This window comes from Xanthomonas sp. LMC-A-07 (genome assembly GCF_030208825.1).
GTDB classification, from domain to species: Bacteria; Pseudomonadota; Gammaproteobacteria; order Xanthomonadales; family Xanthomonadaceae; genus Xanthomonas; species Xanthomonas campestris.
The window spans coordinates 460,016-517,686 of sequence record NZ_JARVTF010000008.1 but is presented as its reverse complement, the minus strand read 5'-3'; the positions used below and the strand labels follow the sequence as shown (position 1 = coordinate 517,686).

Genomic DNA, 57,671 nt, shown 5'->3' with positions numbered 1-57,671 from the left:
CATCTGCACCGTCAGTCCAAAGCGTTCGGAATCGGGAAAGTCGTGGCTCAGGCGGTAGATCGCTTCGACAAGCGACATCGCATCGCGCCATACCGTCAGGCGCTCGTGCGGCCGCTCTTGCGAATCCCGAATCACGACTCTCCAATCTCCGCTGCTCAGCCAATCACAAACAGCGGCTGATCGAACTCCACCGGCTGGCCGGTGTCGCTGAGGACGGCGACGATGGTGCCGGAGATGTCGGCTTCGATCGGGTTGAACATCTTCATCGCTTCGATGATCGCTAGCGTCTCGCCGGCCTTGACCTGCTGGCCCACGGTGACGAAGGCCGGCTTGTCGGGCGAGGGCGAGGTGTAGAACGTGCCGACCATCGGCGCGCGCAGCACGTGGCCTTCCGGCAAGGCGGCGCCCTGCTTGGCGCCACCGGTGGAGGCTTCAGTGGGCGACTGCATCGGCATGGTGGCCGCCGGTGCGGGCGCGGCGGGGGCCGGCGCGTACTGCTGCATCGGGGCGCTCATCACCTGGGTGCCCTTAGGCACGCGGGCCAGACGCACGCTTTCTTCGCCTTCCTTGATCTCGATTTCGGCGAGATTGGATTCTTCGAGCAGGTCGATCAGTTTCTTGATTTTGCGGAGATCCATAAGGGCCTCTTGAGGTGAATCGGTGGAGAGTGCCGGCGGGTGCCGGCGGAATGGGGTGGGGTGTGGCGCGAAGTGCGCGTCAGCTGTCGCGCTCCAGGCGCGCGATCACCGCTTCCAGCGCCAGCCGGTAGCTGTCGGCGCCGAAGCCGCAGATCACGCCGGCGGCCTTGTCGCTCAGATAGCTGTGGTGCCGGAACGGCTCACGGGTGTGCGGGTTGGACAGATGGATTTCCACGAACGGCAGGCCAACACCCAGCAGCGCATCGCGCAGCGACACCGAGGTGTGGGTGAAGGCGGCCGGGTTGATCAGGATGAAGGCGGTGCCGTCTTCGCGCGCGGCGTGGATGCGCTCCACCAGCACGTGCTCGGCATTGGACTGCAGGCAGTCCAGCGTGTGCCCGGCCGCCTGCGCACGGTCCACCAGCGCCGCATCGATCTGCGCCAGCGTGGTGCGCCCATAGACCTCCGGCTCGCGGGTGCCGAGCAGGTTGAGGTTGGGGCCGTGCAACAGCAGCAGGTGGGCCATGACATCCGGAAGAGCGGAAAGGCCGGAAGTCTGCGCGATGCAGGCGATGCTGTCCAGATGGGCGAAGTTATCGATGTTTTAAACAATCGTTTGATTCTTGCGCCGCCCCCGCGCCAAGCGTGGATTGGCGGGCTGTGCCGCGCATGAAGCGCTGGTGCATAGCGTGCTGGAGCGGGCGCGTTGCAGTTCGCTACGCGCATGTGGCCTCAGGCGCTGCACCGAGACCGCACCTGGAGTATCCAGTCTTCCGTGTCGGCGAACCGTGCGAATGCGCGCAGATTGCCACCGATGGCAGCAGCGCACGTGTGGGGTGCTCGGGTGCGTTGTCGACCGAATTGGCGCCACAGACCGCATTGGCAGCTCTTGGCAGCCCGGGCGCTGAAGCGATGACCTCCAAACACGCGCAGTGCGAGCGCGCTGGGGCAGCGTTTCGCGACCCGATGGCAGCACGCGTCAGGGCGGGAGAAGCAAACCCGTTGCGACCAGCGTGCGCCACAGAGTGCGGCTGCCACTTATGGATGGCCCAGGCGCACGAAGCGATGGCCCTCCAGGGTGCGCCCCGTGCGAGCGCGTTGGTTGCAGTGCGTTTGGCTTGAAGCCTGAGCGCGCTGCGCGCAGCAGCGCATTGCTCAGCGCGCAAATTACTGCGCAGTGGCAGCAATGCAGGTGCCGAGTTTTCAAGCGCGTGGCCGACCGCAGTGGCCTGGCAGACCGCGCCGTAATTTAGCGGCCGCCCACACGCAATGACGCGATGACACTCAGCCGGTCACCGGGAAACGTGCCACGCCGCGCGCCGCAGCAGTCAGGACTGCTTGGCCGAGGCCTCAGCGCGCTGCGCGCAGCAACGCGTCTTCGGTGATGGCTCCGGTGAGCACGGTGGGCAGCACCGCTGGCGGGGCGCCGGGGCCGTAGACCACGTACAGCGGCACGCCAACCGCCTGGTGCTGGTCGAGGAAGGCGCTGATCTTCGGGTCGACGTTGGTCCAGTCGCCCTTCATGTAGACCGCATCCACGCGGCGCAGCGCGTCGCGGAAGTCGGCACTGCTCAGCACGTTCTTTTCGTTGGCCTTGCAGGTCACGCACCAGTCGGCGGTCATGTTGACGAACACCACGCGGTTGTCCGCGCGCAGGCGGTCCAGCAACTCGGGGGTGTAGGTGACGCTGCCTTCGGCGGCGGTGGCGCGCGGCAGGCTGAGGCGGGTGACCGCCACCACCGGCACGATCGCCAGCACCAGCATCGCCGCGGCCAGGCCCATACCCAGGCGATGGCTGTTCCAGCGGCTGCGCTCGAACCACCACAGGCCCAGCGCCAACAAGGTGGCGCCGACAAGCATCAGCGCCAGCGCATCCACGCCACGCTGCTTGCCCAGCACCCACAGCAGCCAGATCGCGGTGAGGTACATCGGGAAGGCCAGCACCTGCTTGAGCGTCTCCATCCAGGCGCCGGGCGTGGGCAGCCGCCGCGCCAGCGAGGGGATGAAGCCGATCAGCAGGAACGGCAGCGCCAGGCCCAGGCCCAGGGTCAGGAACACCAGCATCGCCAGCGGGGCAGGCGCGGTGAACGCATACGCCAGCGCAGTGCCCATGAACGGTGCAATGCACGGGCTGGCGACCACGCAGGCCAGCACGCCGGTGAAGAAGTCGCCCAGCGGCCCGTTGCGCGCGGCCAGTGATTGGCCAATGCCGCCCAGGTTGCTGCCCAGCGTGAACACGCCCGACAGGCTCAGGCCCACCGCGAACATCAGGTAGGCCAGCGCGGCCACGAACCACGGCTGCTGCAGCTGGAAGCCCCAGCCGGCAGCCTGGCCGGCAGCGCGCAGGCCGATCACCAGCCCGCCGATCGCAGCGAAGGACACCAGCACGCCCAGCGAATACCAGATGGCGTGGCTGCGCGCGTGGTTGCGGCTCTCGCCGCTGTGGGCCAGGCCCAGGACCTTCAGCGACAGGATCGGCAGCACGCAGGGCATCAGGTTCAACACCAGCCCGCCGGCCAGCGCCAGCAGCAGGATGGCAAGCAGGTTGCGCTCCAGGTGCGGTGGGCGGCTGCGCTCCGGGTTGCCGGCCGTCGCATCGGGGCCAGGTGCGGCATCCGCAGGCGGCGCTGGCGCGGCGCGCTCGGCGGCCACTTCACCGGCCGACAGCGGCGAGATCAGCAGCGGGGTGGCAGTGGCCTGGTTGTGCGGCGACACCGTGCCGGCCGGCAGGTCCAGGCGCACGCGCCGGGTCATCGGCGGGTAGCAGATGCCATCGGACTGGCAGCCCTGGAAGGTGGCCACCAGCGTCACGCGGGCCGGATCGGGGCGGTCGCGCAGCAGCGGCAGGGTGACTTCGGCCTGGTCGAAATACACCACCACATCGCCGAAGTGCTCGTCGCGGTGGGTGCGGCCCTGCGGCCACCGCGGCAGGCCGGTGCGGATGTCGCTGGTGCCTTCCAGCGACAGCGAGGTGCGGTCGCGGTAGAGGTAGTAGCCGGGGGCCGGGGTGAAACGCAGCAGCAGGCTGTTGCCGTCGCCGACGATCGCCTCGAAGTTGAAGGCCTGGTCGGCCGGCAGCGGCAGGGCGTCCACGCCAGCGGTCTGGCCGGGCGCGCCGAACAACCGTGCACCACTGGGGCCGCGCGGCACCAGGGCGCCCAGGCTTTCGCGCGGCGGAGCGGCGGTTGGCGCGTCGGGCAGGTCCACGCGCAGTTCGCGGCGTTGCGGCGGGTAGCACACGCCGGCATCGGCGCAGCCCTGGTATTGCACCTGCAGGATCGCGCTGCGCTGACCGGGCGCGGCCTTGCCGGCCAGGCTGGCCTGCAGCGCAGTGCGGTAGGTCTGCACCTGGCCGAAGAATTCGTCGTGCTTGCTCTCGCCTTCAGGCAGATCCAGCGCGCCGGCAGTGAAGCCCTGGCCGGATTTGACGCTGATGCGATGCCGGTACAGGTAGTAACCCGGGGCGATCTTCCAGGTCAGCGCGATGCGGTCACGCCCGTCGGCCTTGGCGCTCAGTGCGAAGGCCTGGTCCACCGGCAGCAGGTCTGCCTCGGTAACCGCCTGCGCCGCTGGCGCGGTCAGCAGCAGCGGCAAGGCGACGAACAGGGGCGCGACCAGTACGGCGCAGCGGGCGATCCAGCGGGACAGGGACTTCATGAACGTCAGGATTCCTTGCGGGTTTCGGCACGCACCCAGTCCAGGTAGGCCGGCAGGCCGGCGCTGGCCTGCACGGCAATGGCTTCGGGCACGTCGTAGGGATGCAGCGCCTGCAGCCGCGCGATGGCGTCAGGCAGGCGGTCTTCCCAGGTCTTGATCAGCAACTGCACTTCGTGGGATTGCTCGATGGCCCCGTTCCAGTGGTACAGCGAACGTGCGCCGGGCAGTTGGGTGACGCAGGCGGCCAGCCGTTCCTCCAGCAGTGCCCGCGCGATGCGATCGGCGCTTTGGGCATCCGGGCAGGTGCTGAACAACAAATGGAGGGAGGAGGCGCTCATCAGACACGGCAGTGTAATCCCCCAATTGCGGGGGATCGACCGCGCCTTCCGGCACGGCGCCGCCGCTTCGTGCGCGATCGGGGGCTTGATTCAGCATGGGGACGCCCGGGCGTTGGCAGGTTGGTAGTGGAGCGGGGCGATGTGGGTCCGGGTGCACGCGACCTGGGTCCTGGCTGGGCAACCGGGGATCGATGCTTCATCGGACGCCAGGGCATTGTCGGCCCGACGGTCAGTGCGGCGATGCCGGCTAGGGGCGCAACTCAGGCGGCGCATACATTCGGTCATCTGCCGAAGCAGGGCGTTGCGCTGCTGGCGAGGCCTGCCTTCGTGGTCAGACCGTCGAGGGAGATTGCGTTTGGATGGGTGCGTGTTTTGGTGTGCCGAAGACCAGGCCGCCGCCGCTGTGCTCAACAAACGATGACAAGGCGGGCTGCGTCGCCCAGCAAAAACACCACTGCACTTCGAACCGGCGACGTAACCCAAACCGGCGCCACGCCAGGCACGCCGCCGCCGATGTTCCAGTGATGCGCGCCCGGCGGAACCCTGGCCGCCGGGCGCACATCGCACCGGCCCGACGCATCGTGCGCCGGGCCGGGGTGGATCAGTTGGCCAGCTGGCAGCTGGCCGGCTTGGCCGAGGAGAACAGGCTGGAGGTGGCCCATTCCGGGTGATCCACAAACGGGTTGCGGTTGCCCTGGAAGCTGAAAACCACCTGGTTGCGAGCGCGTTCGGCGTCGTCCGGCGGGTCGGCCTGGTGCCAGGCCAGCAGCGTGGACAGCAGGCCCATGTAGGCCGGCGAGGCCGAGGTCTGCACGATCCGGCTGCGATCGTCGGTGAGCTCCAGGTCCGGCTCGGACTGCCCGGTGGCCGCGTCAGTGCCGCCTTCATAGCGGATCGCCATGTACATCACCGCGCGCGCCATGTCGCCCTTGCGCCGGCCCCACACCTCGAAGGTGCCGCCGTTGCCGTCGGGGGTGCGCACCCAGTTGGAATTGCCCGGGTAACGCCCGCTGCCACCGCCGCTGCCGTCGTTGACCTCGGTCACCCGCTCGCCGCAGCTGCTGGTGCAGGCGGCATAGGGCTTGTTGCCGCGGTCGGCATTGAAGGTGGTGTCGGTCAGATACAGCATGTGGGTATCGGTGTAGGGCGCGTACGGCAGGCCGCGGTCGCCGGTGGCGCTGCCGAAGCCCAGCGAGTTGGGCCAGGTGTGCTCGCGGTTGTAGGTGAGCCCGCTGCCGGTGCCGGCCCGGTCACTGACCTTGGCGTAGCTGCGGTTGCGGTAAGCGTCCAGGATCCGCCCGCTGTTGTTGGGGTCCTCGTCGGCCATCTCCAGGATGGTCCAGGTGCTGGTGCCGGTGCCGCTGTACGGGTAGACCGTGTGGCCGCGGATGGTGGCGTTGAGCGAGCAGCGCAGCTGGCTGGGGCTGGTGGTGTTCACCCGCGAGTAGTAGCCGGTGCCGCCGCCGCTGGCCGTGGCCACGGTGAAGGCGATCGACTGATTGCCGGCCGGGCTCAGCCCGCTGGCGTCGCGGATGGCGCTGGCGGTGATGGCCAGGGTGCAGCGTTCGCCGCCGACCAGGGCGGTATTGGTGGACAGGGTGAAGCGGGTGCCAGTCGTCGGGTAGCTCAGCGCCACCGTGCCGGAGCTGGCGCAGCTCAGCGCGAACGCGCCGCTGCTCAACGTGACCGCCTCGCTGAAGCCCACGGTCAGGTCGCCCGCCGCCGGGAAACCGGTGGCGCCCTGGGTGGGCGTGGTGCTGGTGATGGTGGGTGCGCCGGTGGTGCCGCCACCGCCACTGCCGTTGAAGGTCTGGCCGCGGTTGCAGGCGCCGAAGGTCTGCGCCGACGAACCGGCCCAGCTGAAGTTGGCCGCGCTGCTGCCGGTGCCAGTCAATTGCAGCGAGCTGCCCACCGCGCTGCTGTTGCTCTCGCTCACCGGCAGGTTCTGGCTGGTGACGCCGGCGGCCGGGCCACCGCTGCCGGTGATGGCGCCTTCGTAGCTGAGGAACTGCACCAGTTGCCCGCTCGGGTCCACCAGTGCCACGCCGTCGTTGGGGCCGTTCTGCACGCCGTTGCTGGCGTAGCTGACCGTGGCGATGCGCACCTGGCTGCCGCAGCTGACCACGCTGCCGGCCGGTACCGCCGTGTTGGCGTAGCTCACCGCCGCGCTGGGCGCGCTGCCGTTGTAGAGATAGATGCGGTAGCCGCTCAGCGACTCGCCGGCGGTGGCCACCACTTCCACGCCTTCGCCGCTGTCGCCGGAGGCGCCCGCGTCGTCGTAGTGCAGTTCGTTGATGAACACCGCCGCGTGCGCGGAGGGAACGGCCAGCGCCACGGCGCAGGCCAGGGGGAGCGCGCAGCGCAGGGACACAACTCGGGACGGCAACCTCATCGACAGCTCCTTGTGATCGGGGAATGCGGTCCCGACTGTAGAACCAACGCATGACAATCGTTGGTACCTGGTTCCATTTCGTCACCGCGCATGGGTGCGCCAGCGAAAAAATTTTGCGCCTGGCCCTTGAAAGCCGCGCGCCCAGCACAATCTCTGGCCCGCACCCGCTTTGTCGGGTTTTTTCCGCGCGCTGTGCTGGCAGTCGTCACATACGAGTGCTAACATCGCCGATAATTTCCAGACCAATCAATCACTTAAGAGGGTCTTTCTCTATGAGCATCAAGCCGCTTCACGACCGCGTTGTAGTCAAGCCGATCGAAGCCGACGAAGTTTCCGCCGGCGGCATCGTGATCCCGGACTCCGCCAAGGAAAAGTCCACCAAGGGTGAAGTCGTCGCCATCGGCGCCGGCAAGCCCCTGGACAACGGCAGCCTGCGCGCGCCGGTGGTCAAGGTTGGCGACAAGGTCATCTACGGCCAGTACGCCGGCAGCAGCTACAAGTCCGAAGGCGTCGAGTACAAGGTGCTGCGCGAAGACGACATCCTGGCGGTCATCGGCTGATCAGGCGCTATGCGCCGGGAATCGGGAGTAGGGAATCGGGAATCGGTAGAGCAGCCAACGCCCTCGCCATCCCACCCAGCCCCGATATCCGCCTTTGATTGACCGATTCCCCATTCCCCATTCCCAATTTCCGGAGTTTCAACTAATGGCTGCTAAAGACATTCGTTTCGGTGAAGATGCGCGTACCCGTATGGTGCGTGGCGTCAACGTTCTCGCCAATGCCGTGAAGGCAACCCTGGGCCCGAAGGGCCGCAACGTCGTGCTCGAGAAGAGCTTCGGCGCGCCGACCATCACCAAGGACGGCGTCTCCGTCGCCAAGGAAATCGAACTGGCTGACAAGTTCGAGAACATGGGCGCGCAGATGGTCAAGGAAGTTGCTTCCAAGACCAACGACAACGCTGGCGACGGCACCACCACCGCCACCGTGCTGGCCCAGGCCCTGATCCGCGAAGGCGCCAAGGCTGTGGCCGCCGGCATGAACCCGATGGATCTGAAGCGCGGTATCGACCAGGCCGTCAAGGCCGCCGTCATCGAGCTGAAGAACATCTCCAAGCCCACCACCGACGACAAGGCGATTGCCCAGGTCGGCACCATCTCGGCCAACTCGGACGAGTCGATCGGCAACATCATTGCCGAAGCGATGCAGAAGGTCGGCAAGGAAGGCGTGATCACCGTTGAAGAAGGCTCGGGCCTGGAAAACGAGCTGGACGTGGTCGAGGGCATGCAGTTCGATCGTGGCTACCTCTCCCCGTACTTCATCAACAACCAGCAGAGCCAGTCGGCCGATCTGGACGACCCGTTCATCCTGCTGCACGACAAGAAGATCTCCAACGTGCGTGACCTGCTGCCCGTGCTGGAAGGCGTGGCCAAGGCCGGCAAGCCGTTGCTGATCGTCGCTGAAGAAGTCGAAGGCGAAGCCCTGGCGACGCTGGTGGTCAACACCATCCGCGGCATCGTCAAGGTCGTGGCCGTCAAGGCACCGGGCTTCGGCGACCGTCGCAAGGCGATGCTGGAAGACATGGCCGTGCTGACCGGCGGCACCGTGATCTCCGAGGAAGTGGGCCTGGCCCTGGAAAAGGCCACGATCAAGGATCTCGGCCGTGCGAAGAAGGTGCAGGTCTCCAAGGAGAACACCACCATCATCGACGGCGCCGGCGATTCGGCCACGATCGAAGCCCGCGTTGGCCAGATCAAGACCCAGATCGAAGACACCTCGTCCGATTACGACCGTGAGAAGCTGCAGGAACGCGTGGCCAAGCTGGCCGGCGGCGTTGCAGTGATCAAGGTCGGCGCGTCGACCGAAATCGAAATGAAGGAAAAGAAGGCACGCGTCGAAGACGCCCTGCACGCCACCCGTGCAGCCGTTGAAGAAGGCGTTGTCCCGGGCGGCGGTGTGGCCCTGGTGCGTGCGCTGGTGGCCGTCGGCAACCTGACCGGTGCCAACGAAGACCAGACCCACGGCATCCAGATCGCCCTGCGCGCCATGGAAGCCCCGCTGCGCGAAATCGTGGCCAACGCCGGCGAAGAGCCGTCCGTGATCTTGAACAAGGTCAAGGAAGGCACCGGCAACTACGGCTACAACGCAGCCAACGGCGAGTTCGGCGACATGGTCGAGTTCGGCATCCTGGACCCGACCAAGGTCACCCGTTCGGCGCTGCAGAACGCAGCCTCGATCGCCGGCCTGATGATCACCACCGAAGCCATGGTGGCCGATGCCCCGAAGAAGGACGAGCCGGCGATGCCGGCCGGCGGTGGCATGGGCGGCATGGGCGGCATGGATTTCTGATCCACGCCGGCGCAAGCCGACACGTACTACCGCAGTCAGAAGGAGCCCCGCAGCGATGCGGGGCTTTTTTTGCCTGCCGTCCCGCGCGCCGGTCATGCCGGTTGCATGACGATGCGCTATAAGCTGCGCACGCATCGTCGGGCGCGGGAGCCATGGCCAGCCGGGACTGTCACATTGATCAGCATCAGCTCGACCAGCACCGGCCGCTGTTGCATCGCTATCTGCTGCGACGGACCGGCGACTGGTCGTTGGCCGAGGACCTGGTGCAGGAGACCTTCCTGCGCCTGGTGGTCTACGCGCGCGATCACGTGGTCACCGACATGGCGTCGCTGGCGCGCTCCATCGCGCTCAACCTGTTGAACGATCATCTGCGGCGGCGTCAACGCCAGCGCACCGAGCCGATCAGCGATGAGGTTCCCAGCCCGGCCGTGGGCGTGGAGGAAGCCGCGATGCAGCGGCAGCGGGTGGAAGCGTTCGCGCGCGCGCTGCAGGGCATGCCGCCGCTGCGCCGCGAGGTGTTCGTGCGCAGCCGGTTGCGCGGCCAGAGCTATGCCGACATCGCCGCTGCGCTGGGAATGAGCGAAGGTGCGGTGGAAAAACACGTCAGTCGCGGGCTGCGCTGGCTGCAGGAGACGGTGGCGCGCAGCGATGCCGCACCACCGCCAGCCGGCGCGCGCTGTGCAGCGGTACGCGACCCGGACCAGCGCTCTGAGGACGACGGCGCATGAGCGGGGAGCCAACGTGTCTGCCGGACGATGCCGCCGGGTGGGTTGCGCGCAAGCTCGCAGGCGATGGCGCCGATCCGCCGGGGCTGCAGCGCTGGCTGGCGGCCGATGCGGCGCATCGTGCCGAATTCGACGCGCTGTGGGCGCTGGCCCACGACGCGGCGCTGCTGGAGGCATTGGCTGGCGTGGAGATGCAGACCGGCATGCCAGGCACGGTGCCGACAGCCGGTACGCCCATCGCGCTGGCCGCGCCGACTGCCGCGCACTCGCGACGGCATCGGCCGCGCTGGCGGGCCGTGGCGCTGGTCGCCAGCCTGGCGCTGCTGGTCGTGCTGGCATGGCCCTGGTTGCAGCCGGTCCCGGCGCCGCTGGTGGTGGCCACCGCCCCGGGACAGATCCGCGTGCTGACCCTGGACGACGGCAGCGTGCTGACCCTCAACGGCGCCAGCCGCGTGCGTGTGCAGTTACAGGCGCACCGGCGTGAGGTCGCGCTGGAGGCGGGCGAGGTGTTCTTCGACGTCGCCCACGACCCACGCCGCCCGTTCGAGATCAGCATGGGGCAGGCGCGGGTGAGGGTGCTGGGTACGGTGTTCAACCTGGCACGCGATGGCGCGCGCAGCGAGTTGTCGGTGTATTCGGGCCGGGTAGAAATCGCCAGCGATCGCGCACGCCAGGTGCTGGCGGCCGGCATGCGCACCGAGGCCGTCAACGGCGGTCTGGTCGCGCTGCAGCGCTTCGACCCGGCCTCCGGCGACTGGCGCAATGGCTGGCTGCAGACCTCCGGCATTGCGCTGGCGCAGCTGGTGGAACGGCTCAACCGGCGCTCGCTGCAGCCGATCGTGCTTGCCGATCCAGCGCTCGGCGCGCTGCAGGTTTCGGGTCGGTTTCGGCTGGACCAGCCGGAGCGCACCCTGGCGCATCTGGCGCAGGTGCATGCCTTGCAGATCCGTCACAGCGGCAATCGCATCACACTCAGCCGCAGCGGCGGCACGCGGGGCTAGGGCGGATTCCACGTTCAAGGACCCCCACGCGCCCGTTGCCGCGCATCGCGTGGCGTCGTGCTCCCGCAGCGGTACCGACGCAGGCGCGGCATCGGCCATAGGACGGTGGTGACCCTGACGGGCATGGCGCTGGCGCGTCTTCGCTGTCGAAGGGTGCCAACCACCTGAAGGCGCGCAACGCTCCTCTGCCCCGCGGAGGGGACGGGCGATGCGTCATCGCACCAACGCCACCCATGGCATCGCATTGCGCTCTGCACGCCTGCGCCGCGCGCCTCACCGGACCTGCATGCTGGTCAGCGCGGCATGCGTCACAAAAAATTCATGAAAACCGCTGTCGGAACCGTCGCCGTGCACCGTCTTTATGGGTGCCACGCCACGTTGGCAACCCGACAAACGCCGCCTTATGCCACCTCGAACCGTGTTCCCTTGCTCTTCGCGCCTGCCTCAGGCCAGCCTGCTGGCGATCGCGCTGGCCGCCGCCACCATGGCCGCGTCGCTCGCTGCGCAGCCTGCGTCGCCTGCGGCATCGTCTGCTGCACTGCCGCCCGGCGACCTGGCCCAGACCCTGGCTGCGTTCTCGCGCGCCACCGGCCTGCAGGTGATCGCCGACCCGGCCTTGCTGCGCGGCAAACGCAGTTTGGGCGGCAGTGTCGCCGGCGACGCACGTCAGGCGCTGACGCAGCTGTTGCGCGATACCGAGCTGTCCTTCCGCCTCGACGGCGACACGGTCATCGTGCAGGGTGCCGATACGCAAGCCGGCGCCACCGCGCCCTCGGCGCCTGCAACCGCCGGCGCAGCAGCGATCGATCTGGACCAGATCGTGGTCACCGGCACCGCCACCCAGCAGCCGAAATTTCTCGCGCCATATGCGATCTCCACCATCAGCGCCGAGGCGATCGCACGGCAGGCGCCGCGCAGCATGGTCGACATGCTGCGTTCGGTCCCCGGCGTCACCGTGGAAAACTCCGGTGGCGAGGCCGGTGGCGAGAACGTGGTGATCCGCGGCCTGCCCTGGTCGGGCTTTCGCCTGCTCGACGTGCTCGAAGACGGCCTGCCGCTGTTCGAATCCAACTACGAACGCCAGCTGCAGATCGACGAGGTGTATCGCCTGGATCTGGGCACCACCGGCGCGGAGATCGTGCGTGGCGGCACCGCGCCGATCTACAGCAACAACGCCTCCGGCGGCGTGCTCAATTTCATCACCAACCACGGCACCGACACCGCGCAGGGCGCGCTCAAGCTGACCGCCGGATCCAATGCGCTAGGTCGCATGGACGGCAGCGTGTCCGGGCCGGTCAAGGGCAACGAGGACCTGCTGTACGCGGTCAGCGGGTTCTACCGGCAAAGCGACGGATTGCGTGATCCGGGCTTCGGCAACGGCAACCAGGGCGGTCAGATCAAGCTCGGTGGCACCTATAAATTCGACTACGGCAAGCTGTTCGCGGATTTCAAATACCTCAACGACCGCGGCGTGTTCTACAGCGCCATCCCGCTGACCGACCCGCGCAACGGTGCGTCGCTCGGCGATCTGATCGATCCCGGCACCGGCACCCTCAATAGCGCCAGCTTCCGCAACGTGCGGATCCGCACTCTCGACGGCGATGGCGGCAGCCGCGTGGAAACGCGCGACCTGGCCGATGGCGTGCACCCGATCACGCGCACCCTCACCGTGGGCGGCGACACCGAATTCGCCAACGGCTGGCGGCTCAGCGACAAGGCGCGCTACGTCAGTGGCGATGTGCGATTCAATGCGCTGTTCAATGGTGCGCCCACCGATGCGGCAGGCCTTCTGAGCAGCCGCCTTGATGCCGCGCGCGCCGCGTTTGCGGGAACGACAGCGCTGCGCTACGCCCTGGCCGGCACCAACACCGCGTTCGATCCTGCCGCCACCGCAGGTCTTGCCATGATCAACACCTGGTCGAGCACACGCACGCAGTACCGCGACTTCTTCAACGACCTGCGCCTGGGGCGGCTGTTCGATACCGGCGACGGCGGCAGCCACGAGGTGTCGATGGGCGTGAGTGTCAGCAGTTTCGGCATGCGCCAGCAGCAGCTCGGCAATGCCCTGTTGACCAACGTCAAGGACAACCCCGATGCCCTGGACATCCAGGCGCTGGACGCGGCTGGCCAGGTGCTCGGCACGCTCACCGAAAACGGCTTTACCGCCTACGGCAGCGGCGATCTGATCGGCGATAGCCACGGCACTGCCACCGCGCTGTACGCAGCCGATACCTGGAAGCTCAACGAGGCCTGGCAGGTGGACGCCGGCCTGCGCCGGGTGTGGCGCCGCGAGCAAGGCAATCGCGGCGTGATCGGCACGCAGACCCTGGCCAGCAGCGGGCCGCTGGCCGCACGCAGCATCAGCGGCCTGGTCGGCAGCGTGCCGTATGCAAAAAACCAGGCCGGCACCTCCTGGACCGTGGGCAGCTCGTATGCGTTTTCCGAGCCGGTCAACGCCTTCGTGCGCTATACGGAAACCTTCAGTTTCCCGCGTCTGAGCGAGCAGTGGGGCAATGTGGTCGGCGGCGCGGGCGGGCGGCTGCCCGACGGACGTGCTACGCCGGTGACGCCGATCCGCCAGGCCGAGATCGGCATCAAGTACGCCTCGCGGCCGCTGGATCTGGTGTTGATCGGCTTCTACAGCGATTTCAAGGATCTCAATTCCAGCACCTTTGTCGCCGATGGCGCCGGCATCCTGCGCAACGTGCCGTTGCTGATCGATACGCGCACCAGGGGCCTGGAACTGGAAGGCACCTGGCGGCCGACCGCGTCGCTGCAGATCACCGGTTCGCTCACTGCGCAGGACCCGCGCATCAGCGGCGCCGACACCTTCACCGGCCTGTCCGGTAACAGCCTGGTCGACAACGAGATTCCGCGCGTGCCCAAGCTCACCTGGTCGCTGCAACCCAGCTATCGTTTCCAGCTGGGCCAGGTCGACACGCGCCTGTACGCGACGTGGTTCGGAATCGGCCGACGCTTTCAGGATTTCACCAATGCCAGCGTGCTGCCCAGCTATCGCACGCTCGATGTCGGCGTGCACATGCAACTGGATTCCAACGTCAGCCTGCAGGTGCTCGGCAGCAATCTGACCGATTCGCACGGTTTAACCGAAGGCAATGCGCGTGCGCCTGGCGTGTCCGGCGATCTGGTCCGTGCCGACGCCACGGTGGGGCGGCCGCTGTTCGGTCGCAATGTCGTGGCCTCGCTGCAGTGGGAGTGGTAACCGGCTGCGAGCGCATACGGGGGTACTGCCGACGCGGCGCACGGCCGTGCGTCGGTGTCGGTTCCTCGCCTTCCAAGGAAACACCGCAATGCATTCTCTGCACTTGAACCGCCGCCGATTTCTCGGCGGTGTTGGCGCGGCCCTGACGGTCTGTATGCTGCCGCAAGGCGGGCGCGCTCAGGACGGCGCTGCACAGTTGGACAGCGTGCGCGAGCCGCTGAGCGCCTGGCAACCGGGAATGCTGGATATCCACCATATCGGCACCGGGCGCGGTAATGCGACGTTGCTGGTGTGCCCGGACGGCACCTCGATGATGATCGATGCCGGCGCCATCGACGGGCTGGACAAATATCTGATCGACCCGCTCCCCAATGCGTCGCGGCGACCTGGCGAGTGGGTCGGGCGCTACGTCAGGCGGCATCTGGCGCAGGCCAACCGGCACGAGATTGACGACTTCGTGCTGACCCATTTCCATCGCGACCATATGGGCGAACGCCAGCCGGACACGCCAATGGCGAGCAACGGCAAGTACGCGATGACCGGCCTGATCGATGTGGCGCAGCTGGTACCGATTCGCCGGTATCTGGATCGCGGCTATCCCGATTACGATTTTCCCGCACCGTTGCACGACCCCAATCAACTGAATTACCGCGCCTTCATCCAGGCCGAACTGGCGCGTGGTGCGCGGGTGGAGCGTTTCCGTGCAGGCGTGGCCGACCAGCTGCGTCTGCGCCGCACACCGGCGGCGTATCCGCAATTTTCCGTGCGCAACCTGGTGGTCAATGGGGAGCTGTGGACCGGCCAGGGCGAGCAGACCCGCAGCGTGTTCCCACCCGGCGCGGTGCCGACCGAAAACGAGTGCTCGTTGGCGCTGCGCATGGACTATGGCGCGTTCAAGTACTACAGCGGCGGCGATCTTTCCAACAACACCAACTATGGCGACGATCCCTGGCGCGACGTGGAAACGCCGGTGGCGCAGATCGCCGGTCCGGTGGATGTGGCGGTGGTCAATCACCACGCGTATGCCGATGCCATGGGTCCGGCCTGCGTGCGTGCGCTGCGCCCGCGTGCCTTCGTGATCCTGACCAACGATTCGGCGCATCCCTCGGTCACGCCACTGGAAAACATGCTCAGCCAGCGGCTGTATCCCGGGCCGCGCGACATCTACGCCACCGCGATGAAGCCGGAGAACATCGTCGCCAACAAGCGCGTGCGCGAGATGACCAGCAGCAACGGACACGTCGTGGTGCGGGTGGCGCCGGGCGGCGCGGAGTACCGCATCGTGGTGCTGGACAACAGCGACGAATCAGACCGCGTGCTGGCTGTGCACGGCCCGTATCGCAGCGGTGCGCGCGGATCTGTCACGGAGGGCGCGCAGGCGGGATAGGCCCCTGGCAGCGCGGATCGTCCACTGCGGTTATCGTGCGGGTCGCCAGCCATCCCAGGAGCAAGCCCATGCGCCGTTTGACCGCTCAGGATTTCCACCCCGATCTGCTCGCGCTGTACGACGGCTATGTGCACGGCAAGCTCAGTCGGCGCGACTTTCTCGACCGCGCCGCTGCATTCGCGGTGGCCGGGTTGAGTGCGACCGCGATCTTGGAATCGCTAAGCCCCAACTACGCGCTGGCGACCCAGGTGGAATTCACCGACCCGGATATCGTGGCCGAGTACATCCGGTATCCCTCGCCCAATGGGCATGGCGAGGTACGCGGCTACCTGGTGCGCCCGGCCAAGGTGACCACACCGGTGCCGGGTGTGGTGGTGGCGCACGAGAACCGCGGCCTGAATCCCTATATCGAAGATGTGGCGCGGCGGGTGGCCAAGGCCGGCTTCATCGCATTGGCGCCCGATGGTTTGAGTTCGGTTGGCGGTTATCCCGGCAACGACGAAAAGGGCCGCGCGCTGCAGCAGCAGGTCGAGCCCACCAAGCTGATGAATGACTTCTTCGCTGCGGTGGAATTTCTGATGCGACCCGACAACAGCACCGGCAAGGTCGGCATCACCGGCTTCTGTTACGGCGGCGGCGTGGCCAATGCCGCCGCGGTGGCGTATCCCGAGCTTGCGGCCGCCGTGCCGTTCTACGGCCGCCAACCGGCCGCCGAGGAGGTCGCACGCATCCGTGCGCCCTTGCTGCTCCATTACGCGGCGCAGGACGAACGCGTCAACGCAGGCTGGCCAGCCTACGAGGCCGCGCTCAAGGCGCAGCAGAAGGTCTACGAGGCCCATGTCTACCCCAGCACCAATCACGGCTTCCACAACGATTCCACCCCGCGTTACGACAAGGCCGCCGCCACGCTGGCGTGGGACCGCACGATCGCGTGGTTCCGCAGGTATTTGGTTTAGGGAGCGAGCGGGGAGAGGCGTGCATGTCAGTCATGCCGTGCACGCGCCACGATCGTGGCGTCCGGTAATGCACCTTTCGCCGGTCGGCCGCACATAGCCCACGCAGAAGCCATGCCTCGGTAGGAGCGCGCTTGCGCGCGAAGAAGCGTTACCGGTAACACCCCATCGCGCCCAAGGGCGCTCCTACGAAGCGCGCGGCGTTGTAATTAGCCAATGACGTTCTGCCTGCATCGAGGGAAGGTGGCACGCCGCGCCGATGAGGTTGCGTGAGAAGCCACGCCTACTGCACATCGCTCAGCGCCCGCAGCAACAGCTACTTGATGGCAAAAACGCTCGCCCTATAAGCGCCCACGATCATCTCGTTGGGCAACGCCCTTTGCGTTCGTCCGCACATAGCCCACGCAGAAGCCATGAACTGGTAGGAGCGCGCTTGCGTGCGAGGAAGCTCTACCGGTAACACCCCATCGCGCCCAAGGGCGCTCCTACCCCGTGCGACGCTTTCAAGTGGGACGTGGATAGCGGGAGCCGCGCAATCCAATCGCGGCCCCAACCGTGTACAGCCGCCCGAAATACCGCAGAGCGCGAAGCCGATCACACTTGCATGACAGGGTGTTGACACCGATGTCATCGCCGCCCTAGCGTCGCTGGGCAGGCGCTTGCGCCGAGCGGTCGGGGGGCCATCGGACAGGGGGCGGCGATGCGGTGCATCGCTCGCAGGCGTCATTGCAGCAGCACGCCACGCCGGCCTTGTCCGGCTTTCTCCCGGGGATCTTATGAACTGCCGCAGTCATCGTCTTGCCTTGTCGATTTCCCTCTCGCTCGTGCTGGGCGCCGCCGTGCAACCGGCCAGCGCTCAGCAAACCGACGCGGACAGCCCGCGTGCCACCTCCACCCTGGACGCAGTCAGCGTCACCGGCTCGCGCATCAAGCGGGCCCAGGTGGAAGGTGCGCAGCCGGTGGTCACCATTTCTGCGCAACAGATCCAGCAGGAAGGCTTCGCCACCGTCTACGACGTGCTCAACAGCATGAACCAGCAAGGCTCGGTGGAAGCCGACACGCAGTGGGGCTCGCACACGCCCAATGCCTCGCCGATCAATCTGCGCGACCTCGGCCCGGGGCGCACGCTGCTGCTGGTCAACGGCCGCCGCGTGGCCGATTACCCGCTGCCCTACGGCGGCGAAAGCAACTTCTCCAACTACAGCAATATTCCCTCCGCCGCGGTGGAGCGCATCGAGATCCTCACCGGCGGCGCGTCGGCAATTTACGGCTCCGATGCCGTGGCCGGTGTGGTCAACGTGATCCTCAAGCGCGACTACCAGGGCGACCAGGTGCGCCTGCGCGGCGGCACCGCCACCGAGGGCGGTCGCGACAGTTTCGATGTGTCCTGGGCCGGTGGCCGCACCGGCGAGAACTGGAGCCTGACCTACGCGCTGCAGGCGACCCGGCGCGACCCACTGAGTGGGCGCGACCGCGCACAGATGGACGATTCGGACGACATGTCCTATTCCAACTGGACCGGGCAAAACCGCCTGTACGGGTTCAACCCGTTCACCGGCCTGAGCCTGGTCGATGCCAACACCAACGAACGTCTGGCGCCGCCAGCGGGCACCTGCGCGCGCTTCGGTGGCGAATTCGTCGATGCCTCGCGGCTGAGCTACAACCAGAACACCGGCGCGCTCACCAACGCCGGCGATTATTGCGGCATGGCGCGCGATTACGCGGACTGGGGCTTGGTCACCGGCAGCGAAGATTATTCGGCGTATCTCTACGGCACCTGGCGCTTCGGCGAGCACACAGAAGCCTGGGCCACGTTCTCGGCCAACCGCAGCATCGGCCGCTGGACCTACGACCCGCCGTACGCGTATCTGGGCCCGTTCCAGGATGCCGACACCGGCCGCTCGTTGTATGCGATCCGCCAGATGACGCGCCGCGAGGCCGGTGGCTGGGACCGCCTGGCCAACTACAACAAGGAACAATCCTGGGACCTCAGCGCTGGCCTGCGCGGCGTGTGGGCCGACCGTTTCGATTGGGAACTGAGCGTGGGCCGCTCGCGCTACACCGTGGACGAATACGTGCGCACCGTGGACACCGCGCGCGCTACCGACTATTTCCTCGGCAGCCCGTTGGGCACCGCCGCCGATGGCAGCTCCATCTATGCCGTCAACACCGCGCGCTGGTATGCGCCGCTGTCTTCGGAGCAATACGATTCATTGGTGGTGAAGTCGCACAACTCGGCCTATTCGTGGGTGAATCAGGCCGCTTTCAGTCTCAGCGGCGATCTGTTCCAGGGCTGGGCCGGGCCGATCCGCTTTGCCACCGTGGCCGAAGTGGCCAAGCAGGGCTACCAACTGTCGCCTGACCCGTGCGCCAACGCGTGTTACCCGGTGGACGTTGTCGACAGCGGCGGCGGCGAACGCCTGCGCAGTTCGGCCGGGCTGGAATTGCAGATCCCGCTGTTGTCCACGCTGAGCGCCAACATCGCCGGCCGATACGACCGCTACGGCAATTACCGCTCCTCGGCGGTGCAGACCGAAGTCGGCACGCAAAGCGACACCACCTGGAGCGCCGGCCTGGAGTGGCGGCCCATCGATAGCCTGCTGTTTCGCAGCACGCTGGCCACCAGCTTCCGCGCACCGGACATGCATTACGTGCTCGGCGAACCCAGCTCCACCAACCAGACGGTGATCGACCAATACCGCTGCATTTCCTCCGGCGCGTATCTCACCGGCAGCTGCAACGACGAGAACAGCAATATCTACTACACCGTGGATTTAAACCGCCGCGGCACGCCGGATCTACGCTCGGAAACCGGGCGCTCGTTCACCGGCGGCGTGGTGTGGGATATCGCGCAAGGCCTGTCGTTGAGCGTGGATTACTACCGCATCCAACTGGAGGAAATGATCAAGGATCTGGATCGCGACGAGATCCTGTCGGCTGAAGCCGGCTGCCGCACCGGCACCACCGTCAGCGGCGGCGCCTGGAACAATCCAGGCGGGGCAGGCTATTGCGACACCATCACCTCGCGCGTGCTGCGCAATGCCGACGGCACCATCGCCAGCATCGAGCGCGGCCCGATCAATCTGGCGCAGATGGAAACCTCCGGCATCGATGCGTCGTTGAAATATCGCCTGAGCACCGCCGGCTGGGGCAACTTCCAGTTGTCGCTGGACTACAACACCCTGATCGCCTACCGCGAGCAGATCTATCGCACCGACAGCGACGAAAACCGCCGCGACGAACGCGTGCGTAGCCGCGTGCGTGGCAGCGTGCATTGGGACAACGGCGGCGCCTGGGACTGGACGGTGTACTTCCGCCGGCTCGGTTCGATGCGTGCAGTCAACTGGGGCACCTGCGCACGCTTCGACGATGGCTACCAGCCCAGCGCCGCCGACGAATGCCTGGTAACCGATACCGCCAACGTGCATCTGGGTGAAACCAGCAAGCGCTACTTCGGCCGCGTGGGCCCGGCGATCTACTGGAACCTGAGCACCGGCTACAAGATCACCGACCACGCCAAGGTCAACTTCTATGTCAACAACGTGTTCAACGAAGTGGGGTACGAGAACAAGGAGCGCTTCTACGGCTACGGGTTCTACAACACCACGCTGTTCAACCCGATCGGCCGCGAAGTGGCGGCGGAGTATGTGTTTACGTTCTGAGTTGCGGTGAGCGCCTCCATGCCACGTCGCGATGGCGTGGCATGGAGGATGCCGAGTGCGGAGACGGATGCGGTTGCGGTGGGATTGGCGGCTTGAGTCTCGCGTTGGCGAGCGCCGCAACGGGATTCGTTATTAGGGGTTGGGGAGTTATTTGGAGCGGCGTCGCGCGACGTTGCGACTGCCGCAATCGCATGGCATCTACAGCTGTGCAGCTGAGTTAAGCGCGCGATGTTTGGCCGCGTGCTTTCATGCACGCGATGAAACTGAGTTGAGCAGCATTTTCAGGATGCATGCTTGCAGGAAAAGAGGGTAAGCAGCTACGCGCAGCCTCTGCATCAGCCGTGGGAGTTGCCGCACAGCAGTTGCCGTCTCAGGTATTGCCGTTGCCCAGGCACACTAGGCGCGCGCCAGCAGGGATCTGCACTGGCGTGTCGCGCAGCAGATCGATGCCCAGAATCACGGCCGGGCGCGTGTGCAGCTGCATGACCTTGAACACCGGCAGATCGCTGACGCGGACCTCGCCTGCACCATGCGACCACGTGCCAATGCGCAGCGACTGTAAGGTATACAGCCAGGTCGGCACGCTGGCCGCGCCCAGCCCGCGGGTGCCCGTGGCACGCTGGCGTAGCCGCGCATCGCCCTCGGCCAGACCCAGCGCACGGACTGCCGCAGTATTGAGCACGCTCTGCGCCGCGCCGGTATCGATGATGGCCAGCGCCTCCGCCAGCGCGCCGGTATCGCCCTGCAGCTGCGCCTGCACGATGCCGAAGCGCTGCAGCATCGCCGGGCGATCGGGCAGCGCATTGGCAATGCAGCCACGCGTGTCGAGCGTGCCGGGCGGCGACAACGTGAGCTGCCCGGCGGGCAGGTCGAAGCGGGTGTCGAAACGGCCCAGGATGTCGTTGCCCAGAATACCGTCGATGCCGGTGCCGGCCTTGCCGCCCAGTGCGGAGAGGTCGGTCACCATCAGGCTGGCTTTCAACGCCAGGCTGCCTGTCTGTAGATCGAGGCTACGCGTGCGTTGTGGCGCCGCGCTGCTGCCGCCGGCCCCGTGGATCACATTGTCGTGCTGCGCGCGGTCAATGACCTGCGCGGCCTCGGCCACGGACAGATCCAGCACGGTGGCACCGGCCGCGGTATCCACCACAAAGCTCAAGGGCCGCGCGATGCTGGCGATCTGTAGCTGCACACGCGGGTGCTTGCCCTGCAGGGTTAACGGGATCTGGTGTGCTTGCGTCTGCGTCGGAGCGGGCGCTGCGGCCAGCAGCCCGCTGGTCCCTGCGACGCAAAGGCCAATCAAAAGACTCCAGGAATGCATGCGAATGGCGGCACGTCCGTGTGGGTGACGCGCTGATCCTACCGCGCGCTCACCCGGCGGAGGCAAGCAGAAGCATTGCCACCACCAACGCCTGCGTTGGCCATTGTTTGTCTGCATCGCATCGATTGAGCCCTGCAATCAAGCACAGTGTTGCGGCGCCAGGCTGCACGTCGACAATCCCTTGCCGCGCAACGCCTGCGCCGACTTCCGTCTCACCAGTAGTCAGAAACCGCGCCGTTGCATGCATGCCGAACCGCCAGCGCACGCCCCGCGCGTCGGAGTTCCGTTGCCGATGAAACAGTGGCACTCCCGAAACGTGCGTGTTATCAATGCATCCCATGAACGCACCCCGCAGCCAATTTTATTTTTGGTACTACGGTTTTCCGATGCCGCTGGCGGAGGAAGGAGTGCGCTCACCCTGAAGGAAACTTCAGCAGCATTCCCGAAAAGCCGCCAGCGCACACTGGCGGCTTTTTTGTTGCCGCCTCGCCTGGCTTCCCTGATGCACCGCCGACCCGAGACAACGCTATGCCGCCGCTGACCGATGACCTGCGCATCCGCAAGATCGAACCGTTGACCCCGCCCTCGCAGCTGCTGTCGCTGCTGCCCTGCGATGAGCGCGCCTCCGAGACCGTCACCAACGCACGTGCCGCCTTGCACGAGATTCTGCACGGGCGCGACGACCGCCTGGCGGTGGTGATCGGTCCTTGCTCGATCCACGACCCCGTGGCCGCCATGGAGTACGCGCAGCGTCTGCGCCCCTTGCGTGAGCAGTTTGGCGATGCGCTGGAAATCGTGATGCGCGTGTACTTCGAAAAGCCGCGCACCACCATCGGCTGGAAGGGCCTGATCAACGACCCGGACCTGGATGGCAGTTTCCAGATCAACAAGGGCCTGCGGGTGGCGCGTGGCTTGCTGCGCGATATCAACAACCTCGGCCTGCCGGCTGGCGTTGAATTTCTCGACATCATCTCGCCGCAGTACATCGCTGACCTGGTGGCCTGGGGCGCGATCGGTGCGCGTACCACCGAAAGCCAGGTGCATCGCGAAATGGCCTCCGGCCTGTCGTGCCCGGTCGGTTTCAAAAACGGCACCGGTGGCGACGTCAAGATTGCCGTGGACGCGGTGGGTGCGGCCTCGCATCCGCACCATTTCCTGGCGGTGACCAAGGATGGCCACACCGCGGTGGCGGCCACCGCGGGCAATCCGGATTGCCATGTGATTTTGCGCGGCGGCAAGCAGCCCAACTTCGACGCCGCCAATGTGGAAGCATCCAGCCAGGTGCTCAACAAGGCAGGGTTGCCGGCGCGGCTGATGATCGACGCCAGCCACGCCAACAGCGGCAAGAACCCGGACAACCAGCCCAAGGTCATCGACGACATTGCAACGCAGCTGGAAGGCGGCGAGACGCGCATCGTTGGCGTGATGGTGGAAAGCCACCTGGTCGGCGGCCGGCAGGAACTGGTGCCGGGCGGCACGCTGACCTACGGCCAGAGCATCACCGACGGTTGCCTGGATTGGGACACCTCGCTGCAGGTGCTGGAGCGCCTGGCGAGTGCGGTGCGTGCACGTCGTGCGCGGCGGGTTGCCGAGGCGGCGTGATCGTTGAAGCAGCGGTGTGAGAATACGAGGCTTCGCCCGCACCCTCATCCGGCGCTCCGCGCCACCTTCTCCCGGTGGGAGAAGGGATAAAGTCCCTCTCCCGTCGGGAGAGGGGTTGGAGTGAGGGTACGGCGGAAGACAGCCATTCCAAGTCGTGTGCCTGCAACTGACCTGACGTCGCAACAAGTGCGCATGTGTAACAGAGTCAGAGCCCAGAACATTTGACTGCAGCACATCAAAAGCGCATCACATTCATGGTTCGGCATCGTCAAGCAGCACTGAAATATTCAAGGCGCAACACATAAAAACGCGGCACATCCAAACGCAGCACGTCCAAACAAGTGCTTGCACGCCGGCGGCGTTGACGTCGGTGGCGATAATCTCGTTGGCACGAGCGACCAACAAAACGCATCGAGTAGCCTGACGGTGAGCACACTAGTATTGGTCGATAGCGCTCTAAAACAAGAACGTCGGGCCGGCACAGGGAGCCGGCCCGACGGATTGGACACCACCCAGTGATGACCCGATGCCACCGGCGGCAGGAGGGGAGAGAGGGGCGTCCTGCCGCCGGTGACGGGCGGGCAGGAACGTTATCCGCGACGCACGTGCCAGCGCGATGTCGCAGCGTGGCAACGCCAGCAATGAAGTTCGGGAAGCGTTAATGCCAGGTATGGCAATCGCATGTTGAGCTCTGTGCTGTGCGTGCTCACCGACAAAAGCAGGGCTGCAGCGCAGCGTTCGCATGCTGCAAGAATCAGAAGGGTAGGAGCGTTGCCGTCGAACCATGGCGTCCCCGAAAGCACCGTGCTGCGCAGCTTCAGCGCAGCAGTAACAACAGCAACAGCAACAACAACAGCAGCAACAGCAACAGCAACAGCAACAGCAACAGCAAGGCAGTTCGCATTGCCACAGCATGATTTATGCGTGTTGCGAAAAGCGACGACACCCATGATGCGAGCCGCTAAGGCTGCGGCGCCGCCAAGCATCTACGGAAAAGCACCGGCCCAAGTTGAAGTTCGTGCAACACATTGATCGCGCCGCAAAGAGCGGCTGAAACTGACGAATCCCGAATCCCGAATCCCGAATCCCGAATCCCGAATCCCGAATCCCGAATCACCCCAACATATCTCCAGTCTCCAGCCACCGCTGGTGCCACGCCAATGCTTCGGTCAGCAGATGCGGCGTGTGCTTGCCATAGCTGTCGCGATTGGCACGTGTCACGTAGTCTTCCAGCGCGTCGCGGTAACGCGGGTGCACGCAGTGCTCCAGCAGCTGGCGTGCACGTTGCTTGGGCGTCAGGCCACGCAGGTCGGCCAGGCCTTGTTCGGTGACGATTACCGAGACGTCGTGTTCGGTGTGGTCGACATGGCTGACCATCGGCACGATCGAGGAAATGCTGCCGGCCTTGGCGATGCTGGGGCTGAGGAAGATCGACAGGAACCCATTGCGCGCGAAGTCGCCCGAGCCGCCGATGCCGTTCATGATGCGGCTGCCCATGACATGGGTGGAGTTGACGTTGCCGTACAGATCGGCCTCGATCATGCCGTTCATGCCGATGCAGCCCAGCCGCCGCACCAGCTCGGGATGGTTGGAGATTTCCTGCGTGCGCATCACGATGCGCTGCCGGTAGAAATCGATGTTGCGTTTGAACTCTTCGTTGCCTTCCGGGCTGAGCGCAAAACCGGTGCACGAGGCATAACGCAAGACGCCATCGCGCAGCAGCGCAAGCATGCCGTCCTGGATCACTTCGGTGAAGGCTTCCAGGTCGCGGAAACCGCTACGCGCCAGGCCGGCCAGCACCGCATTGGGAATATTGCCCACGCCCGATTGCAGCGGCAGCAGGTTCGGCGGCAGACGACCTTTGCGCACCTCGTGGCGCAGGAAGGCGATCAGGTGTTCGGCGATGCGCTCGCTGCTGTCATCGGCAGCGGCAAACGGGCTGTTGCGGTCCGGGCCATGCGTACGCACCACGGCCACGATCTTGTCCGGGTCGCAGCGCAGGCTTGGCTCGCCGATGCGGTCGTCGCCGTGCAGCAGCGGAATCGGTTTGCGGTGCGGTGGCAGCGCGGTGCCGTAATACACATCGTGCATGCCATCCAGGCCAGCCGGCTGCCAGTCGTTGACCTCGATGATCACTTTGCTGGCCAGGTCCAGCCAGGTCTTGTTGTTACCGATGGAGGTGGACGGCACCAGACTGCCATCGGCGCGGATCGCCGACACTTCCACCACCGCGGTGTCGATCTGCCCGTAGAAGCCGAACCACACGTGCTGGGCAACGTGGCTCAGATGGATATCGATGTAGTCCAGCGTGCCGGCATTGATGCGCTGGCGCGCATCCGGGTCGGACTGGAACGGCATGCGCATGGCGATGCCGTCGGCCTTGGCCAGCGCGCCATCGAGCTCTGGCGCGGTGGAGGCGCCGGTCATCAGCTTGATCTGGAACGCTTCGCCCTGCAGGTGCGCCGCTTCGATGCGCTGCGCCAGCGCCATCGGCACTGCCTTGGGATAACCCGACCCGGTGAAGCCGCTCATCGCCACGGTCTCGCCGGGCTGGATCAGCGCAGCGGCGGCCTCGGCAGAGACCAGGCGGTCGCGCAGCGGCGCGTTGAGGATGCGTTCGTCGGACATGGGCGGCATAGCGGGTGACCGGGGAAGCCGAATTATCGCCGCTGCACTGCCTGGGCGGGCTTCGACAATGATGCAATGGTGTGTTCGCGCAGGCGGCGGAGCAGGCATTCACGCGTCGCCGTCGGCCCAACCGGGATAGTGGCGGCGGACTCATCACACTGCGCACCCATGCCCTCTCTTCGCGATCGCTTCCAGCGCTGGCCCCGGCCATGGCGCATTGCAGTGGTCGTGTTGCTGGGGCTTTATGTGCTGTATCTGCTGGCAGGCAACATTTTTCTCAACACGCCGCTGTTCGATGCCACCACCAACCGGCAGCCGCACAAGTTCACCATGCAGACCGGCCCGGCAATCACGGTGTTTCCGGGGCAGGTGATGGCCTGGAACGTGCGCATGCGCGGGCAGGCCAACCGGACCGTGTACGTCTTCCATGCCGACCGCGCACATGCGCGCATCGCGCTGCTGCCGTTGTTCCGGCGCGAGGTGCGGCTGCCGTGGCTGCATGCGTCCGGCCTCAGTGCCGAGGTTGAAACCGCCGAAAAGGCCATCCCGCCGCCGCCGCGCGGCAACCGCGGCTGGACGCTGCGCTTCGATGCGATCAGCAGTACCAGTATCCGTAGTGCACGCCTGGGCAAGCTGCTCATCGCCGGGCACGGCCACGGCACGGTGGGTTTTCTCAAACAGCTCAAGGGCGGGCCGTCGGAGTTGTTCCCTTCCGAAGCGGGCTTTACCGATGCGGTGGTCAGCTACGACGGCGTGCAGGTGTTCAACGGCGCGCAACTGGACGCGCAGTTCCAGTTCCCCCGCCATTACCGCGACCAGGCGCCGGGGCTGCGCAAGCTCGGCATCACCCGTGCACGCCTGAAGCTCAACGCCAGCACGGTGGCGCTGAAGATCGACACCGGCGCGCCGCACGTGGACATCAGCAGCGGCCCCTCCGCCGCACGCGTGGAGGCCGATATCACGCTGGAAAACGGGGCCTTGAAGCCGGGTAGCCGCGCGGTGTGGCGGCTGCCGTTGCTGGCCGGTGTGGGTGCGACCGATCGCGGCATGCTCGCACTGCAGCTGGATGTAGCGCAGGACATCCGCGTGCAGGCACGGCTGCCGCGCGATGCCGACACAGGCAGCGAACTCGATGCCGATCTGCGCATCGCCGGCCGCAGCATTCCGTTCGCCGCACCGGCGCAACTGCTGCCGCGCCTGTCCGGGCAGATGCGCGGCCGCTGGAAGTTTGAGTCGCTGAACTGGATCGCCGAGTTGTTCGTGCGCAAGCCGTGGTTTCAGCTGGAAGGCGGTGGCCTGGTCGAGGCGGATCTGCGCCTGGCGCAGGGGCGGCTGGCCAGTGGCAGCACGCTGGATATCCCGCGGGTGGAAGCGGTGGCACAGGTGGCTGGCACCCGCCTGGCCGGTGTTGCCAAGGCACACGGGCACATCGACGATGCCGCCACGCCGCAGGCGCATCTGGATGTGGGCATCCCCACGTTCAGGGCTACGCCCAGCGATGCGCCACGGCAGGTATTGCTGGACGGCCGCGACCTGCAACTGGCCATGCAGGGCGATGCGGAGTTGGCGCGCCTGCGCGAAACAATGAAGGCGCAGCTGCGTTTCAGCGATGCGCGCGTGCCGGACCTCACTGTCTACAACCGCTATCTTTCCGGCAAGACCGTGCGCCTGTTGGGTGGCAGCGGCCGGCTGAGTGGCGATGTGGCGCTCAATGCGGCCGGTGACGTGGGCAACGGCCATGCGGACCTGCGCGGGCAGGGCGCGCACCTGTCCATCGCCGGCATCCAGATGCGCGGCGATGCGCAATTGCAGGCGACCCTGCGGCGTGCCGACTTCAAGGCCAAGTTCTTCGACCTGAGCGGCACGCACATTCGCTTGCGCAACATGCGCGTGGGCGATGCCGCCACCGACGCCGCCTGGTGGGGCGAGGTGAAGGTGCCGGCCGGCACGATTCAGGCCACCGCGCCCTTCCAGGTGGATGCCGATGCGGCCGTGCGCATGCGCGATGCCGCGCCGCTGCTGTCGGTGTTCGCACAACGCGCCGATTACCCGCGCTGGGTGCTGGGCCTGCTGGATGCCGACCAGCTCGACGCCACCGGCCGGCTGCGCTGGCGCAAGCAGCAGGTGGTGGTGGACGACCTGCACGCGGAGAACGCACGCCTGTCGCTACGCGCGCGCCTGGCAATTGACGATGAGCACAAGCGGGGCGACCTGTATCTGCGCTGGGGCGTGCTTGGTGCAGGCATCGAGCTCGATGGGCAACAGCGCCAATGGCATCTGGCCGGCGCACGCGAGTGGTACGAGGGGCGCCCGTCCTTGCTGCCGCCGATGGCGAACAAGAAGTGAGCGTGTGCGTAGGAGCGCACCTGGGCGCTAGGTGACCTACCGGTAACGCCACATCGCGCCCGGGGTGTGCTGCTATGGTCTGCTGCGACTGAGCCGATACGCAGGAGCAACTACCAATGCATCTAGTTCGTGGGAAACCACTTTTGTCTCGGTCTGTCGTCATCGGCATGCTTACACAGCGTTGGTGACGCGAATAGCCACGTAGGAGCACACCTGGGCGCAATGAGGATTTCGGTAACGCCCCGTCGCGCCCGGGTGCGCTTCTACGGGTTGCTGCGTCTGACGGAAATATGCAGGAGCAATCGCAAGCGCGTTTGCTCGCGGGTAACCGGACGTGTGGTGGTCTTTTGTCATCGGTGCGCGTACACCGCGTCTGGGTGAGGCGGATAGCCACGTAGGAGCGCGCCTGGGAGCGACAAGGATTTACTGGTAATGCCCGTTGCGCCCGGGTGCGCTCCTGCAAGATGCTGTGAGCGATGGGATCGCCGCAGATGCATGCAATGCCCCGATCACGCCCATCGCGATGCGCACCGCTGCGCGTGACAATCACGCCTGGCTTGGCACACTGCGCTGTGCCGCCTGCGCGGTCTTCAGGAGCTTGCCGTCATGACGATGCCTGTCCGCGCCCGTTGGCGTGCCGTGCCCCGCGCCGTGCGTTGGCCGGTGCTTGCGGTGGTGGCGCTGTACGCCGCGTACCTGCTTCTCGGCAATCTGTTCCTCAACACGCCGCTGGGCACTGCCGCACTCAATCGCACGCCGGACCGCTTCGCCATGCAGTGGCGCGCGGGGATGACCTGGTGGCCCGGCCGCCTGACCCTGTGGGACGTCAACTTGCACGGCCGCACGACGCGCAGCCGTTGGGAGGCGAGCGCGGACCGCCTGCATGGCCAGGTGCGCTTGCTGCCGCTGTTGCATCGCCAACTATTGGTGCCGGAGCTGCATGCACAGGGTGTGCGCGGCGGCTTGCATGCCTCCGACCTGCCTGGCGCTGCTGTGGCATCTCCCGCGCCTGCGTCGGCAACTGCAACTGCAACTGCATCTAGCGCCGCAGCTACAGCGGCAGCTACAAACGGCGCCTCTACGCCACGCACTTCGCCAGCCGATGGGATGCCAGCCAATCCTGCTGCAGCCAATGCAGCCAATGCAGCGAATGCATCCGCCATCTCAGCCGACCAGGCACCCACCGCAGCCACCGCACCCACTGCCGCAACCACCACGGCAACCACGCAGTCAGCAGCACGCTCCACCCGCAGTCAAACCCACTCCCCCGCGTGGACGTTGCAGTTCGATCGCATCGTCGCCGAGCAGGTGCAGGCGCTGACACTTCGCCAGCTGCAGATCGCCGGTGACGGGCAGCTGCAATTCGGTTTGTTCAAGCAATTGCGCGGCGGGCCGATCGAAGTGTTTCCATCGCGCGCGGTGTTCGAACACGCCACGCTGCATTGGGCCGGCACCGAACTGCTGCGCAATGGCCAGTTACGGGTGGAAGCCAGCATTGCCCGGTATACCGCGGCGCAGGCACGCGGCTTGGCAGTGTTGCAACTCACCGACGCGCTGATCGGTGTGCGTGGCAATACCGCCGCGCTGGAAGTGACACGCGATGCGCAAGGAAAAACCAGGCTCAAGACGCGGGCCGGGCAAGGCCGCGCCGATGGCGAGCTGCGCTGGGCGCGCGGTGAACTGCAGCCGGGGAGCCGCCTGCAATGGCGGACGCCGTTGCACGACGGCACTCGCACACCAAACGCATTGCTGGGCGAGCTGGCCGCGCAGTTGCAGGTGGATCAGGACATACGCCTGCGCGTCAGCATGCCCGAGCCGGCCGATGCCGGCCTGACGTTGGATGCGGACCTGCGCGTGCAGGGCCGGCGGTTGCCACTGCAGGCGCCGCGCAACCTGTTGCCGCGGACGTCCGGGCACGCGCGCATGCATTGGCAGCTCGCCTCGCTGAGCTGGATTCCGGCACTGTTTCCCGGCGTGGACTGGCTGACGCTGGAGGGCGACGGCCTGGTGGATGCAGACCTGCGCATCGTGCGCGGACAGCTGGCCGCTGGCAGCCGATTGCAGGTGCCGCGCGTCACCGCGCGCGTGGGCGTGATGGAACACGCCATCGAAGGCCAGGCCAGCGCCGACCTGCGCGTGGAGGCCGATGCCGCCGGCCATCTGCTGCCGTCGCTGGCACTGCGCATGCAGCAGTTCTCGATTGCCCACCGCACGGCACTAACGCGCCCGTTCGTTCAAGGGCGCGATCTGCGCCTGGACCTGCAGACCCGCGCCGACGCACGCACCCTGGCCAGCTTGCGCGACACCACCCGCGCGCATCTGGTGTTCACCAATGCGCGTGTGCCAGACCTGCGCGCCTATAACCGCTACCTGCCGCAACAGCAGCTGCGGTTCGATGGGGGCAGCGGTGCGCTCAGTGGCGATCTGCAGATCGAGCCGGGTGGACGTATCGGCAAGGGCGGTTTGCGCATCGCCGCGCGGGCGGCACGCCTGCAGTTTGCCGGGCTCGCGTTGCGCGGCGATGTGGATGCAAACCTGCGACTGCAACGCGGCGATCTGCGTGCAGAAAATTTCCGCCTTGATGCCAGCCAGATCAACCTGCGCAATGTCGGTTTCACCGGCCCCGATGGACAGCGACGCGATGGCTGGTGGGCGCGCATCGTGCTGGATGACACGCACATGCACTGGCATGCGCCAGTAGGCGTGGACGGACGCGTGCGCATCGACGTGCGTGACCTGGCGTTCTTGATGGCCATCTATGCACGTGATCGGTCGTTGCCCAACTGGATGGTGCGGCTGGTGGATGCCGGCCAGGCGCAGCTCACCGCGCGCGTGCATTGGCAAGGCGATGAGGTGATCGTGGATCGATTGCAGGCGCACAACGCGCGTTATCAGGTGGATGCACGTTTGCGTCTGCGTGGCACGCAGCGCAGCGGCAGCCTGTTGGCGCGCTGGGGTGTATTGAGTGCGGCGGTGGGCTTGCGCAACGACACGCCGGAATGGCATCTGCTACGCGCCGCCGAGTGGTATCGCGCGCAGCCGGATCTGTTGCGCTGAGGCCCGCGCGTGGCGGATCCGGTGTGAAGGAAACACTCTAGTTCTGTACTGCCGGGTATTGTTTTGCAGTGCAGCGTGCAAGTCGCCGAACAGGCGCGCACTATGATCCTGCATCCCGACGTGGGGGAGGGAGCAAAGCCCGCTGGCAGTTCGCTGCAAGCGGGCTTTTTTATTGCCTGAACAGTCTACGCCGTGAGTCTGCGCGCGTGCTCAGGGCAGCGGCAGCATCCACAGACACGGCCCGCCGGTGATGAACAGCCGCTGCTGTGCCTGGTCGAAGGTGCAGTTGGAGGCGGTGCCCGGGGTGGGGATGTGCCCGAGCAGCTGCCCGTCGCTGTCGAATACGCACACGCCGGTGCCGGAGCTGCTCCATAGCCAACCGCCGCGATCCACACAGAAGCCATCCGGCAGCCCGTCCGGGACGCTGGCGAAGTGGCGGCGGTCGTGCAGCGCGCCGTCGCGCCAGGCAAACGCGGTGATTTCCACGCTGCCGTGTCCCTGCTCCGGCGTCTGCGAGACGTACAAGGTCTGCTCGTCGGGCGAGAACGCCAGCCCGTTGGGGTGGTCCAGGTCGGCCATGCGCTGCAGCGGGCCGCCGTCCGGCGGCAGCCGGTACACGCTGTGGTGGGCGAGCTCCGGATCGGCCGGGCAGCCCTGGCTGGGTTTGCGCAAGCCGAACGGCGGGTCGGTGAACCAGATCGCGCCATCGCGCGCCACGATCAGGTCATTGGGCGAGTTGAGCCGCTTGCCGGCATAACGGCCCACCAGCAGGTGGGCCTGGCCATCGGCATCGCTGCGGGTGATGGCGCGCCGGCCGTGTTCGCAGTGCACCAGGCGCTGCTGCGCATCCACCGCGTTGCCATTGGTGAAGGCGGTGGCATCCAGCAGCACATCGACGGTGCCGTCTTCGCGCCACCCCAGCACGCGGCGGCCAACCAGGTCGCTCCACACCAGCGTGCGCTGGGCCTCCCACCAAGCCGGGCCTTCGCTCCAGGTGGCTTGGTCATAGAGGGTGAGCAGGCGCGCATCGCCCAACCGTGCGGCCAGCGCGGCATGCGTGGTGCGGGGCGGGTCGCAGTCGGCGGGAACGGCCGGGCAGGCCGGGCGGACGCGGCAATGGCTGTCCATCATGGCGCCGCTGTTTCATCGAACGGATGCGCTGCCGCCACACCGGGGGAGTGCGCAAACTGCACCATCATCTGCAGGCAGGGCGTGTCGCCCAGTTGGCCGGAGCGGTGGCCGCGTGCGTCGGTGGTGCCCTGGTCCTGGCCGAAATGGATATCGCCAGGGCCCATTTCCACGCGCGTGCCGTCGCCGGTTTCGATAAACCAGCGCCCGCGCAGCGGGATCACCCACTGCGGGTGCGGGCTTTCGTGCCAGTCGCCGACCCAGCCCACCGGCAGCACCGCAAACTGCACGCCCACCACCTCGCCGGGAAACGGCCGCAGCCACTGCGGCGCGGCGCCACCGCCTACGCTCTTGCTCTGGAAGCCGGCCAACTGCGAGGTGTTGAGCCGGCTCAGTCCGTCCGGCCCGGTCCACAGATGCAGGAACGGCAGGCTGGGCGGCAGGGACTGATCGGTACCGTCGTTATGCAGCGCGACCTGCGAGGGCAGGGCCGCGGTGGGTAACAGGGTGGGCGACATACGGTGACCTCGTGCGAAAACCGCAGTGCAGCATGGCGTTTGTCAGGGCGTTGTCTGCGAGGCGTAAAAGGTCGAACCGGTGCACAGGGCGACTGTGGACGTTGCATGCGACCTTGCTGGCAGGTGGGCGGGGTCTTGCTGACGATGGCGATGACATCAGCACGGCATGCCTTGGCGCGCAGTTCGGGCAGGCGCGTCGGTCGCCGGCGCGTGGTCGGCGCGTAGCTTCAGCTGCACTGCCTGACGCCTGAGCGCGATACGCACGTCCTGAGATTGCAGCCGTGTATCGCGGCCTACCTGCCCACGGCTGGGATTGCGGGAATTCCCACCAGCGGCAACTGACCTCCGCTTCAGCCAAAAGCGCTGCCCCTGCCGGAACCACTCAGACCCGGTCGCGTCTGCAACACGGCGCCGCATCCGTTAGAATGAGATCAATTCTCATTTAATCCCGGGTGCACCTTGCCCGGGTCCGGCGTCCAGGAGGTCATCGTGTCGGCCACGCAAGTCGCGCTTCAGCAGCAGGTGGAGCGCCTGTACACCGACCACCACGGCTGGCTGCAGGGCTGGTTGCGGCGCAAGCTGGGCGACGGGTGCGTGGCGGCCGACCTGGCCCAGGACACCTTCATCAGCGTGATCGATGCCGGCGCGGCCGACCAGATCCGCGAGCCGCGGCCGTTCCTGGCCACCATCGCGCGGCGGCTGATGGCGCACCGCCAGCGGCGCAAGCTGCTGGAGGCCAGCTACCTGGAGATGCTGGCCACGTTGCCGGAAGAACTGGCGCCTTCGCCGGAGCTGCACCTGCTGGCGCTGGAGGCGGTGCAGCAGCTGGACCAGGCGCTGGACGGCCTGCCGCCGAAAGTGAAGGAGGCCTTCCTGCTGGCGCACCTGCACGAGCTTAGCTACGCGCAGATCGCGCAGCGCCTGGGGGTGTCCAGCAGCTCGGTCAAGCAGTACCTCACGCGCGCCAACCGGCAGTGCCTGTTCGCGGTGTCGGCCTGAGTGGTGGCACCGATGTCTGCGAGCAACGCCAGCACGCCGCGCACGCCCCTGGCCGGCGGGCAGCCGATCAGCGCTGAGGTGGCCGACCAGGCCGCCGAGTGGCTGACGGTGCTGATGTCCGGCACCGCCAGCGCGGAGCAAGTGCGTGACTGGGAACACTGGCGCGCCGCGCATCCGGACCACGCGCGGGCCTGGGCGCATCTGGAGGCGGTGACCGGGCGACTGAAGACGTTGGCACCGCAGGCGGCCTACCGCAGCCTGTCGCCGTATGCCGATGGCAAGCGCCCCGCCTCGCCGGGCCGACGCAAGGCGCTCAACCTGGTGCTGTGGGGCGGGGTGGCCGGCGCCACCGGGCTGCTGGCCACCCGTACCCAGCGCTGGCAGCAGGCAACGGCCGACTACGCCACCGCCACCGGGCAGCGCCGGGTGCTGCAACTGGGCGACGGCACCCGCCTGACCCTCAACACGCGCAGCGCGGTGGATGTGCGCTTCGATACGCACCAGCGCCTGCTGGATCTGGTGGCCGGCGAGATCATGGTGGTGACCGCGCACGCGCTGGGCGCCGCGCAGGACCCGCGCCCACTGCTGGTGCGCACCGTGCACGGCGATGTCCGCGCGCTGGGCACGCGCTTTTGCGTACGCCAGGACCAGGCGCAGAGCCGGGTCACGGTGCTGGAGAGCGCGGTGGAGATCCGCCCGCGTGATGCCACTCACGCCGCGCGCCGCGTGCAGGCCGGCCAGCAATGCGTGTTCAATGCCGCGTTCCTGCAGGCGCCCGGGCCGGCCGATGCGCAGGCCACCGCCTGGGAGCGTGGCCAGTTGATTGCCGAAGAGTTGCGGCTGGATGCGTTCGTGGCCGAGCTGGAGCGCTATCGCCCCGGGCTGCTGCGCTGCGACCCGGCGGTGGCCGGCTTGCGCGTCTCCGGGGTGTTTCCGCTGGACGATACCGACCGCATCCTGGCCATGCTGCCCAGCGTGCTGCCGGTGCGGGTGCGCCAGCGCAGCCGCTACTGGGTGAGCATCCAGGCGGCCGGTTAGGCGCAGCGATCAAACGACTGCGTAGCTGCGAGACGGGTGCGGCCGTTGCTCGAAACCCTGATGGTCCTACGGACACTCCAGTTCCTCTGCGCCGTCCGCATCTGCTGACGATTGCTCGCTACGTTTTTTTCGCGGATCCAAGCACGGCGATCGCGCTGCGGCGCCCCGCAGATCGCGCAGCATGTGGCGCAGCGCCGTGTTGAACTGGGCGGGCACTCTGATGGGCGAGGCGCGTATCGCCGGGCTGGTCGGGGTTCTGGAACGGCTGCCAGGCACGCAATGCCGTGGTGTCGGCGAGTCGGTATGCGTCCGAAGTTCCCAACGCGCCATCTGCGGGTGCTCGCGCAAGACACATCCGTCCCGCGACTGCGCGCTGGTCATCAGTCAGTTCGGCGCGGGTCTGCATACGCCCGGCAGACACCGCCGCCGCGAGACCTGAAAAAAATTGCGAGATGGTCTGCCCGATCGGCGCGCTCGTGGCACCTCCTTGATGACGGTGTCAGTGCGACGCCACCTTAGATTGCGGGAACCCCATGTCCATCTCCGACCGCCGCCGCGGCCACCACGCTGTTTCGCTGCCCTTCTCACTGCCGCGCGCTGCACTGCCCAGGCCCATCGCCACTGCGATTGCGCTGGCCCTGTGCGGCCTGACGGTGCTCGCCGCCAGTCCCGCTGCCGCCGCGCAGGATGCCCAAACCGCGTCCGCGGCCCGGCAGCGCTACAGCATCCCGGCCGGGCCGCTGGCACCGGCCCTGCGCAGCCTGGCCGGCTCGGCCAACCTGTTGCTGAGCTTCACCGCTGCGCAGACCGATGGACGCACCACCGCCGGGCTGGACGGCGACTACACCGCGGCCGGCGCGCTGACTGCGGTGCTGGCCGGCAGTGGGTTGCAGGCCGTGCCATTGCAGACCGGCGGCTACGTGTTGCGCCCGGCGCCCGCGGCGGTGACCAGCCAGGGCGAAGTGGAGGCCTGGCTGCTGCCGACGGTCAAAGTCACCGCGCAGGCCGAACGCCGCGCCGCCACCAGCGGCACCGGCAGCTATACCGCGCGCGCGGTCAGCATCGGCCGTGGCGAGCAGCGCCTGAAGGACATCCCGCAGTCGATCAGCGTGGTCACCCGCCAACTGATGGACGAGCAGAACATCACCTCGGTCTACGACGCGCTGGCCAGCACCACCGGCATCACCATCGTGCAGAGCCCGCAGGGCGGCAAATACATCTATGCGCGCGGTTTCGACATCACCACCGTGCAGTACGACGGCGTGCCGCTCAATCGCGGCATGTATGGCCGCGCCAGCAACTACAGCGCCAACATGGGCATCTACGACCGTGCCGAAGTGCTGCGCGGCGCCGCCGGCCTGCTGCAGGGCGCCGGCAACCCCAGCGGTGCGGTGAACCTGGTGCGCAAGCGCCCGCTGGATGTGCCCGGCGTGAGCGTGATGCTGCAGGCCGGCTCCTGGGACCGCTATGGCGCCTTGCTGGATGCCAGCGCCAACCTCACCGACGATGGCGCCTTGCGCGCGCGCGGCGTGATCGACTACCAAGATCAGCGCTCGTTCGTCGATGGTGTGGAGCGGCGCACCCCCACCTATTACGGCACGCTGGATTACAGCGTCTCGCCGCAGACGCAGGTCAGCCTGGCGGCTAGCTACGAAGAAGTCGAAGGCCGACCATTTTTTGGCGGCCTGCCGAGTTACACCGACGGCCGCGATATCGGCCTGCCGCGCAGCACCAACCTGGGCGCGCAGTGGAACCGGCAATCCTCGTCCAATCGCGGCCTGTACCTGGACCTGGACCATCGCTTCAACGCCGATTGGGTGTTCAAGCTCAGCGCGGTGCAGGTGCATGAGCGGCACAACCTCAAGTACGCCAGCTCCAGCCGCGCGATCAATCCGGACAACGGCATCGGCGCGCTGCTGGCGGCGCGCACCATTTCCGAAGCGGACGTGGCCGGCGTCGATGCCAATGTGATTGGTCATTTCAACGCGCTCGGGCGGCGCCACGAGTTGGTGTTAGGTAGCAACTACGCCGAAACCACAGTGGATACGGTCTACGGCAACAAGAACAACTTTCAGACCTTCAACGTGTTCTCGCTGCAACGCAACGTGCGTGCAATCAGCGATGAAGAAATCTTTGCCAGTGCGCGCGAGGCGCGTCACGGCACCTCGCGCGAGCTGGGTCTGTACAGCGCGTTGCGCTGGCAACTGACCGACCCGCTGAAGGCGATCGTGGGTGCACGCGTGAGCTGGCACGACACCAAATGGAACACCACCACCACCGGGCTGTCGCCCTCGCAGTCGATCGAACACACCCGCGAAACCGGGCAGGTCACCCCGTATGCCGGCCTGCTGTACGCACTCACGCCCACCTGGTCGGCGTATGCCAGCTATGCGGATATTTTCCAGCCGCAGAATGCGCAGAACGAAGCCGGTGAAATGCTCAAGCCCATGACCGGCGCCAACTACGAGTTGGGGCTCAAGGGCGAGTGGCTGGACGGACGCATCAATACCGCCTTTGCGCTGTTCCAGGTGGAGCAGAAGAACCGCGCGCAGGCCGACCTGAGCACCAGCCCCACCTGCCGCAACAACGATTTCTGCTACATCGACAGCGGCAAGGTGCGCAGCCGCGGCTTCGATGCCGAGGTCAGTGGCGAAGTGCTGCGCGACTGGAACCTGTTCGCCGGCTACACCTTCAACCGCACCACCTATCTGCAGGATGTCAGCAGCCAGGGCCAGACCTTCAACAGCTACACGCCCAAGCACCTGCTGCGGGTGTGGACCACCTACCGGCTGCCGGGCGTGTTGCAGGACGTCACCGTGGGGGGCGGCGTGAGCGCGCAGAGTGCGGCGTATCGGCAGATCGGCGCGGCCACTGCTGATATTCCCGGGCGCGCGGTGTGGAATGCGCTGGCGCGTTACCAGGTGAACCGGCAGTGGTCGCTGGCGGTGAACTTCAACAACGTGTTCGACAAGCGCTACTACAGCACCTTGTCGAGCTTCGTCAATGGCCGCTATTACGGCGAGCCGCGCAACGTGATGGTGACCCTGCGCGGCGCGCTGTAATGCGCCGCTACATGCACGCGGCGATGGCCGCATGAGGGAGGGGTTTCGGCAAAGCATGGCGTGGCTGCATACCTGGTGCGGCCTCACCTGCGGCTGGCTGCTGTGCGCGATCTTTCTCACCGGCACGATCAGCGTGTTCCGCGACCCGATCACCAGCTGGATGCAGGCCAGGCCGGCACTGCCTGGCGCCGCGACGCATGCGCCGCTGCCCCAGGCACAGCTGGTGCCACGCGCGCTGGCACACCTGCGCCAACAAGCGGCGCAGGCCACGCTGTGGCGCATCAGTTTGCCGGTGCACCCGGGCGACACCCTGGATGTGGTCTGGCGTGGCCCCGCTGGCGCCGGCCAGGCCACGCTGAGCCCCATCACCGGCGAAGTCCTGCCCACGCCGTGGGGCCGCCAGACCGAGGGCGGGCGGCATTTCATGAGCTTTCACTACACCTTGCAGGGTGGCATTCCCGGCTACTGGCTGGTGGGCTGGGTATCGATGTGCGGGCTGATTGCGTTGGTGTCCGGCGTGGTGGTGCACAAGCGCATCTTCTTGGACTTTTTCACCTTCCGCCCGGGCAAGGGGCAGCGCTCGTGGCTGGATGCGCACAACGCCACCGCCGTGCTCACGCTGCCGTTCCTGTTGATGATCGTCTACACCGGGCTGGCGTATTTCTCCACCAGCTATCTCTCCGCTCCGCTGCATGCGCTGTATGGCCAGGACGAAGACGCCTACGCCCGGTACGAGGCGGCGTTGTCGCCTGCCGCCGCGGCACCAGCGGCGCAGCCAACCCAGCACGAGCGGATGCACACCTATCTGCCCGATCTTGTGCAGCGCGCCGCAGCGCTCAATGGTCAGCCTGCGCAAACACTGGTCATTCAACGCCCGGACCAGCCTGGTGGCACGCTGCGTGTAATTGCGCGTGTTGCAGACACCGCGCACTCGCGGCAGTTGCTCAATCCACCGGCCAGCGTGGTGTTCGATCCCGGCAGTGGCGCGCTACTGGAGCGGCATGCCGTTGCGGCGCACACACCGCTGCAAGCCGCCGATGTGGATGCGACGATCAAGACCTTGCATGTGGCCGGGTTTGGCGGCTGGACCGCCAAGTGGCTGTACTTCGTCTGTGGCCTGGCCGGTACCGCGATGATCGCCACCGGCACGGTGTTGTTCACCGTCAAGCGCCGGCGCCGCAGCGAGCAGGAATTCGGCGCTGCCACGGCAGGCATCTATCGGGTGGTGGAAGCGTGCAACGTAGCCGCACTGGCCGGCACCGCGCTGGCCTGCATTGCGTACTTCTACGCAAATCGCTTGCTGCCGGTAGAGCTGGAGGCGCGGGCGCAGACGGAAATCCGGGTGTTTCTGTGGGTGTGGGCCGGCACGTTGCTGCATGGCCTGCTGCGCCCACCGCTGCGTGCCTGGGTGGAGCAATTGGGTATCACCGCCGCGTTGTGCATTGGTCTGCCGCTGCTCAACGCGGCCAGCACCGGTCAGCATGTGGGCCGCTATCTGCTCGATGGCGATCTGCAGCGCGCCGCGGTGGAACTCACCGCCGTGGGCTTCGGTGTGAGCGTTGCCTACGCCGCGTATCGCGTGCAGCAGCGCATCAGTGCGCCGCCACCCATGCGTGCGGCGCGGCGCACGCCGACAGCGGAGCCCGGTGCATGAGTAAACCGCCACAGGCATCGCCATGGCGTTACCGCGGCGCTGTCGCCGGGCGCGTGCTGGCGGCCAGCGTAGGTGGTTATGCGCTCACCGCCAGTGGCAGCGGCGTGGCCGCGCAGCTGCTGGCCCGCGTGGCAGGCGTGGCGCCGGCCGTTGCGGTGCTGGTGACCACGCTGCTGAGTTTCGTGGTCTACACGCTGCTTGCGATGTGGATGTTCCGTGCGCGCAGTGCGTGGCGGATGTGGCGGTGGATGCTCATCGCGCTGGCGGTGCTGGCAGGCATCGACTGGGTGTTGCGGGGCAGTGCATGGCCGGCATGATCGCTTCGCTCACCGCGTTGGCGCTGTGCCACGCCGGCATGATGGCGATTTGCGTGGCGATGCATCGCCATTACGAACAACTCACCGGCCAGCGCACTGCACCGCGTGCGCAGCGCTGGCAGTTGCGCGTGCTCGGTGCGTGCCTGCTGCTGAGCGCACTGGGCGTGTGCGTGCGCGCCTGGGGCGGCAGTGCGGGCGCGGTGCTATGGCTGGGCATGGCGAGCGCCGGGGCCTTGTGGGTGGTGCTGGGGCTGGCATATGCGCCGCGCCGCAGTGTCTGGGTGGCGGTAACGGTGGGATGCCTGGGCGGCGTGGCTGCGGCCGGCGCAGTGCTGGGGCTCGGCTAGTACAAGCGCAGCGTGCAGATGCGTACGCGGGTGCGTCATTGCCTGGGTAGGAGCGTGCTCGCGCGCGCGCTTGGCAGTGCCGGTAACGCGTTCGCGCACGAGTGCGCTCCTACAGGACACGGCGGTGGCGGCGCACGCGCGGCAGCGCGCCTGCACATGGTGCTACCCGGCAGGGATGCCAGAATCGGGCCATGTCACAGCCCATTCCGTCTGCCTCTCCTGCGCTGGCCGCTCTGATCGAGCGGGCCGTGGCGCGCGTCCGCCACGCCCTGCCTGCCGATGCGCCGTGGCCCGAAGGTGTTGAGCACCCGCTGGCACGCGTAGCGCTGGCCAGCGACTTCGTGGTCGACACGCTCGCCCGCCAACCTGCACTGCTCGCCCACTTGGCACAGCCAGACCCGCCGCCGCTGCCGGTGCCACGCCTGGACCCGGCGCAGCCGCAGGAGTGGGCCGCACAACTGCGCCGTTACCGCGCAGCCGCCTCCGCGCGCCTGGTCTGGCGCGACGTGCTCGGCCTGGACGAGGTGGACGCCACCCTGGCCGGTGCTACCACGTTGGCGGAAACCTGCCTGCAATGCGCGCTGCAGGCACTCGAACAGCAATTCGCCACCCGCCATGGGCAGGTGATTGCCGAAGACGGCAGCGTGCAGCGGCTGGTGGTGTTCGGGCTGGGCAAGCTCGGCGGTGGCGAACTGAATTTTTCCTCCGACGTGGATCTGGTCTATGCGTATCCGCAGGCCGGGCAGTCCGATGGCGCGCGCCCGCTGGCGGCCGAAGAATATTTCGCGCGGCTGGGCCAACAGCTGGCCAAGCTGCTCGACGAAACCACCGCCGATGGTTTCAGCCATCGCGTGGATCTGCGCCTGCGCCCGTTCGGCAGCGCCGGGCGGGTGGCGTTGTCGTTCAACGGCATGGACCAGTATTTCCAGCGCGAAGGCCGCGACTGGGAGCGCTATGCGTGGTTGAAGGCACGCGCGGTGGCCGGTGACATCGCTGCCGGCGAAGCCTGGTTGGAGACGCTGCGCCCGTTCGTGTATCGCCGCTACCTGGATTTCACCGCGCTCGACGGGCTGCGCGACATGAAGGCCGCGATCACCGCTGAAGTGGCGCGCCATGCACGCCTGGACGACATCAAGCGCGGGCCGGGCGGCATCCGCGAGATCGAGTTCCTGGCGCAATCGCTGCAGCTTATTCGCGGTGGGCGCGAAGCCAGCTTGCGCGAGCGGCGTTTGTTGCCAGCCTTGCGGGCGCTGGTGGACCTCGGGCAGATCGATCCACCCACCGGTGAGGCACTGGCCGAGGCCTATCGATTCCTGCGCCGGGTGGAGAACCGCCTGCAGATGCTGCGCGATGCACAGACGCATGCCTTGCCGCAGGGCGAGCCGGAGCGCGAACGCATCGCGCTCGGTCTGGGCTATGCGCACTGGCAGGCGTTGCTGGAGGCGTTGGCACCGCACCGCACGCGGGTGGCGGCGGAATTTGCCGAGTTGCTGGCACCGCGCGTGCACGCCACCGCGCCCGATACGCTGGCCGATTACTGGCGCGCGCTGCCCGAGGGCGATGCGGCGCCGTTGCTGGGCATCGGCCTGCACGATCCCGGCAACGCACATCACATGCTGGCCGATTTTGCACAGTCCTCCGGCGTGCGCGCGCTCTCCGATAGTGCACGCACGCGGCTGGACCGGGTGATGCCGGCGCTGCTGCATGCGGCGATCCGCGCGACCCAGCCAGACGCCGCGTTGCGGCGCGTGCTCGGCTTGCTACAAGCCACGCTGCGCCGCACCAGCTACCTGGCGCTGCTCGACGAGCAGCCCAGCGCGCTGGCTCGCCTGGTCGATGTGCTCTCGCGCAGTGCCTTGCTGGCCGAGCGCCTGGCCGCGTATCCGCTGTTGCTGGACGAACTGCTCGACACCCGCATTGCAGGGCCATTGCCGGACCGCGCGGCACTGCATGCCGCGTGCGTGGACACGCTGCAGATCGACGACCCGGAAGCGGCGCTGCGCGAACTCAACGAGCGCCGGCTTGCGCTGAGTTTCCGCATCGCGCTGGCCACGCTGGATGGGCGCCAGCAGGCGGTAGAAAGCACGCGCCAACTCGCCTGGTTGGCCGAAGCGGTGGTGCAGACGGTGCTGCAGCTGGCGCAGACGCAATTGCAGGCCGCGCATGGGCAGGTGCCGGGTGGTGCGTTCGCCATCATCGGGTACGGCAGCCTGGGCGGGATGGAACTGGGCTTCGGCTCGGACCTGGATCTGGTGTTTCTCTACGATCACCCGCGCGCGGTGGAAGCCTCCGATGGCGCGCGCCCGCTGGAATCCGGGCGCTGGTTTGCGCGCCTTGCGCAAAAGGTGATGGCGTTGCTGGGTGCCGAAACCGGCGCCGGCCGGCTCTACGACATCGACGTGCGCTTGCGCCCGGATGGTGGCAAGGGCGCGTTGGTGTCGTCGTTGGCCAGCTACCGCGAGTACCAGCGCGAGCGTGCCTGGACCTGGGAACACCAGGCGCTGGTGCGCGCACGCGCGGTGGCCGGTGATCAGGCGCTGTGCGCCGCATTTGCGCAGGTGCGGCAGGACACCTTGGCGCGTGTGCGCGACACCGCGTTGCTACTGGCCGATGTGTGCAAGATGCGCGCGCGCATGCGTGCGGAGCTGGACCGCAGCGATGCCGGGCGGCTGGATCTCAAGCAGGGGGCCGGCGGTCTGGTCGACCTGGAATTCCTGCTGCAGGCCGGCGTGCTCGGCCAGGCCGCGCAGCACCCGGCGTTGCTGCAGGCCTGCGACACGCCGGCCTTGATCGATGCCCTGGTGCAGGCACAGTGGCTGGCCGCCGATGCCGCGCCGCGATTGCACGGCGCGCATGCCACGCTAGTGGACGCTGGCCTGGCCTGCACGCTGGACCGGCGGCCGCGCCTGATCACGCCAACCGCGGCTATCCAGGACGCCACGCGCACCATCTTCGATTGTGCGCAGGCGCAAGGCCTGGCATTTCCACGCGGGCGCGACGCACCGCGGGACTAAGAGCGGCTAACAAAACGTAGCGAGCAGTTGTCAGGTGGGTGCGGACGGCGCGGAGGAACCGGAATGTACGGGGGTATATGCCGATTCCGAGCACCGGCCGCGCCCGCCCGGCGGCTGCGCAGTCGTTTTGATAGCTGCTCTAACGGTGTGCCAGGGGCATGGGGTTAGAGACCGTCGTGCAGACGCGTTGTCGCTGATGCAATGCACGCAGCCCGCGTGCCTCGCACTTCCGTGCGATTTACGTGTCAGGTCGCGGTGCGGGTGCCGCAAGTGCGGCACGCTCGACGGTGGCGGTGAAGCTGGCCGAGCGTGTCAGGGCCTGCGGATTGGCGACGATGCGCCCCAGCCGGACCAGATCACGCGACGGCGTATAGCCGCGGTAGAACACCGCCAGATTGCCCCACGGCACGTAATACATCAGGTCGCCCGCCTGCGCCTTGCCAGCCGGGCCCACCTCGGACAGGTCGAGTTTCTTCGGCAGGTAACTGATCTTCTCGGTGGCATGGAAGTCTTCGAAGTCGAGCTTCATCGGCAGCTGTGCCAACAGGTCGCGGGTGGCCGAGTTGTCGACCAACTCCGCCGCCACGACATCGCTGCCAATAGTGAGGGTGATGCGCATGGTGCGCTCCGGTGTCTGTGGGTGGGTCGCTGCCGGTGGCGTGGCCGCCGAACACGCGGTGACCAGAAAGGCGCACCCCAGCAGCAGGGTGCGCAGGCACGTGTGTGTGCGAAGCGTTGGCATTGGTGTTGCCCTCGAACGTTTAGGTAATTCACACACCACATGTGCTGCTGTCACGTAGGCGCGGCCTGGACTTGTTACGCCATGAACCTGCGTCTCCGCCCGCGCTGTGCGTGCCAACGCATCGCCATGCACCGCCATGCACCGCGCCATGGCGTGGCGCTTACTGCAGATTCTTGCGGAAGAATGCAGTCAGCGTGTCGAACGGAATCAGCGCGACGCGGTCATACAGGTCCACGTGGCCGGCGTTGGGCACGATCACCAGTTGCTTGGGTTCGCCGGCCAGACGGTACGCTTCTTCGCTGAACTCGATTGAATGCGCGTGTTCGCCGGCAATGAACAGCATCGGCCGTGGCGAGATGGTGGCGATATCGTTGAACGGGTAGAAGTTCATGAACTTGACGTTGCTGGTCAGCGTCGGGCGCGTGGTGTGATCGGGCGATTGGCCTTGTGGGGTGTACTGGCCACGTGGCGTCCGGTAGAAATCATAGAACTCGCGTTCGATCGGATTGGAGTCCTTCGCCAGCGCCAGCACCGTGCCGCCGGTGTACTCCACCGGCCCGCCGCTGAATTCGGCCGCGCGCTGCGTGGCAGCTGCGGCAATGATCTGCTTGCGTTGTTCCAGGCTGAGCCCATGGCGCAGCCCGTTGCGGTTGGCCGCGCCCATGTCGTACATGCTCACCGTGGCAATGGCGCGCATGCGTGGGTCGATCTTGGCCGCGCTGATCACGAAGCTGCCACTGCCGCAGATGCCCAGCGCGCCGATCTGCGTGCTGTCCACAAATGCCCGCGTGCCCAGGAAGTCCACCGCTGCGCTGAAGTCTTCCGCATAAATATCCGGCGACACCGCATTGCGTGGCTGGCCCTCGCTTGCGCCCCAGAATGACAGGTCCAGCGACAAGGTCACAAAGCCCTGCTCGGCAAGTTTGGTGGCATAGAGGTTGGCGCTCTGCTCCTTGGTCGCACCCATCGGGTGCCCGACCACAATGGCCGGATGGCGCTTGCCGGTGTCCAGGCCTTTGGGCACGAACAGCGTGCCGGCCACGGTCATCTGGTACTGGTTCTTGAAGGTGACCTGCTGCAGGGTCACCTTGTCGCTGGTGTAGAAATTATTCGCGTCGTGGGACATATCTGCTCCGAAGACAGTGGGTGAGATCAGCAAGAGCAGCAGAACAAGAAGGCGCAGTTGCATGGTGGGTTCTCATGGAGGGCGCGCGCCACAGCACACCGGCTCGGTGGTTGCACTGCGCTTGCTGGTGGATGGATTGGGTGCCGCGGCAGTGCGGTCGCGAGAGACGCTGTTATTGCTTTGCATCGCTTCGCACTTGCGCAGTGCCGTCTTGCCAATGACCGCGCTGCACTGACGGCGGAGATTCCGCGATTGACTGCGCAAAGCGACACGTGACCGCATGGCAGCATTTGCATGTTCGCTAACTGCGACAAATTGGCCGTGGCTAATGTGATTGCTGCCGCTGCACTGCTGCATCTCGCGGTGGCCTACTGTAGGTCAGCCGTTGCGCCGGAGCATTACCGCTCCGTGCATGCCTTCATGTGGCCGTTTCATGAGTGGTGTGCATGGCGACGAGCGGCGAGTGATCGCAACCCCACCTGTGCTGTCGAGTGGCGTCGCAATGCCAGCGACGCTCACAAGCTGACATGGAGCGCGCGTGGCAAGGCAGTGCCCGGCTCGAGCAGCGCGACATCGTCAGCCTGCTTTGCTTGATGGGCAGCATCGAAACGCAATGGTAGACATGAGAGCTGCGGTGGCAGCAGTGCGTCTACACGCCACCCAACTGGCCGTTGCCACGTGTCGCTATGACAATGGACTTGAATGTGCCCGCCTCGGTGCGGGTATGACGGACGCATGCGACAAGCCGACAGCACGCCATCAAAAAACTTACCGGGCTGCCCGCGTTTGGACGCTCAGCGATCAGCCTTATTGCATGCAGTGCACAGGCGCGCGGCTGCGCTCGTACAAGCAGCCTGCTCGCGCGCACTCATGGATTGGCGTGCGGAACACCACGCCAGAGCAAGGCGCGGAACGGGCCGAGCAGAAACACGCCCATGCCCAGTTTTACGGCCAGGTCGCCTGCCGCCCAACTCAGCCAGGGCAGCGCGGCGCCGGCAAAGGCGATGCTCCAGAAGATGGCGGTATCCAGGGTGGCACTGCAGGTGGTCGCTACGATCGGCGCGCGCCACCAGCGGCCGTGACGCAGCCGGTCGAATACGGTGATGTCCAGCAATTGCGCAGCGATGAAGGCCGTGCACGATGCAGCGGCAATGCGCGGTGTGGCCAGCCAGATCGATAACAGCACCGCCAGCGCAAACCCGCACCAGGCCACCGTGCGCGCCGCGCGCGGGCCGAAGCGCCGATTGATCAGGTTGCTCACCAGAAACGCCAACGGATACGAAAACGCGCCCCACGTCAGCCAGTCGTTGATCGGGTACTGCACCAGGATGTTGGACAGCAGTACCACCGCGCCCATGGCCGAGACCGCCCACAACAGGGCGCGAACGGTGAGCGGTGCGAAGGTGGGAGCAGGCGCGGCAGGCATGGCGGGACAACAGCAGTCATGGGGCGGCGCTAATTATCCGTGCGTCGCCGCGTATGGGCTACTGCGGCTTCTGCTCCGACTTCACTGTGCTGACAGCGGCCATCACGGACTGAGGCACGCTCGCGCGAAAGAAGGGCGCGAAACAGCCAACACAAAGCGATCAGCTGCAGCAGGCGATGCGTGCGATGTGCTGTTGCAGGCTCACAGCGCGCTATTCGCCAGGGCCGTGTTACCAGGCCTGGCTGCTGTTCTGTGCAGCCGATTCCGCAGTCGGCACGAATGCCAGCGCCTCGCCCTGCGCCGATTGCACGGTCCAGCCCGCACCGGCGGGGCTTGGCTGGAAGGTCACCGTCTCGCCAACGCGGAACCCTGCAGCCGGTGCGTCATTGCGGACAGGCCAACGTAGCAATGCGGTGTTGGCAGCTTGCGCAGGATCCTGGAGTTGGACCTCGCTGCCGCCGTCGGGCGTGGGGCCTACCGATGTCACGCGCATTGGCGGCAACGGCCCGGCGGATGCTTTGTTCGACGCGTGGGTGAGCGCCTCCGAGCCCGCTACTGCGCTGTGCGTCAACGCCAACGACACGAAGTACGGCGCGGAGATCACCAGAATGGCCGACATCGCAGACGCGTCGCCACGGGTGATGGTGGTCAGGCCGGCCTGCGCCTGCATCGGCTGGCCGGCGCTGAGCGCCAGCAACGCCACGAAGCTGACGGATCGGAAGGATGAGGTCATGGAGATGCTCCGTGCGCGGCAGCGCTGCGTGGAATGGAGAACTCCTGCAGCAGCGCCTTGCGCTGTTGCAGGAAGTCGAACACCGACTCGACCGTGATCACCGAGTAATTGCCGGAGATGCGTTCGCTGGCCGGATGGTCGCTCACTGCCGCATTGGCCACAAAGAAACGGGCCCCAATGCGTTTACTCAAATCGAGATGCAGGCGGGTGGGTTGGTAATCGGCATGCTTGAGCCAGGCCTGCGCGCTACGGCGATCTACAACTGGCGCCGCCACCGCTGTGGCCTGTGCGTCGGATTGCGCAAGCGCGGCGGCCAGTATCTCCAGCACCCACTGATTGGAGTTCTGGTAATCGGTAGAAAACGGGTAGGCGATCATGCTGTAGCGCGGCGTGTGCAGGGCGTGCGCCAGGGTACCGGGATCCTGCAACAAGCGCTGCAGCGTTTGTTGCACCTCAGGCGACGGCACGCCGACGCGCAGATCCGCATGCAGCGCGCTTTCGCCGATGAAATTGCTCAGCCCTTCGCGATAGAGCTCGGAGGTGTCGGATTTGCAGTGATTGAGCAGGTGCGTGACGCGCCAGTTGCCATCGTCTTCGCGCAGTGCGAAGGCGAGATGACTATGTTTCAGCCCATACCGGCTCAGGTCCTGGCCACCGCGTGCCAACAGGACGACGCGTGCACCGTCCAGCGTGTCCAGCGCCTGCTGCGTGGACCGGGCCAGGTCGAACATGGCCGCCAGCGTGGCCGGTGTCGGGTAGTGCGGGATGCAGGTCGGCGCACCGATCGCAGGTAGGGTGGCAAGGAACAGCATGATCGCCATTGCGTAGCGCATGCGGTGTCCGTGAGAGCGCTGCATCTGGGGGCGTCTTCCTTGTGCGGTCATGGCGTTGCTGTCGGCCCTGTCATAAGCCCAGGCGCATACGCACCTGCGCCGCAATCCGTTCGGTTTCGCGTACCGGTGTCATAGCGGCCGTGGCAGCCAGAACTTCATCGGCCGCGCACAGGCGCTGGCGCTGCTGCAGTGCCTGCACATAGGCGCCGACACGGCCGCGCGCGAATTCCGCACAGGCCGCCACCACCGGCACGGGTGTGGCGCAGGCTTCGGAGAGCAGGTTGACCGAATCAGCGCTGGCCATGATCGCGTCCGCCCAGCCCAGCAGGCCGGCATACGGGTTGGCGCCATCGCGCGCGTCGCACCACAGCAGGCCGGGGTTGCCCTGCTGCAGGGTGCGCAACAGCGCAACCACCTCCGGCGGCGTGCGGCGCGAGGCGGTGATCAGCAGGCTGCCGCCTGCGGTGCGCACCTGCGCCTGCACGGCATTGCACTGCGCTGCCAGCGCCTGCGGTGTCCACGGCACCTGCGTGGTGGGCCCGCCGATCAACAGCGCCACACGTGGGCCCGGCAGTGCGCCTACACTAGGGAATGCCGCGCGCCCGGCGGCCAGCCAGGCGTCGTCCACCGGATGCAGGCTGCCAAGCAGGGTGAGCACGTTCTCGCCGCGCAGTGCATCGTGCTCGGGCACCACCACCAAGTCCCACTGGCGCCGGTCGAGCCGCGGGTCCAGGATCTGCACCGCCACGCTGCCGCGGGCGCGCAGCAGACGCGTGGCCAACGCCGCCTGGCGTCCGCAGCCAATCACCAGGCCGGGCGGCTGTTGCAGTTGCGCGGCAAATGCCGGCCCGAAGGCCGCGCTGGCGCCGGGCAGGTGTCGCGGCGCGGCCCAGCGCCAGGGCGCTCTGGCCTGCAGATGCAGTGCATGCATGGTGTCGGGGTGCAGGGCGCGGGCCAGCGCTTCGGCCTGGCGGGCATTGCCGGCGCGCCCGTCGCTCACCGCCCAGGTCACTGCCATCGTTTCAGATCCGACATAGATTTGTTTCAGATTGAGCGTGTGTTCCAGCAATCGCACCACTCTACACTGCGGGTCTTCACACTGGCGCCGTTGCTGCACCCTACTGTCGCCATCCCACTGTCTCCCGGAGTCTCCATGTCCGACCTGCTCAACGCTGCCGCGCTGGATCAGCTGTTTCGCACCGCTCGCACGCAAAACGCCTTCCTCGATACGCCGGTCAGCGAAGACCTGTTGCGCGAGCTCTATGACCTGGTCAAGTGGGGCCCCACCGCGGCCAATGGCTCGCCGGCGCGGTTCGTGTTCGTGACCACCGCCGAGGGCAAGGAAAAGCTCAAGCCGGCATTGTCCGAAGGCAACGCCGCCAAGACCCTGGCCGCACCGGTGACGGCGATCATTGGGTTTGACGAAGACTTCCACGAGAAGCTGCCGTACCTGTTCCCGCATGCCGATGCCAAGAGCTGGTTCGACGGCCCGCGTACGGCGCGCACCGAGTCCGCATTCCGCAACAGCTCGCTGCAGGGCGCGTACCTGATCCTGGCCGCGCGTGCGCTGGGCCTGGATGCCGGCCCGATGTCCGGCTTCGACAATGCCAAGGTGGACGCCGCGTTCTTTGCCGGCACGCCGATTAAATCCAACTTTCTGGTCAATCTCGGGTACGGTGACCCGGCCGGGCTGTTCCCGCGCCTGCCGCGCCTGAGTTTCGACGAAGCCGCTCGCATCGCTTAAGCGCGCGGTCGCTGTTTCCCGCAGTCCTCGTCCGTCTGCCCCTGTCCCATCGCGTCGCCTCGGCGCGCTCACCCATCTCAAGGAGTTTCAATGAAGACCACCCATAAGCTGTTGCTGCCGCTCGCCCTGACCCTGGCCATCGCTGCCTGCTCGAAGCCGGCCGACAACGCTGCCGCGCCGGCTGCCGAAACCCCGGCCGCCACCGCCCCGGCCGACGCCGCTGCTGCGCCCGCACCGGCTGCCGATGCGTCGACCGCGCCGGCCGTGCAGGTGGCCTCCGGCACCTACACGCTGGACCCGACCCATACCGACGTGCTGGCGCAGTGGAGCCACTTCGGCTTCTCCAACCCCACCGCGCACTTCGGCAATGTCGACGGCACCCTGGTGTACGACGCGGCCGACGTGACCAAGTCGACCGTGCAGGTGACCCTGCCGCTGTCCGGCTTGAACAGCTTCACCGCCAAGTTCGACGAACACCTGAAGAGCGGTGATTTCTTCGACGCGGCCAAGTTCCCGAGCGCCACCTTCAAGAGCACCAAGGTCGAGTCGGCCGGCACCAACAAGCTGACCGTCACCGGCGATCTGACCATCAAGGACCAGACCAAGCCGGTCGTGCTGGACGTCACCCTCAACGGTGCCGGCGAGCACCCGATGAAGAAGGTGCCGGCCGCTGGTTTCGACGCCACCACCACGATCAAGCGCAGCGATTTCGGCGTTGGCCAGTACGCGCCCAACGTCAGCGACGAGGTCAAGATCCGCATCACCACCGAGGCCCTGCAGGCCAAGGCCGGCGACGCTGCCGCGAAGTAATTCGTCGCGCTGCCGACGCACCGGTGCGCGCAGTCGCACCGATGTGTGGAATACAAAAAGCCCGCCAATTGGCGGGCTTTTTGTTTGTGCGCGTGACCGGCGCCATGCAGTGATGCGGTGAACCACAACCGCTCAGCTCGTGTAGGAGCGGCCTTGGCCGCGAGGGCTTCACCGTCAGCCTAAAACTACGCACGACCAATCAGCTCTTGTAGGAGCGGCCCAGGCCGCGAGGGCTCCACCCTCAGCCCCAGCACCACGCACGACCAATCAGCTCTTGTAGGAGCGGCCCAGGCCGCGAGGGCTTCACCATCAGCCCAAACACCACGCACGACCAATCAGCTTTTGTAGGAGCGGCCTAGGCCGCGAGGGCTCCACCCTCAGCCCAACACCACACACCACGCACGCCGTAAACCACGCACCAACGCCTCACTCCCCAGCCGGATTCGCCTTCCAATAGCCCTTCGCACGCACCGACTCCTTGTCCACCTGCAGGTGCTCTTCCAGGAACTTGCGCATTGCCCGCGCGCGCATCGATTCGGCGCCGATCCAGTAGAACGTGTCGCCGTCGTGCGGTTCGTAGTCGCGCAGGCTGTCTTCCAGCAGCGTGCTCGTCGCAGCGTCGAAGCCGTTGCGCTCCAGCCAGTAGATGTCCACGTCGGCAGCGCTGAGCAGCTCCTGGCGCTCGGCCGCGTCGGCAATTTCGATGTAGACCTCCGCGTGCATGTCGGCCGGCATGGCTTCCAGCCAGCGGCCGATTGCGGGCAACGCGGTTTCGTCGCCGAGCAGCACGTAGTGGTCGTAGTCGTCGGCCACCAGGAACGAGCCGCGTGGGCCGCCGATTTTCAAGTCATCGCCGGGCTGCGCCTGTGCCGCCCAGCTGGAGGCCACGCCATCGCCATGCAGCACGAAATCGATGCTCAATTCGCTACTCTGCGGGTCGAAATAGCGCGGCGTGTAGTCGCGGCCGGGCGAGGGCACGGCGCCCGCGTCGTAGCGCGGGCCTTCGGCCGTCATTGTCGGCAGCACGAAGGCGCCGTCGGCATTGGGAAAGAACAGTTTGACGTGGTTGTCCGGGGCATCGCTCTGGAAGCCGGCCAACTCGCTGCCGCCAAACACGATGCGGCGCATCTGCGGGGTGATCGTTTCGCAGCGCAGTACCTGTACGGAGCGCAGGCGGGGGTCGCGGCGAACTTGGGTATTGGTGTGGACAGCCATGGAGTGCAATTCCTGGGGAAGGCCACGCAGCACGTGGCGGGGGAGGGGCGCATCGGCGCGGTCAGGCTGGCGGCGGCGGGCCAATGTCACGGTACAAGCGCGGTGCGCAGGCTCAGGTGTCGCCTGGCTCCATGCCGTCGGCGGCGGCGTTGAGCAGCGCGGCAATGCGCGCGGTTTCGGCCTCGGTCCATTGCCCATGCCGGGCGAACAGGCCGTGTTTGATGCGGTGGATGGCGTCGCGGATCGGCGCCGGCGTCTGTGCCTTGATCAGGTCGCGCGCGCGGCGGTGCGTGCGTGCCAGGGCGGCGTCCAGCGCATCGCGGTGCGCACTGGCGTGGCCGCGGCCGGCTTCGGTGATCTGGTAACGCTTGCGCCCGTGGTCCTGGTCGGTGAGCACCCAACCGTCGGTTTCCAACTGCGCCAGCGCCGGGTAAATCGTGCCGGCGCTGGGCGTATACAGCCCCTTGAACAGCTGGGCGATCTGGCGCATCAGCTCGTACCCATGGCGCGGCTGCTGCTCGATCAGCGCCAGCAACAGCAGACGCAGGTCGCCATGGCCAAGCGGGCGCGCGGTGCCAGCTCGCCGGGCGCGCCCGGCGGGAGTGTCGAAATCTGACGCGGCGATGGGGTCGGAAGGAGCTTGCATTCGATATATCGAATTTTTCGAAACGATATATCGAAATGCGGGCTGCAGCAAGTGCGCAGCTGTCGCCCAGCTGACTTGCACGGCACGGAAACTGCTCGGCGCAGCTGGATGCTGCAGCGCCGCTAGACAGGGAAGGTCTGCATAATTATGATGTAATTACTTCGACATTACGGGCTCGGCCCAGTGAGGCGTACGCGATGAGTCGACAGTGGGACATCCAGGCCGAGAGCCGCCGCCAGCGCCTGCAGCGCGCCGCCGCGCTCGCGCCCCGCGGGCGGGTGGTGGCCGCCGACGATGTGGTGGCGCTGCTGGAAGCGGTGATCGAGCCGGGCGACCGCGTCTGCCTGGAAGGCAATAACCAGAAGCAGGCCGATTTCCTGGCGCGCTGCCTCACCGAGGTGGACCCGGCGCGCGTGCACGACCTGCACATGGTGCAGTCGGTGCTGTCGCTGCCCGCGCACCTGGACGTGTTCGAACGCGGCATCGCCAAGCGTCTGGATTTCTCGTTCTCCGGCCCGCAGGCCGCGCGCCTGGCCGGGCTGGTAAGCGAAGGGCGCATCGAGATCGGCGCCATCCACACCTACCTGGAACTGTTCGGCCGCTATTTCATCGACCTCACCCCGCGCATCGCGCTGGTCACCGCACAGGCGGCCGACCGCCACGGCAATCTCTACACCGGCCCCAACACAGAAGACACGCCGGTGATCGTGGAGGCCACCGCATTCAAGGGCGGCATCGTCATCGCGCAGGTCAACGAAATCCTGGACACGCTGCCGCGCGTAGACATCCCGGCCGATTGGGTGGACTTCGTCACCCACGCGCCCAAGCCCAATTACATCGAACCGCTGTTCACCCGCGACCCGGCGCAGATCTCCGAGATCCAGGTGCTGATGGCAATGATGGCCATCAAGGGCATCTACGCCGAATACGGTGTGGACCGGCTCAATCACGGCATCGGTTTCGATACCGCTGCCATCGAATTGCTGCTGCCCACCTACGCCGAGTCGCTAGGGCTGAAGGGCAAAATCTGCAGGCATTGGGCGCTGAATCCGCATCCGGCGCTGATCCCGGCGATTGAATCGGGCTTCGTGCAATCGGTGCATTCGTTCGGCTCGGAACTGGGCATGGAGAAGTACATCGCTGCGCGCCCGGATGTGTTCTTCACCGGTGCCGACGGCAGCATGCGTTCCAACCGCGCGCTCTCGCAGACTGCGGGTTTATATGCGTGCGACATGTTTATCGGTTCCACCTTGCAGATCGATTTGCAGGGCAACAGTTCCACCGCCACGCGCGATCGCATCGCCGGCTTCGGGGGTGCGCCGAATATGGGTTCAGATGCGCGTGGCCGCCGCCATGCCAGCGCCGCCTGGCTCAAGGCCGGCCGTGAAGCCGCACGGCCGGGCGAAATGCCGCGCGGGCGCAAGCTGGTGGTGCAGATGGTGGAAACCTTTCGCGAGCACATGGCGCCGGCCTTCGTCGACAAGCTCGATGCGTGGGAGCTGGCCGAGCGCGCCAACCTGCCGCTGCCGCCGGTAATGATCTACGGCGACGACGTCAGCCATGTGCTCACCGAAGAGGGCATCGCCAACCTGCTGCTGTGCCGCACGCCGGAAGAACGCGAGCAGGCAATCCGCGGCGTGTCCGGTTACACCGCGGTCGGCCTGGGCCGGGACAAGCGCATGGTGGAAAACCTGCGCGACCGCGGGGTCATCAAGCGTCCCGACGATCTGGGCATCCGCCCGCGCGATGCCACGCGCGATCTGCTTGCCGCGCGCACGGTCAAGGACCTGGTGCGCTGGTCCGGTGGGTTGTACGACCCGCCGAAACGTTTTCGCAACTGGTAGGGGTAGTGCATGGAAACCCTGCGTTATCGCTTCGATGGCCGCAACGGCGCACGCACCGGGCTCGATCACGCCCTGGTCGGCGTGGTTGCCTCCGGCAATCTGGAAGTGCTGGTCGAGCGCGTGCCGCTGGGCGGCGCGATGGAGATCGAAATCGTCACCGCCGCACGCGGCTTCGGTGAGATTTGGCAAGCGGTGCTGGACGATTTCGCCGCACGTCACCCGCTGCAGGACGTGCGCATCAGCATCAACGATGTGGGCGCTACGCCGGCGGTGGTGAGCCTGCGTCTGGAGCAGGCCATCGACGTGCTGCAAGGAGCCGACGCATGAGCCGCCACGATCCCGCACACACCCATGACCTCGTAGGAGCGCGCCTGCGCGCGAGAGGCGTTACCGGTAAGGCCTCGATCGCGCACAAGTGCGCTCCTACGCAAGCAGTCCCCGGCCAACGCATCAGCACCGTAGGAGCGCGCTCGCGCGCGATGGGCGTTACCGGTAATGCCTCGATCGCGCACAAGTGCGCTCCTACACAAGCAGTCATCAGCCAATGCATCAGCACCGTAGGAGCGCGCTCGCGCGCGATGGGCATTACCAGTAACAACACCTCAATCGCGCCCAGCCACTTGCCTACACACGCCATCCGGAGCCGCGCATGAGCACCACCGTTCCCATGGCCGAGCGCAGCTACTACGAAGCCGACGCGCGCGAGCGCATCGACGGGCTGCTGGACGCCGGCAGCTTCACTGAATTCGTCGGCCCACGTCGCCGCCTGATCAGCCCGCACCTGGCGCAACTCGATACCCCCGGCGCATTCGACGACGGCATCGTGGTCGGCGAAGGACGCCTGCGCGGACGCCACGTGCTCATCGCCGCCCAGCAAGGCGCCTTCATGGGCGGTGGTGTTGGCGAAGTGCATGGCGCCAAACTCACCGGCTTGCTGGAACGCGCGGCGGCCACCATGCCCGATGCGGTGGTGCTGTTGCTCGACACCGGCGGAGTGCGCCTGCACGAAGCCAATGCAGGCTTGATCGCCATCTCCGAAATCATGCGCGCCACCCTGGGTGCCCGCGCGGCCGGCGTGCCGGTGCTGGCGCTGATCGGCAGCGGCAATGGCGCCTTCGGCGGCATGGGCATCGTGGCGCGCTGCTGCAGTGCGGTGATCATGTCCGAAGAAGGGCGGCTGTCGTTGTCCGGGCCGGACGTGATCGAAACCGTGCGTGGCGTGGAAGAATTCGACGCACGCGATCGTGCGTTGGTATGGCGCGTCACCGGTGGAAAGCACCGCTATTTGATTGGCGATGCACAGACGCTGGTGCCCGACCGCATTGCCGCGTTTGCAGACGCCGCGGCCACCACGCTGGACACACTGGCCGAACCACAGGGCGATGCCGCGTTGCAGGCACTGGAGCGCGAACACCACGCGCTGGCGGCGCGCATCACCGCGTATGGCGATTGCCGCGACGGGGTGGAGATCTGGCGCCGCCAGGGCATTGCCGACCCGGAGCGCTTGCCGCTGCTGGACACCGACGCCTTCCTCGCGGCCACCGCCGACCGGAGCACGCCATGACCCTGAGCGCGTTATTCGACCAGCTGTTTCCGCTGGGCCACGCCATCGCCTGCAACGACGATGTGCTGACCGGCAGCGCCACCACCGCAGCCGGCGAGGTCACCGTGATCGGCACCGCCAACAAGCTGGAGGTCGGTGTGGACCATGCGCTCGCCCTGGCTGCCACGGTGTTGGCCAGCACGCGCACGCATCCGCAGCGGCCGATCGTGATGCTGGCCGACACCGCCGGGCAACGGCTGGCACGGCGTGACGAATTGCTCGGCATCAATGGCTATTTCGCGCATCTGGCTAAGTCGCTCGATCTGGCGCGTGCACGCGGCGCACGGCTGGTGACGCTGGTGTACGGCGAATCGGTGAGTGGCGGGTTTCTGTCGTTCGGCTTGATGGCCGACCACATCCATGCCTTGCCGGATGCGCATGTCCGCGTGATGGATCTGCGTGCGATGGCGCGCGTGACCAAGCAGACCGTGGACACTTTGCAGGCCTTGAGCAAAAGTTCGCCGGTGTTTGCGCCCGGCGTCGAAAATTACGTGCGTATGGGCGCGGTGGAATCTCTGTGGGACGGCGACCTGGCGCAAGCCTTGCTCGACGCCCTGGCAACGCCCGGCACCGGTGATCAGCGGCGGACGCTCGGTGCCGAGCGCGGTGGCCGCACGCTGGCGCGCGATGTCAGCGCCGCCGTGGCAGCGGGCGAGGCCTGAGCATGGCCGGCCGCCACGCCCTGGTGTGGTTACGGGCAGATGCGCCGTGGCAGGCGCTCACGCCTGGAGCACAGCCGCGGCTGCAGGCCTGGTTTGCAGCGGGATTTCCGGCGGTGGTTGCACGCCGCGATGGCGCTGAGCAGCCCGGCCAGGTGCGGCTGGGCGTGCCCTTGCCACCCGCGGAAGGCAAACAGCGCATTGCCTTATGCGCGCAAGTGAGCGACATCGCCCGCAGCGTGCCTGCGCTGACCTTGCCCGAGGTCATCTCGCAGGCGCCACCGCAATGGCAAGGCGCGCTGCACGCATTGCAGGCGCAGGCCGCAGCCATCGGCATGCAGCCGCGCGTCTTCGGCAGCTTTGCGTTTCAGGCAGTGACCGGGCTGCCGTATGTGCATGCCGCTTCGGACGTGGATCTGCTGTGGACACTGGACACGCCAACGCAGGCGCACGCGGTGGTCACGCTGCTGCAGCAATGGGAACACACCACGGCACGACGTGCCGATGGCGAACTGCTGCTGCCCGACGGCAACGCGGTGAACTGGCGCGAATATGCCGGCGACGCGCAGCAGGTGCTGGTGAAGCGCAACGACGGATGCCGGTTGCTGCCGCGCACCGCGCTGTTTCCAGAGCGGTGCGCGGCATGAATATGCGTGCAGCACATCACCCTGCATCGCGGGGCATCACCGCAGCCCCCGTAGGAGCGCGCCTGAGCGCCACGGGCATGCCCGGTAACACGCCCGAAACAGCGTGCGCTATCGATATGGAATGCGCTCGTATGTCCTCGGTCACTACCGGCCTAGCATCAGAGCCTGACACTTCAAGCAGCAGCACGCTGCCGAATCGCGTTATGCAGGCACTCCATGCCGATGCGGCGCCTCGGCAAGTTCCAGTGTCTACAGGCGAAAGACCGCGCGACGTTCCACACGCAAGCGCTGTC

44 protein-coding genes and 2 other RNA genes (1 of these 46 cut by a window edge) are annotated in these 57,671 nt (G+C 66.7%); 26 read left to right on the top strand and 20 right to left on the bottom strand.

The genetic code is table 11. The features are described 5' to 3' along the window. The 6 genes from QRM89_RS09625 to QRM89_RS09600 all read right to left on the bottom strand — a co-directional run. On the bottom strand, positions 1–135 hold the beginning of the coding sequence (locus tag QRM89_RS09625) for a four helix bundle protein (RefSeq protein WP_223646827.1). The gene continues 300 nt to the left of window position 1, outside the view; 135 of the gene's 435 nt are visible here — the first part of the coding sequence; it begins with the start codon at positions 133–135; its stop codon lies beyond the left edge, outside the window. Between the two features lie 20 nt (positions 136–155). Next, complete coding sequence (gene accB, locus QRM89_RS09620) at positions 156–638, bottom strand: acetyl-CoA carboxylase biotin carboxyl carrier protein (RefSeq protein ID WP_011035766.1); 483 nt, start codon at positions 636–638, stop codon at positions 156–158. Positions 639–717: 79 nt separating this feature from the next. After that, on the bottom strand, positions 718–1,164 hold the full coding sequence (gene aroQ, locus QRM89_RS09615; protein ID WP_011035767.1) for a type II 3-dehydroquinate dehydratase: 447 nt from the start codon (positions 1,162–1,164) through the stop codon (positions 718–720). An 824-nt stretch (positions 1,165–1,988) separates the two neighbouring features. Then, positions 1,989–4,295, bottom strand: a complete 2,307-nt coding sequence (locus QRM89_RS09610) for a protein-disulfide reductase DsbD (RefSeq protein WP_285447897.1) — start codon at positions 4,293–4,295, stop codon at positions 1,989–1,991. Between the two features lie 5 nt (positions 4,296–4,300). Continuing rightward, on the bottom strand, positions 4,301–4,633 hold the full coding sequence (gene cutA / locus QRM89_RS09605; protein WP_285447896.1) for a divalent-cation tolerance protein CutA: 333 nt from the start codon (positions 4,631–4,633) through the stop codon (positions 4,301–4,303). A gap of 601 nt (positions 4,634–5,234) precedes the next feature. Continuing rightward, entirely contained in the window at positions 5,235–7,025 is a 1,791-nt protein-coding gene (locus tag QRM89_RS09600) for an endonuclease (RefSeq protein WP_285447895.1), read from the bottom strand. A gap of 272 nt (positions 7,026–7,297) precedes the next feature. Here QRM89_RS09600 and QRM89_RS09595 point away from each other — a divergent pair, with 272 nt between their 5' ends. The 8 genes from QRM89_RS09595 to QRM89_RS09560 all read left to right on the top strand — a co-directional run bounded on the left by QRM89_RS09595 (position 7,298) and on the right by QRM89_RS09560 (position 20,322). Next, complete coding sequence (locus QRM89_RS09595) at positions 7,298–7,585, top strand: co-chaperone GroES (RefSeq protein WP_003483210.1); 288 nt, start codon at positions 7,298–7,300, stop codon at positions 7,583–7,585. Positions 7,586–7,730: 145 nt separating this feature from the next. Then, complete coding sequence (gene groL, locus QRM89_RS09590; protein WP_011035771.1) at positions 7,731–9,371, top strand: chaperonin GroEL; 1,641 nt, start codon at positions 7,731–7,733, stop codon at positions 9,369–9,371. A gap of 152 nt (positions 9,372–9,523) precedes the next feature. Next, positions 9,524–10,099: an RNA polymerase sigma factor gene (locus QRM89_RS09585; RefSeq protein WP_046963487.1), complete on the top strand. Its 576-nt coding sequence runs from the start codon at positions 9,524–9,526 to the stop codon at positions 10,097–10,099. Beyond that, entirely contained in the window at positions 10,096–11,097 is a 1,002-nt protein-coding gene (locus QRM89_RS09580) for a FecR domain-containing protein (RefSeq protein WP_103701493.1), read from the top strand. Before QRM89_RS09585 ends, QRM89_RS09580 begins: the two co-directional genes overlap by 4 nt. 403 nt (positions 11,098–11,500) lie before the next feature. After that, complete coding sequence (locus QRM89_RS09575) at positions 11,501–14,320, top strand: TonB-dependent receptor (protein ID WP_285447894.1); 2,820 nt, start codon at positions 11,501–11,503, stop codon at positions 14,318–14,320. 88 nt (positions 14,321–14,408) lie between these two features. Beyond that, complete coding sequence (locus QRM89_RS09570; RefSeq protein WP_285447893.1) at positions 14,409–15,707, top strand: hypothetical protein; 1,299 nt, start codon at positions 14,409–14,411, stop codon at positions 15,705–15,707. Positions 15,708–15,775: 68 nt separating this feature from the next. Continuing rightward, positions 15,776–16,663, top strand: a complete 888-nt coding sequence (gene yghX, locus QRM89_RS09565; RefSeq protein WP_285447892.1) for a YghX family hydrolase — start codon at positions 15,776–15,778, stop codon at positions 16,661–16,663. A gap of 773 nt (positions 16,664–17,436) precedes the next feature. Beyond that, the gene (locus QRM89_RS09560; RefSeq protein ID WP_285447891.1) at positions 17,437–20,322 is read left to right on the top strand and encodes a TonB-dependent receptor; all 2,886 of its coding nucleotides are present in this window, start codon (positions 17,437–17,439) and stop codon (positions 20,320–20,322) included. 370 nt (positions 20,323–20,692) lie between these two features. Here QRM89_RS09560 and QRM89_RS09555 read toward each other — a convergent pair whose 3' ends face one another. Beyond that, entirely contained in the window at positions 20,693–21,511 is an 819-nt protein-coding gene (locus QRM89_RS09555) for a pepsin/retropepsin-like aspartic protease family protein (protein ID WP_285447890.1), read from the bottom strand. Positions 21,512–22,168: 657 nt separating this feature from the next. Between QRM89_RS09555 and QRM89_RS09550 the strand changes: the two genes are divergently transcribed. Beyond that, complete coding sequence (locus QRM89_RS09550) at positions 22,169–23,242, top strand: 3-deoxy-7-phosphoheptulonate synthase (RefSeq protein WP_070689544.1); 1,074 nt, start codon at positions 22,169–22,171, stop codon at positions 23,240–23,242. 590 nt (positions 23,243–23,832) lie between these two features. On the opposite strand, the gene QRM89_RS09545 is transcribed toward QRM89_RS09550, so the two are convergent. After that, positions 23,833–24,192 (bottom strand): hypothetical protein, encoded by a 360-nt coding sequence (locus QRM89_RS09545; protein WP_285447889.1) that lies wholly within the window; start codon positions 24,190–24,192, stop codon positions 23,833–23,835. 163 nt (positions 24,193–24,355) lie between these two features. Continuing rightward, positions 24,356–25,870, bottom strand: a complete 1,515-nt coding sequence (locus QRM89_RS09540; protein ID WP_285447888.1) for an acetyl-CoA hydrolase/transferase family protein — start codon at positions 25,868–25,870, stop codon at positions 24,356–24,358. Between the two features lie 168 nt (positions 25,871–26,038). Here QRM89_RS09540 and QRM89_RS09535 point away from each other — a divergent pair, with 168 nt between their 5' ends. Together QRM89_RS09535 and QRM89_RS09530 are read left to right on the top strand one after the other, a co-directional pair. After that, on the top strand, positions 26,039–28,216 hold the full coding sequence (locus QRM89_RS09535) for a hypothetical protein (RefSeq protein ID WP_285447887.1): 2,178 nt from the start codon (positions 26,039–26,041) through the stop codon (positions 28,214–28,216). Between the two features lie 606 nt (positions 28,217–28,822). Beyond that, entirely contained in the window at positions 28,823–31,273 is a 2,451-nt protein-coding gene (locus tag QRM89_RS09530) for a hypothetical protein (protein WP_285447886.1), read from the top strand. A 210-nt stretch (positions 31,274–31,483) separates the two neighbouring features. On the opposite strand, the gene QRM89_RS09525 is transcribed toward QRM89_RS09530, so the two are convergent. Continuing rightward, positions 31,484–32,401 (bottom strand): SMP-30/gluconolactonase/LRE family protein, encoded by a 918-nt coding sequence (locus QRM89_RS09525; RefSeq protein WP_285447969.1) that lies wholly within the window; start codon positions 32,399–32,401, stop codon positions 31,484–31,486. Then, on the bottom strand, positions 32,401–32,919 hold the full coding sequence (locus tag QRM89_RS09520) for a hypothetical protein (RefSeq protein ID WP_228425154.1): 519 nt from the start codon (positions 32,917–32,919) through the stop codon (positions 32,401–32,403). Before QRM89_RS09520 ends, QRM89_RS09525 begins: the two co-directional genes overlap by 1 nt. 489 nt (positions 32,920–33,408) lie before the next feature. On the opposite strand from QRM89_RS09520, the gene QRM89_RS09515 reads away from it, so the two are divergent. The 8 genes from QRM89_RS09515 to glnE all read left to right on the top strand — a co-directional run bounded on the left by QRM89_RS09515 (position 33,409) and on the right by glnE (position 43,350). Then, complete coding sequence (locus QRM89_RS09515) at positions 33,409–33,918, top strand: sigma-70 family RNA polymerase sigma factor (protein WP_011038677.1); 510 nt, start codon at positions 33,409–33,411, stop codon at positions 33,916–33,918. 12 nt (positions 33,919–33,930) lie between these two features. Continuing rightward, entirely contained in the window at positions 33,931–34,956 is a 1,026-nt protein-coding gene (locus QRM89_RS09510; RefSeq protein ID WP_285447885.1) for a FecR domain-containing protein, read from the top strand. A gap of 60 nt (positions 34,957–35,016) precedes the next feature. Next, a non-coding RNA gene (locus QRM89_RS09505) (sX9 sRNA) lies at positions 35,017–35,090 on the top strand. A 399-nt stretch (positions 35,091–35,489) separates the two neighbouring features. Then, positions 35,490–38,018 carry a TonB-dependent receptor gene (locus tag QRM89_RS09500; RefSeq protein ID WP_285447884.1) on the top strand — a complete coding sequence of 843 codons (2,529 nt, stop codon included), beginning with the start codon at positions 35,490–35,492 and terminating at the stop codon, positions 38,016–38,018. A 31-nt stretch (positions 38,019–38,049) separates the two neighbouring features. Continuing rightward, positions 38,050–39,672: a PepSY-associated TM helix domain-containing protein gene (locus QRM89_RS09495; protein ID WP_285447883.1), complete on the top strand. Its 1,623-nt coding sequence runs from the start codon at positions 38,050–38,052 to the stop codon at positions 39,670–39,672. Next, complete coding sequence (locus QRM89_RS09490) at positions 39,669–39,989, top strand: DUF3649 domain-containing protein (RefSeq protein WP_285447882.1); 321 nt, start codon at positions 39,669–39,671, stop codon at positions 39,987–39,989. The genes QRM89_RS09495 and QRM89_RS09490 overlap by 4 nt, the downstream gene beginning before the upstream one ends. After that, complete coding sequence (locus tag QRM89_RS09485; RefSeq protein ID WP_285447881.1) at positions 39,878–40,336, top strand: DUF3325 domain-containing protein; 459 nt, start codon at positions 39,878–39,880, stop codon at positions 40,334–40,336. The genes QRM89_RS09490 and QRM89_RS09485 overlap by 112 nt, the downstream gene beginning before the upstream one ends. A 191-nt stretch (positions 40,337–40,527) precedes the next feature. Further along, complete coding sequence (glnE, locus tag QRM89_RS09480; RefSeq protein ID WP_285447880.1) at positions 40,528–43,350, top strand: bifunctional [glutamate--ammonia ligase]-adenylyl-L-tyrosine phosphorylase/[glutamate--ammonia-ligase] adenylyltransferase; 2,823 nt, start codon at positions 40,528–40,530, stop codon at positions 43,348–43,350. A 4-nt stretch (positions 43,351–43,354) separates the two neighbouring features. On the opposite strand, the gene QRM89_RS09475 is transcribed toward glnE, so the two are convergent. The 7 genes from QRM89_RS09475 to QRM89_RS09445 form a co-directional block, all read right to left on the bottom strand. Then, a non-coding RNA gene (locus tag QRM89_RS09475) (sX9 sRNA) lies at positions 43,355–43,429 on the bottom strand. A 159-nt stretch (positions 43,430–43,588) separates the two neighbouring features. Then, a complete protein-coding gene (locus QRM89_RS09470; RefSeq protein WP_285447879.1) occupies positions 43,589–43,969 on the bottom strand; it encodes a cyclophilin-like fold protein in 381 nt (126 codons plus the stop codon). A gap of 283 nt (positions 43,970–44,252) precedes the next feature. Continuing rightward, positions 44,253–45,281: an alpha/beta hydrolase gene (locus QRM89_RS09465; protein WP_285447878.1), complete on the bottom strand. Its 1,029-nt coding sequence runs from the start codon at positions 45,279–45,281 to the stop codon at positions 44,253–44,255. Between the two features lie 805 nt (positions 45,282–46,086). Further along, complete coding sequence (locus QRM89_RS09460; RefSeq protein WP_115556866.1) at positions 46,087–46,644, bottom strand: VUT family protein; 558 nt, start codon at positions 46,642–46,644, stop codon at positions 46,087–46,089. 229 nt (positions 46,645–46,873) lie between these two features. Then, positions 46,874–47,377, bottom strand: coding sequence for a hypothetical protein (locus tag QRM89_RS09455; protein ID WP_119961047.1), 504 nt, complete (start codon positions 47,375–47,377; stop codon positions 46,874–46,876). Beyond that, positions 47,374–48,234 (bottom strand): DUF2145 domain-containing protein, encoded by an 861-nt coding sequence (locus tag QRM89_RS09450; RefSeq protein ID WP_285447877.1) that lies wholly within the window; start codon positions 48,232–48,234, stop codon positions 47,374–47,376. Before QRM89_RS09450 ends, QRM89_RS09455 begins: the two co-directional genes overlap by 4 nt. 46 nt (positions 48,235–48,280) lie before the next feature. Further along, on the bottom strand, positions 48,281–49,228 hold the full coding sequence (locus QRM89_RS09445; RefSeq protein ID WP_285447876.1) for an ELM1/GtrOC1 family putative glycosyltransferase: 948 nt from the start codon (positions 49,226–49,228) through the stop codon (positions 48,281–48,283). A 135-nt stretch (positions 49,229–49,363) separates the two neighbouring features. Here QRM89_RS09445 and QRM89_RS09440 point away from each other — a divergent pair, with 135 nt between their 5' ends. After that, complete coding sequence (locus QRM89_RS09440; protein ID WP_011038689.1) at positions 49,364–49,954, top strand: malonic semialdehyde reductase; 591 nt, start codon at positions 49,364–49,366, stop codon at positions 49,952–49,954. Positions 49,955–50,044: 90 nt separating this feature from the next. Then, positions 50,045–50,764, top strand: coding sequence for a YceI family protein (locus QRM89_RS09435; protein ID WP_103701458.1), 720 nt, complete (start codon positions 50,045–50,047; stop codon positions 50,762–50,764). Between the two features lie 426 nt (positions 50,765–51,190). Here QRM89_RS09435 and QRM89_RS09430 read toward each other — a convergent pair whose 3' ends face one another. Then, positions 51,191–51,979 carry a siderophore-interacting protein gene (locus tag QRM89_RS09430; protein WP_285447875.1) on the bottom strand — a complete coding sequence of 263 codons (789 nt, stop codon included), beginning with the start codon at positions 51,977–51,979 and terminating at the stop codon, positions 51,191–51,193. A gap of 112 nt (positions 51,980–52,091) precedes the next feature. Beyond that, positions 52,092–52,625, bottom strand: coding sequence for a PadR family transcriptional regulator (locus QRM89_RS09425; protein ID WP_285447874.1), 534 nt, complete (start codon positions 52,623–52,625; stop codon positions 52,092–52,094). A 197-nt stretch (positions 52,626–52,822) separates the two neighbouring features. On the opposite strand from QRM89_RS09425, the gene mdcA reads away from it, so the two are divergent. The 5 genes from mdcA to mdcG all read left to right on the top strand — a co-directional run bounded on the left by mdcA (position 52,823) and on the right by mdcG (position 57,378). After that, positions 52,823–54,469, top strand: coding sequence for a malonate decarboxylase subunit alpha (gene mdcA / locus QRM89_RS09420; RefSeq protein ID WP_285447873.1), 1,647 nt, complete (start codon positions 52,823–52,825; stop codon positions 54,467–54,469). Between the two features lie 9 nt (positions 54,470–54,478). Then, entirely contained in the window at positions 54,479–54,796 is a 318-nt protein-coding gene (gene mdcC / locus QRM89_RS09415) for a malonate decarboxylase acyl carrier protein (protein WP_040940535.1), read from the top strand. A 340-nt stretch (positions 54,797–55,136) separates the two neighbouring features. Further along, a complete protein-coding gene (locus QRM89_RS09410) occupies positions 55,137–56,033 on the top strand; it encodes a biotin-independent malonate decarboxylase subunit beta (protein ID WP_176994153.1) in 897 nt (298 codons plus the stop codon). Continuing rightward, complete coding sequence (gene mdcE / locus QRM89_RS09405) at positions 56,030–56,734, top strand: biotin-independent malonate decarboxylase subunit gamma (protein ID WP_285447872.1); 705 nt, start codon at positions 56,030–56,032, stop codon at positions 56,732–56,734. The genes QRM89_RS09410 and mdcE overlap by 4 nt, the downstream gene beginning before the upstream one ends. Positions 56,735–56,736: 2 nt before the next feature. After that, positions 56,737–57,378 carry a malonate decarboxylase holo-[acyl-carrier-protein] synthase gene (gene mdcG / locus QRM89_RS09400; RefSeq protein WP_115541113.1) on the top strand — a complete coding sequence of 214 codons (642 nt, stop codon included), beginning with the start codon at positions 56,737–56,739 and terminating at the stop codon, positions 57,376–57,378. The last annotated feature ends 293 nt before the right edge of the window (positions 57,379–57,671 follow it).

Coding starts and splice junctions, on each gene's coding strand:
- QRM89_RS09540 (WP_285447888.1), bottom strand. CDS start 25,870: ATGTCCGACGAACGCATCCTCAACGCGCCGCTGCGCGACCGCCTGGTC.
- QRM89_RS09580 (WP_103701493.1), top strand. CDS start 10,096: ATGAGCGGGGAGCCAACGTGTCTGCCGGACGATGCCGCCGGGTGGGTT.
- QRM89_RS09430 (WP_285447875.1), bottom strand. CDS start 51,979: ATGGCTGTCCACACCAATACCCAAGTTCGCCGCGACCCCCGCCTGCGC.
- yghX (WP_285447892.1), top strand. CDS start 15,776: ATGCGCCGTTTGACCGCTCAGGATTTCCACCCCGATCTGCTCGCGCTG.
- QRM89_RS09600 (WP_285447895.1), bottom strand. CDS start 7,025: ATGAGGTTGCCGTCCCGAGTTGTGTCCCTGCGCTGCGCGCTCCCCCTG.
- QRM89_RS09490 (WP_285447882.1), top strand. CDS start 39,669: ATGAGTAAACCGCCACAGGCATCGCCATGGCGTTACCGCGGCGCTGTC.
- QRM89_RS09520 (WP_228425154.1), bottom strand. CDS start 32,919: ATGTCGCCCACCCTGTTACCCACCGCGGCCCTGCCCTCGCAGGTCGCG.
- QRM89_RS09570 (WP_285447893.1), top strand. CDS start 14,409: ATGCATTCTCTGCACTTGAACCGCCGCCGATTTCTCGGCGGTGTTGGC.
- QRM89_RS09460 (WP_115556866.1), bottom strand. CDS start 46,644: ATGCCTGCCGCGCCTGCTCCCACCTTCGCACCGCTCACCGTTCGCGCC.
- QRM89_RS09495 (WP_285447883.1), top strand. CDS start 38,050: ATGAGGGAGGGGTTTCGGCAAAGCATGGCGTGGCTGCATACCTGGTGC.
- QRM89_RS09465 (WP_285447878.1), bottom strand. CDS start 45,281: ATGCAACTGCGCCTTCTTGTTCTGCTGCTCTTGCTGATCTCACCCACT.
- QRM89_RS09510 (WP_285447885.1), top strand. CDS start 33,931: ATGTCTGCGAGCAACGCCAGCACGCCGCGCACGCCCCTGGCCGGCGGG.
- QRM89_RS09595 (WP_003483210.1), top strand. CDS start 7,298: ATGAGCATCAAGCCGCTTCACGACCGCGTTGTAGTCAAGCCGATCGAA.
- mdcA (WP_285447873.1), top strand. CDS start 52,823: ATGAGTCGACAGTGGGACATCCAGGCCGAGAGCCGCCGCCAGCGCCTG.
- QRM89_RS09610 (WP_285447897.1), bottom strand. CDS start 4,295: ATGAAGTCCCTGTCCCGCTGGATCGCCCGCTGCGCCGTACTGGTCGCG.
- QRM89_RS09500 (WP_285447884.1), top strand. CDS start 35,490: ATGTCCATCTCCGACCGCCGCCGCGGCCACCACGCTGTTTCGCTGCCC.
- QRM89_RS09470 (WP_285447879.1), bottom strand. CDS start 43,969: ATGCGCATCACCCTCACTATTGGCAGCGATGTCGTGGCGGCGGAGTTG.
- cutA (WP_285447896.1), bottom strand. CDS start 4,633: ATGAGCGCCTCCTCCCTCCATTTGTTGTTCAGCACCTGCCCGGATGCC.
- mdcG (WP_115541113.1), top strand. CDS start 56,737: ATGGCCGGCCGCCACGCCCTGGTGTGGTTACGGGCAGATGCGCCGTGG.
- mdcC (WP_040940535.1), top strand. CDS start 54,479: ATGGAAACCCTGCGTTATCGCTTCGATGGCCGCAACGGCGCACGCACC.
- glnE (WP_285447880.1), top strand. CDS start 40,528: ATGTCACAGCCCATTCCGTCTGCCTCTCCTGCGCTGGCCGCTCTGATC.
- QRM89_RS09435 (WP_103701458.1), top strand. CDS start 50,045: ATGAAGACCACCCATAAGCTGTTGCTGCCGCTCGCCCTGACCCTGGCC.
- QRM89_RS09560 (WP_285447891.1), top strand. CDS start 17,437: ATGAACTGCCGCAGTCATCGTCTTGCCTTGTCGATTTCCCTCTCGCTC.
- QRM89_RS09455 (WP_119961047.1), bottom strand. CDS start 47,377: ATGACCTCATCCTTCCGATCCGTCAGCTTCGTGGCGTTGCTGGCGCTC.
- aroQ (WP_011035767.1), bottom strand. CDS start 1,164: ATGGCCCACCTGCTGCTGTTGCACGGCCCCAACCTCAACCTGCTCGGC.
- QRM89_RS09535 (WP_285447887.1), top strand. CDS start 26,039: ATGCCCTCTCTTCGCGATCGCTTCCAGCGCTGGCCCCGGCCATGGCGC.
- QRM89_RS09440 (WP_011038689.1), top strand. CDS start 49,364: ATGTCCGACCTGCTCAACGCTGCCGCGCTGGATCAGCTGTTTCGCACC.
- QRM89_RS09410 (WP_176994153.1), top strand. CDS start 55,137: ATGGCCGAGCGCAGCTACTACGAAGCCGACGCGCGCGAGCGCATCGAC.
- QRM89_RS09530 (WP_285447886.1), top strand. CDS start 28,823: ATGACGATGCCTGTCCGCGCCCGTTGGCGTGCCGTGCCCCGCGCCGTG.
- QRM89_RS09575 (WP_285447894.1), top strand. CDS start 11,501: ATGCCACCTCGAACCGTGTTCCCTTGCTCTTCGCGCCTGCCTCAGGCC.
- QRM89_RS09445 (WP_285447876.1), bottom strand. CDS start 49,228: ATGGCAGTGACCTGGGCGGTGAGCGACGGGCGCGCCGGCAATGCCCGC.
- QRM89_RS09585 (WP_046963487.1), top strand. CDS start 9,524: ATGGCCAGCCGGGACTGTCACATTGATCAGCATCAGCTCGACCAGCAC.
- accB (WP_011035766.1), bottom strand. CDS start 638: ATGGATCTCCGCAAAATCAAGAAACTGATCGACCTGCTCGAAGAATCC.
- mdcE (WP_285447872.1), top strand. CDS start 56,030: ATGACCCTGAGCGCGTTATTCGACCAGCTGTTTCCGCTGGGCCACGCC.
- QRM89_RS09550 (WP_070689544.1), top strand. CDS start 22,169: ATGCCGCCGCTGACCGATGACCTGCGCATCCGCAAGATCGAACCGTTG.
- groL (WP_011035771.1), top strand. CDS start 7,731: ATGGCTGCTAAAGACATTCGTTTCGGTGAAGATGCGCGTACCCGTATG.
- QRM89_RS09545 (WP_285447889.1), bottom strand. CDS start 24,192: ATGGGTGTCGTCGCTTTTCGCAACACGCATAAATCATGCTGTGGCAAT.
- QRM89_RS09525 (WP_285447969.1), bottom strand. CDS start 32,401: ATGGACAGCCATTGCCGCGTCCGCCCGGCCTGCCCGGCCGTTCCCGCC.
- QRM89_RS09450 (WP_285447877.1), bottom strand. CDS start 48,234: ATGCAGCGCTCTCACGGACACCGCATGCGCTACGCAATGGCGATCATG.
- QRM89_RS09425 (WP_285447874.1), bottom strand. CDS start 52,625: ATGCAAGCTCCTTCCGACCCCATCGCCGCGTCAGATTTCGACACTCCC.